Annotated in this window: 36 protein-coding genes and 1 tRNA gene; 21 read left to right on the top strand and 16 right to left on the bottom strand. The window is 75.4% G+C overall.

The window, feature by feature from the left end:
- Positions 1-137 precede the first annotated feature (137 nt).
- From ACZ4VL_RS24565 to ACZ4VL_RS24555, 3 genes are read right to left on the bottom strand one after another with little or no spacing between them, the layout of a single operon-like run.
- Entirely contained in the window at positions 138-380 is a 243-nt protein-coding gene (locus tag ACZ4VL_RS24565; protein WP_361084216.1) for a hypothetical protein, read from the bottom strand.
- 20 nt (positions 381-400) lie between these two features.
- Entirely contained in the window at positions 401-2470 is a 2070-nt protein-coding gene (locus ACZ4VL_RS24560; protein ID WP_468203805.1) for a 4-alpha-glucanotransferase, read from the bottom strand.
- A gap of 51 nt (positions 2471-2521) precedes the next feature.
- On the bottom strand, positions 2522-2734 hold the full coding sequence (locus ACZ4VL_RS24555; protein WP_468203803.1) for a hypothetical protein: 213 nt from the start codon (positions 2732-2734) through the stop codon (positions 2522-2524).
- 214 nt (positions 2735-2948) lie between these two features.
- Between ACZ4VL_RS24555 and ACZ4VL_RS24550 the strand changes: the two genes are divergently transcribed.
- Positions 2949-5978, top strand: a complete 3030-nt coding sequence (locus tag ACZ4VL_RS24550) for a beta-N-acetylglucosaminidase domain-containing protein (RefSeq protein WP_468203802.1) — start codon at positions 2949-2951, stop codon at positions 5976-5978.
- Positions 5979-6289: 311 nt separating this feature from the next.
- On the opposite strand, the gene ACZ4VL_RS24545 is transcribed toward ACZ4VL_RS24550, so the two are convergent.
- Positions 6290-6832 carry an HNH endonuclease gene (locus ACZ4VL_RS24545; protein ID WP_385849583.1) on the bottom strand — a complete coding sequence of 181 codons (543 nt, stop codon included), beginning with the start codon at positions 6830-6832 and terminating at the stop codon, positions 6290-6292.
- Between the two features lie 262 nt (positions 6833-7094).
- On the opposite strand from ACZ4VL_RS24545, the gene ACZ4VL_RS24540 reads away from it, so the two are divergent.
- From ACZ4VL_RS24540 to ACZ4VL_RS24490, 11 genes are all read left to right on the top strand, one after another.
- Positions 7095-8183, top strand: a complete 1089-nt coding sequence (locus ACZ4VL_RS24540; RefSeq protein ID WP_468203800.1) for a mechanosensitive ion channel family protein — start codon at positions 7095-7097, stop codon at positions 8181-8183.
- Positions 8184-8482: 299 nt separating this feature from the next.
- Positions 8483-9721, top strand: coding sequence for an ROK family transcriptional regulator (locus ACZ4VL_RS24535; protein WP_468203797.1), 1239 nt, complete (start codon positions 8483-8485; stop codon positions 9719-9721).
- A gap of 80 nt (positions 9722-9801) precedes the next feature.
- Positions 9802-11088: a 6-phospho-beta-glucosidase gene (locus tag ACZ4VL_RS24530; RefSeq protein ID WP_468203852.1), complete on the top strand. Its 1287-nt coding sequence runs from the start codon at positions 9802-9804 to the stop codon at positions 11086-11088.
- Complete coding sequence (locus ACZ4VL_RS24525) at positions 11079-12134, top strand: N-acetylglucosamine kinase (RefSeq protein WP_468203796.1); 1056 nt, start codon at positions 11079-11081, stop codon at positions 12132-12134. The genes ACZ4VL_RS24530 and ACZ4VL_RS24525 overlap by 10 nt, the downstream gene beginning before the upstream one ends.
- Before the next feature lie 214 nt (positions 12135-12348).
- Positions 12349-13743: a hypothetical protein gene (locus ACZ4VL_RS24520; RefSeq protein ID WP_468203794.1), complete on the top strand. Its 1395-nt coding sequence runs from the start codon at positions 12349-12351 to the stop codon at positions 13741-13743.
- A 149-nt stretch (positions 13744-13892) separates the two neighbouring features.
- Positions 13893-14840: a glutamate ABC transporter substrate-binding protein gene (locus ACZ4VL_RS24515; protein WP_468203850.1), complete on the top strand. Its 948-nt coding sequence runs from the start codon at positions 13893-13895 to the stop codon at positions 14838-14840.
- 71 nt (positions 14841-14911) lie between these two features.
- A complete protein-coding gene (locus tag ACZ4VL_RS24510; protein WP_468203848.1) occupies positions 14912-16171 on the top strand; it encodes a coiled-coil domain-containing protein in 1260 nt (419 codons plus the stop codon).
- Positions 16168-18978 (top strand): serine/threonine-protein kinase, encoded by a 2811-nt coding sequence (locus tag ACZ4VL_RS24505; RefSeq protein ID WP_468203793.1) that lies wholly within the window; start codon positions 16168-16170, stop codon positions 18976-18978. Before ACZ4VL_RS24510 ends, ACZ4VL_RS24505 begins: the two co-directional genes overlap by 4 nt.
- 306 nt (positions 18979-19284) lie before the next feature.
- Positions 19285-20844, top strand: a complete 1560-nt coding sequence (locus ACZ4VL_RS24500) for a PP2C family protein-serine/threonine phosphatase (protein ID WP_468203792.1) — start codon at positions 19285-19287, stop codon at positions 20842-20844.
- A gap of 146 nt (positions 20845-20990) precedes the next feature.
- The gene (locus ACZ4VL_RS24495) at positions 20991-22316 is read left to right on the top strand and encodes a vWA domain-containing protein (RefSeq protein ID WP_468203790.1); all 1326 of its coding nucleotides are present in this window, start codon (positions 20991-20993) and stop codon (positions 22314-22316) included.
- Positions 22317-22377: 61 nt separating this feature from the next.
- Positions 22378-23397, top strand: a complete 1020-nt coding sequence (locus ACZ4VL_RS24490) for an FHA domain-containing protein (RefSeq protein ID WP_468203788.1) — start codon at positions 22378-22380, stop codon at positions 23395-23397.
- On the opposite strand, the gene ACZ4VL_RS24485 is transcribed toward ACZ4VL_RS24490, so the two are convergent.
- Positions 23378-24484, bottom strand: a complete 1107-nt coding sequence (locus tag ACZ4VL_RS24485) for a methyltransferase domain-containing protein (protein WP_468203786.1) — start codon at positions 24482-24484, stop codon at positions 23378-23380. The two genes, ACZ4VL_RS24490 and ACZ4VL_RS24485, sit on opposite strands and share 20 nt — an antisense overlap.
- Before the next feature lie 131 nt (positions 24485-24615).
- Here ACZ4VL_RS24485 and ACZ4VL_RS24480 point away from each other — a divergent pair, with 131 nt between their 5' ends.
- Complete coding sequence (locus tag ACZ4VL_RS24480) at positions 24616-25020, top strand: globin (RefSeq protein WP_361084257.1); 405 nt, start codon at positions 24616-24618, stop codon at positions 25018-25020.
- 474 nt (positions 25021-25494) lie between these two features.
- A complete protein-coding gene (locus ACZ4VL_RS24475) occupies positions 25495-25848 on the top strand; it encodes a DUF1036 domain-containing protein (protein ID WP_468203783.1) in 354 nt (117 codons plus the stop codon).
- A gap of 72 nt (positions 25849-25920) precedes the next feature.
- Here the strand turns inward: ACZ4VL_RS24475 and ACZ4VL_RS24470 are convergent, their stop codons facing one another.
- From ACZ4VL_RS24470 to ACZ4VL_RS24435, 8 genes are all read right to left on the bottom strand, one after another.
- Entirely contained in the window at positions 25921-26652 is a 732-nt protein-coding gene (locus ACZ4VL_RS24470; RefSeq protein WP_468203781.1) for a DUF8010 domain-containing protein, read from the bottom strand.
- Complete coding sequence (locus tag ACZ4VL_RS24465; protein WP_361084266.1) at positions 26649-27125, bottom strand: acyl-CoA thioesterase; 477 nt, start codon at positions 27123-27125, stop codon at positions 26649-26651. Before ACZ4VL_RS24465 ends, ACZ4VL_RS24470 begins: the two co-directional genes overlap by 4 nt.
- Positions 27126-27132: 7 nt before the next feature.
- Positions 27133-28797, bottom strand: coding sequence for an energy-dependent translational throttle protein EttA (gene ettA, locus ACZ4VL_RS24460; RefSeq protein ID WP_438314113.1), 1665 nt, complete (start codon positions 28795-28797; stop codon positions 27133-27135).
- Positions 28798-28928: 131 nt separating this feature from the next.
- On the bottom strand, positions 28929-30881 hold the full coding sequence (locus ACZ4VL_RS24455; protein WP_468203777.1) for a phosphatase PAP2 family protein: 1953 nt from the start codon (positions 30879-30881) through the stop codon (positions 28929-28931).
- Positions 30882-30981: 100 nt separating this feature from the next.
- Positions 30982-32304: a thioester domain-containing protein gene (locus ACZ4VL_RS24450; RefSeq protein WP_468203776.1), complete on the bottom strand. Its 1323-nt coding sequence runs from the start codon at positions 32302-32304 to the stop codon at positions 30982-30984.
- A 68-nt stretch (positions 32305-32372) separates the two neighbouring features.
- On the bottom strand, positions 32373-32780 hold the full coding sequence (locus tag ACZ4VL_RS24445; protein ID WP_468203774.1) for a single-stranded DNA-binding protein: 408 nt from the start codon (positions 32778-32780) through the stop codon (positions 32373-32375).
- Between the two features lie 155 nt (positions 32781-32935).
- Entirely contained in the window at positions 32936-34783 is a 1848-nt protein-coding gene (locus ACZ4VL_RS24440; RefSeq protein ID WP_468203846.1) for a GTPase, read from the bottom strand.
- Between the two features lie 160 nt (positions 34784-34943).
- Positions 34944-36578 (bottom strand): ATP-binding protein, encoded by a 1635-nt coding sequence (locus tag ACZ4VL_RS24435; RefSeq protein ID WP_468203844.1) that lies wholly within the window; start codon positions 36576-36578, stop codon positions 34944-34946.
- A 333-nt stretch (positions 36579-36911) separates the two neighbouring features.
- On the opposite strand from ACZ4VL_RS24435, the gene ACZ4VL_RS24430 reads away from it, so the two are divergent.
- Positions 36912-36984 (top strand) — tRNA-Arg (locus tag ACZ4VL_RS24430).
- A gap of 151 nt (positions 36985-37135) precedes the next feature.
- Here the strand turns inward: ACZ4VL_RS24430 and ACZ4VL_RS24425 are convergent.
- The gene (locus ACZ4VL_RS24425) at positions 37136-38707 is read right to left on the bottom strand and encodes an AMP-binding protein (protein ID WP_468203772.1); all 1572 of its coding nucleotides are present in this window, start codon (positions 38705-38707) and stop codon (positions 37136-37138) included.
- Between the two features lie 192 nt (positions 38708-38899).
- On the opposite strand from ACZ4VL_RS24425, the gene ACZ4VL_RS24420 reads away from it, so the two are divergent.
- Complete coding sequence (locus ACZ4VL_RS24420) at positions 38900-39652, top strand: class I SAM-dependent methyltransferase (protein WP_468203767.1); 753 nt, start codon at positions 38900-38902, stop codon at positions 39650-39652.
- A 46-nt stretch (positions 39653-39698) separates the two neighbouring features.
- Here the strand turns inward: ACZ4VL_RS24420 and ACZ4VL_RS24415 are convergent, their stop codons facing one another.
- Positions 39699-40178, bottom strand: coding sequence for a phospholipase (locus tag ACZ4VL_RS24415; RefSeq protein WP_468203764.1), 480 nt, complete (start codon positions 40176-40178; stop codon positions 39699-39701).
- A 320-nt stretch (positions 40179-40498) separates the two neighbouring features.
- On the opposite strand from ACZ4VL_RS24415, the gene ACZ4VL_RS24410 reads away from it, so the two are divergent.
- Positions 40499-41086: a hypothetical protein gene (locus ACZ4VL_RS24410; protein WP_468203762.1), complete on the top strand. Its 588-nt coding sequence runs from the start codon at positions 40499-40501 to the stop codon at positions 41084-41086.
- A 20-nt stretch (positions 41087-41106) separates the two neighbouring features.
- Here the strand turns inward: ACZ4VL_RS24410 and ACZ4VL_RS24405 are convergent, their stop codons facing one another.
- Entirely contained in the window at positions 41107-41874 is a 768-nt protein-coding gene (locus ACZ4VL_RS24405; protein ID WP_468203760.1) for an alpha/beta fold hydrolase, read from the bottom strand.
- 71 nt (positions 41875-41945) lie between these two features.
- Here ACZ4VL_RS24405 and ACZ4VL_RS24400 point away from each other — a divergent pair, with 71 nt between their 5' ends.
- The 4 genes from ACZ4VL_RS24400 (at position 41946) to ACZ4VL_RS24385 (ending at position 46046) form a co-directional block, all read left to right on the top strand.
- A complete protein-coding gene (locus ACZ4VL_RS24400) occupies positions 41946-42650 on the top strand; it encodes a 4'-phosphopantetheinyl transferase family protein (RefSeq protein WP_468203757.1) in 705 nt (234 codons plus the stop codon).
- A 151-nt stretch (positions 42651-42801) separates the two neighbouring features.
- The gene (locus ACZ4VL_RS24395; RefSeq protein WP_468203753.1) at positions 42802-43215 is read left to right on the top strand and encodes a GNAT family N-acetyltransferase; all 414 of its coding nucleotides are present in this window, start codon (positions 42802-42804) and stop codon (positions 43213-43215) included.
- A gap of 76 nt (positions 43216-43291) precedes the next feature.
- The gene (locus ACZ4VL_RS24390) at positions 43292-44521 is read left to right on the top strand and encodes a S8 family peptidase (RefSeq protein WP_468203751.1); all 1230 of its coding nucleotides are present in this window, start codon (positions 43292-43294) and stop codon (positions 44519-44521) included.
- A 232-nt stretch (positions 44522-44753) separates the two neighbouring features.
- Positions 44754-46046 carry a hypothetical protein gene (locus ACZ4VL_RS24385; RefSeq protein ID WP_468203746.1) on the top strand — a complete coding sequence of 431 codons (1293 nt, stop codon included), beginning with the start codon at positions 44754-44756 and terminating at the stop codon, positions 46044-46046.
- Positions 46047-46212: the final 166 nt, after the last annotated feature.

The following is a 46212-nucleotide window of genomic DNA, read 5'->3' as shown; positions in this document are numbered from 1 at the left end:
CCCACCACCGCCGACGCGTACACCCACGACCCCCCCCCCCCCCCCCACGCACCCCCCCCCCCCCCCCCCCCCCCCCCCCCCCCCCCCCCCCCCGGAAGTCTGTGGTACCTGCCGGTCCCGGAGGGGACCGGCGGTGCTCAGGCCTGCTTCTTCTTCGGCCGGTCGGACTTGTCGAGGACCATCACCAGGCCGGCGATGGCCAGGAAGATCGCGATCGGCAGGAACACGTACAGGCCGAGGGTCGCGCCCACGCTCAGGCTCGTACCCGGGTCGTCGCCGTCGTCGCGGGTCAGCGCGAGCGCGGGAGACGTCATCAGCAGCAGCATCAGCGCCGATCCGGCCGAGACGGCACCGGCGCGCAGGGCGTTCTTCTTGTCCACGGTGCAAACGTAGCGAACACCTAAACGGGGCGCGCGCCCGGGGGTGCCGTACGGGCGCGTGCGCCCTCCCGCACCGCGCTCATCAGGGCGTTCGCGCGGGGCGAGGCGGCCAGTTCCTCCAGGGTCAGCGGTCGTCCCGCCGCGTCCGCGAGCGGCAGCCGCCAATTGGGGTACTGGTCCCAGGTCCCCGGCAGGTTCTGCGGTCGCCGGTCGCCCACCGCGTCCGGCAGCCACACGCCGACCAGCCGCGCCGGGGTGCGCAGCAGGAACCCGTACAGGGCCGCGACGGCCGCCTCCTCGCCCTTGGTGTCGAAGCCGAGCTCCGCGAGCACGTCCAGCCACCGGGCGGTGTCGGCGGCGTCCTCGGCCCGCTCCTGCTCGACCGGTCGGGTCAGCAGGCCGAGCCGGTCGCGCAGTTCGATGTGGCTGCCCGCCAGTTTGGCCGCAGAGGGCGGCAGATCGTGGGTGGTGGCGGTGGCCAGGCAGTCGGCCCGCCAGGCCCCGGGCGGCAGCGGCTGCCCGTCGCCCGCCCAGTCCCGCTCGAACCACAGCACGGAGGTGCCCAGCACCCCGCGCCGGGCCAGCTCCCGACGCACCCGCGGCTCCACCGTCCCGAGGTCCTCGCCGATGACCAGGGCGCCGGCCCGGTGCGCCTCCAGCACGAGGAGGGCGAGCATCGCCTCCCCGTGGTACGAGACGTACGTGCCCTCGGCGGGCGGGACGTCCCCCGGGATCCACCACAGCCGGAACAGGCCCATCACATGGTCGATGCGCAGCGCCCCGGCGTGCCGGAACACCCCGCGCAGCAGCTGACGGAACGGCGCGTACCGGGCCGTGGCCAGCCGGTCGGGCCGCAACGGCGGCAGGCCCCAGTCCTGGCCGCGCGCGTTGAAGGCGTCGGGCGGCGCGCCGACGCTGGCGGGCCCGGCGTACAGGGGCTGCCCGAAGACGTCCGAGCCCTTCGGGTGCACCCCGACGGGCAGGTCGTGCACGATGCCGACGGCCATCCCGGCCTCGCGGGCGGCCTCCTGGGCGGCGGCGAGCTGGCCGTCCGTCAGCCAGACCAGCCAGCGGTGGAAATCGGCGCGCCCCTCGGGATCCTCGCCGGCGCGCCCGGCGCACCAGATCGCGTGCACGTCGAGGGCCGGCCCCTGCAGGGCGCGGAACGCGCGGTAGGCGGCCTCCCGTTCGGGGGTGCGCGGGACGGCGTACAGCAGCTCCAGGGCGGCCCGCTTGAGCTCCCAGACGGCGTCCCGGTCGATCAGGGCCCCCTTCTCCAGCACCTCCCGGCGCAGGGCGGCGCCGCGGGCGGCGAGCGCGGCGAGGGCCTCGCGGTCGGGACAGTCGGCGTACTCGGGGACGTCCTCGATCCGCAGATGAACGGGATCGGGGAAGCGGCGCGAGGCCGGCCGGTAGGGGGAGGGGTCGGTCGGTGTCCCCGGCACGGCTGCGTGCAGCGGGTTGACCTGGACGAAGCCGACCCCGTGGGTGCGGCCGGCCCAGCGGGCCAGCTCCGCCAGGTCGCCGAGGTCGCCCATGCCCCAGGAGCGCTCCGAGAGCAGGGAGTACAGCTGGACGAGCAGCCCGTGGGCCCGCTCGGGGGCGGCCGGGGCCCGCTCGGGGGCCACGATCAGCGTGGCGGTGCCGGTGCGGCCGTCGGGGGTCTCGGCGTGGAGCCGGTGCACGCCGAGCGGGGGGACGGCCCCGGAGCCGGGCCGCCATTCGGCCGCGGCACCCGACGCACCGTCCTCGGCGTCCTCGGCGCCCTCCCCGCCCTCGCCGTCCTCGGTGCCGGCTGCCTCACGCTCCAGCTCCAGCCGGAAGCGCGTGCCCGGCGGCAGTGCGGCCGGCTCGGCGGGCGGCGCGGATCCGGCCCACCACACCAGCACGCGCGGCAGCAGTCGCTGCGCCGCGGCCCGTTCCGCCTTGCTGCGCTCGGCCCGGATGTCGTCCGGGGTGTCGGTGCACACCCCCAGCAGGCCGAGCACGGCGCCGACCGTGGCCTCCGGCACCCGGACGGTGACGCCCTCGGCGGGCTGGTAGGTGGTGGCGACGCCGTGCAGCGCCGCGAGCCGGGCGAGGTCGTCCATGTGTGTCCCTGGGTCGGTGAGGAGGGGGCCGGCGTCGCTCTGGTCACCGCACTAGTCGCCGGCGGGTGGGGTCGGCTCGCTCGTCAGCCGCGCCCCGCCGGCGAGCGGGGGCTCACTGGTCAGCGGTGCGTGCACGGCCCCGGCGAGCGGGGGCTCACTGGTGAGGGGCCCGTCGGCCGGCCCGGCCTGCGCCGGGAGGTGGGCCAGGAGCGGAACGGCGGCGGTGGCGGTGACGGTGACGGTGACGGTGACGGCATCGTTCACGGGGCGGGACCTTCCTTTTTCCGTACGGGCGGTGAGGGCGGGTCAGCAACAGGGAACAACGCCGTTCGACACCGCAGCCATACCCAGTGCAGGGCCCGGCATTCCTGGCGGTTCCGGGTCAGAACGCCCGCCCGCATTGACACTCCGCCCGCGCGGGTGGTGGGCTCGGGCTCGTTCGTACGAGCGGGGGACGCAGGTGGGACGAGGAGGCTTCGTGCAGCTCAAGGGCAGGAAGCGGACCACAGCGGCAGCGATTGCCGTCATCGGCGCGCTGGTGGGCGGTGCCGTGGTCGCCGGGCCGCTGGGCTCGCTGGTGGCGTCCAGCGCGCCCGACGCGGCGGGCGGCCCCGGTCCGGGCGTGGGCACCGGCGGCGGTGCGGCGGCGGCGCCCGGAGGCGCGCCGTCCGGTGCGGCCGCCGGCCCGCTGCTCGACCCGGGCGCGACCGCGCAGCGGACCGCCGCCGAAGGTCCCGCGGTGTGGCCGCGGCCGCAGTCGATGACCGCCGATCCGGCGCGGGAGGTCCCGCTGGACGGCCAGGCCGTCCTGGTCACGGCGCCGGGCGCCGACCCGTACGCGGTCGACGCGGTCCGCTCCGCGCTGCGCGAGGCGGGCGTCCGCATCCTGCACGAGCCCGGTCCCGGGGCGCCGATGCCCGAACGGGGCACGGTCGTGCGGCTGGACGGCCCCGGCGCCGAGGAAGCGCTGCGGGCGCTGGGCGCCGCCGAGGCCGGGGACCTGCCCCGCGGCGGCTACCGGCTGGCCGTCGGCAAGGCGGGCGGCCGGGACACGGTCGCGCTGGCCGGCGTGGGCGAGGACGGCCTGTTCCACGGGGCGCAGACGCTGCGCCAGCTACTGGCGGCGGGCAAGGGGAAGGTGCCCGGCGTACGGGTGCGGGACTGGCCTGCCGCGCCGGTCCGTGGGATCACCGAGGGGTTCTACGGGCAGCCCTGGACGAAGGAGCAGCGGCTCGCGCAGTTGGAGTTCATGGGCCGTACCAAGCAGAACCGACTGCTGCTGGCGCCCGGTGACGACCCGTACCGGACCACGGAGTGGCGCGCGGAGTACCCGCAGGCGCAGCAGGACGAGTTCCGGGAGCTGGCCGAGCGGGCCCGCGCCAACCGGGTCGTCCTGGCCTGGGCCGTATCGCCCGGGCAGTCGATGTGCCTGGCCTCGGCAGCGGACCGGGCGGCGCTGGCGCACAAACTGGACGCCATGTGGGAGCTCGGCTTCCGGGCGTTCCAGGTGCAGTTCCAGGACGTCAGCTATTCGGAGTGGGGCTGCCGGGCCGACCGGGTCCGGTACGGGACGGGCCCGGCGGCGGCCGCGAAGGCCCATGCGGAGGTCGCGGGGGAACTCGCCGCGCACCTGGCCGCCCGGCACCCGGGCGCCGCCCCGCTGTCCCTGCTGCCGACCGAGTACCACCAGAACGGCGCGACGAAGTACCGCACCGCCCTGGCCGACCGGCTCGACGAGCGGGTGGAGGTCGCCTGGACCGGCGTGGGCGTCGTGCCGCGCACGATCACCGGCAAGGAACTGGCCGGGGCGCGCAGCGCCTTCGGCCAGCACCCGCTGATCACCATGGACAACTACCCGGTCAACGACTGGGACCCGGGCCGGATCTTCCTCGGCCCGTACACCGGGCGCGAGCCGGCGGTCGCGGGCGGCTCGGCCGGGCTGCTGGCCAACGCCATGCAGCAGGCCTCGCTGTCCCGGATCCCGCTGTTCACGGCCGCGGACTTCGCCTGGAACCCCGGCGGCTACCGGGCCGGTGACTCCTGGGCGGCGGCCGTCGCCCAACTGGCGGGGCCCGACCCGGCGGCCCGTACCGCCATGGCCGCGCTGGCCGGCAACACGGCCTCGTCGGCCCTGGCCCTGCCCGAGTCGGCGTACCTGCGCCCGCTGGTGGACGAGTTCTGGCAGGCCCGCGCCGCGGGCGACGCGGCGGCCGGGGAGCGACTGCGGGCGGCGTTCACCGCCATGCGGGAGGCCCCCGACCGGCTGCCCGCCCTGGCCGGTGAGGCGGGGCCCTGGCTGGCGCGGCTGTCGGCGTACGGGACGGCGGGCGAGCTGGCGGTGGACCTGCTGCGCGCCCAGGCCCGCGGCGACGGGGCGGCGGCCTGGCGGACCTCGCAGACGCTGGCGGAGGCCCGCCGGAAGCTGGCCGAGCCGGACGCCGCCGGGCGCGTCGACAAGTCCGTGCTCGACGCCTTCCTGGCCAAGGCGGTCGCGGAGGCGGACGCCTGGACGGGCGCGGCCCGGCAGACGGGCACGGTGTCGCAGGAGCCGGGCGCCTGGACGGTCCGGCTGGACGCGGCGCGACCGGTGACGGCGGTCACGGTCATGACGAACCCGTTGTCGGAGGGCACGCGGGGCGCGGCCGTGGAGGTGCACGTGCCGGGCGAGGGCTGGCGCAAGGTGGCCCAGGCGGCCGCCTCGGGCTGGACCCAGGCGGACGCCGGCGGGGTCGCCGCGGACGCGGTCCGGCTCTCGTGGGCCGGCGAGGACCCGGTGGTGCACCGGGTGGTGCCGTGGCTGGCGGACGGCCCGGAGGCGTCGTTCGCGCTGCCGGAGTCGGTGGACGTGGAGATCGGCGGGGCCGCGCAGACGGTCACCGCGGAGGTGTCGGCGCTGCGGCCCGGCGAGGTGCGGGGGCCGCTGACGGCCACGCCGCCGCCGGGGGTCGCCGTGAAGCTGCCGGCCGAGGTGAAGGCTCCGCGCGGCACCCGGGTGCAGGTGCCGGTGGCGGTCACCGTCCCGGCGGCCACGGCTGCGGGCAGCTACCGGGTGCCGGTGGTGTTCGCGGGGCAGACCCGGGTGCTGACGGTGCGCGCCGTCCCGAAGACGGGCGGCCCCGACCTGTTCCGCGGGGCGAAGGCCTCGTCGTCGGGGGACGAGACACCGGCGTTCCCGGCCTCGGCGGTGGTCGACGGCAACGCCGCGACGCGCTGGTCGTCCCCGGCGGCGGACGGCGTGTGGTGGCAGGCGGAGCTCGCGTCCCCGGCCCGGATCGGGCTGTTGGTGCTGCACTGGCAGGACGCGTACCCGTCGGCGTACCGCGTGGAGACCTCGGTGGACGGGTCGTCCTGGCACCGGGCGGCGACCGTGACGGGCTCCCGCGGCGGCCAGGAATCCGTCCGGCTTGACCCGGCGGACGCCCGGTTCGTGCGGGTCACCTGCGAGAAGCGCGCGACGAAGTACGGCTGCAGCCTGTTCTCGGCGGAGGCGTACGCCGTCGTCCGCTGACCGGCCGCCACGACCGGATCCGGGCGTTTCGGCCGGATCCGGTCTGGTCCGGGCGCCGGCCGGACGGCCAGAGGACCTCGCCGCGGTCCGTCGCCCGGCTGATCGGGGAGCTCCACGCCGCGGCGACCGGCTGACCGACGCGCGCTCCCGCCGCCCGGGCGGCCGGGCGCACGGCCGCGGCGTGCGGCTGCGGGTCGGACTGCGACTGAGGGTGCGGGTCGGAATGCGACAGCGGCTGCGGCTGCGGGCACGGGCGCGACGCAGGGCCCCGGCGACCTGCCGGGGCCCTCGCTCGTGCCGGAGCCGCCGTGTCAGGAGACGGCGGCGGCTGCTCCGATCCGGTCCAGGTCGTCGTCCGCACCGTACGGCTGGAGGTACGGCATCCAGCGGGGATCCCGGTGCCCGGTCCCGATGATCCGCCATGCGAGGCCCGACGGCGGGGCCGGCTGGTGGCGCAGCCGCCAGCCCAGGTCGACCAGGTGCCGGTCGGCCTTGACGTGGTTGCACCGCCGGCATGCGGCGACCACGTTGTCCCACACGTGCTGCCCGCCCCGGCTGCGCGGGATGACGTGGTCGACGCTCGTGGCGACACCGCCGCAGTACATGCAGCGGCCGCCGTCACGGGCGAAGAGCGCGCGACGGGTGAGTGGAACGGGCCCCCGGTAGGGGACCCGCACGAAACGCTTGAGGCGTACCACGCTGGGAGCGGGGACGGCCCGGGTCGCGCTGTGCAGAAAGGCGCCGGATTCCTCCAGGGAGACTGCCTTGTTCTCCAGGACGAGGACGAGCGCGCGGCGGAGCGGTACGACGCCGAGCGGCTCGTACGACGCATTGAGGACCAGGACGTGCGGCACGGACTGCCTCCTTGTACGCCGGCGGCGCGTGGCTCGCGCCGGGACGATCTGCTCTCCAGTCTCTCCTTACGGCTGGTCGAAGCGCCACCACGCGCCCGTAACGGGTCGGAGGTGTTTTCAACCACACTTCCTTCATCCCCAGGTGAGTCTGGTCTCTCCCTCGAACAAGGCAACAGGGTCACCGGAACGGCCCCGTTAGTGTGGAAGGCCTGCCCGGCACACCCCTTTCACGGGCAGACCGCTACACCTGGAGGTTCCCGCCGTGCCCTGGCCCGCCGCCCTGTTGCCCCTGGCAGCCGACTCCCCGGACCCCGCCGCATCGGTGAAGGAGGCCCACGAGAGCGTCACGAACGCGGCCAGCTTCATCGAGGAGAACTGGGCCGGATGGCTGTACCTGGGCCTCAAGATCCTGCTGATCGTGGTGATCGCGGCCGCACTGCGCTCCGTGGTCCGCAAGTCGCTGACCAAGCTCATAACCCGCATGAACCGGGGCGCCGAGGCCGTCGAGGGCACCGCCCTGGGCGGACTCCTCGTCAATGCCGAGCGGCGCAGGCAGCGCTCCGAGGCGATCGGCTCGGTGCTGCGCTCGGTGGCCTCGTTCCTGATCCTCGGCACGGCGAGCCTGATGGTGCTGGGCGCCCTGGACATCAACCTGGGCCCGCTCCTCGCGAGCGCGGGTGTGGCCGGTGTGGCGATCGGTTTCGGTGCCCGGAACCTGGTGACGGACTTCCTGTCCGGCGTGTTCATGATCCTCGAGGACCAGTACGGCGTCGGCGACAAGATCGACGCGGGGGTGGCCTCCGGCGAGGTCGTCGAGGTCGGCCTGCGGGTCACCAAGCTGCGCGGCGACAACGGTGAGATCTGGTACGTCCGCAACGGCGAGATCAAGCGGATCGGCAACCTCAGCCAGGGCTGGGCGACTGCGGGCGTGGACATCCAGGTCAAGACCACGGAGAGCCTGCCCCGGATCCGCGAGGTGATCGGGACCATCGCCGACGGGATGGCCAAGGAGACGCCGTGGGACGAGCGGCTGTGGGGCCCGGTCGAGGTGCTGGGCCTGCAGGAGGTCCTGTTGGCCTCCATGACGGTGCGGGTGTCGGCGAAGACGATGCCGGGCCAGCAGTTCGCCGTCGAGCGCGAGCTCCGCTGGCGGATCAAGGAGGCCTTCGACGGGGCGGGCATCGGGATCGTCGGCGGGCTGCCGGCCGCGGAAGAGGAGGAGGCCCCGGCGGACCCGTCGGCCACCGTGGCCGCGCCGTCCGCCCTGGCCAACCCGGCTTCCCCGCAGGCCCAGGCCGCAGCCCCGATCCCGGCGCCGGCCGCGGCCGGCTCCCCGCGGATCACGAAGTAGCCGCCGCGCGCCGAGCGCACGGAACGGGAGAACTGCCCCCGCAGGCCACCGCCTGCGGGGGCAGTTCTCATGCGTCCCCGGGACAGGTTTTCGAGGGGCCCGGCGGATCCCCGAAAGACCCCGGCGGGCCCCGTCGAGTCCCGTTGACAGGCCTCGAGAACCGATAGGAAACTTGCCTGACAGTCTTCGGACGAGAGCGAGAGCCCGTGACCGGCCCGACCTCCCGCACCCCTCCCGGACGGCCCCCCGGCCCGGGTTCCGGCCCGTCCGCCCCCGGAACGCCCGCCCTGCTGCGCGCCATGAACGACCGCGCCGCGCTCGACCTGCTGCTGGCCCACGGCCCCCTGTCCCGCACCCGGCTCGGCGAGCTCACCGGCCTCTCCAAGCCCACCGCCTCCCAGCTGCTGGCCCGCCTGGAGGCAGCCGGGCTGGTCGTGGCGGGCGGCACCACCGCCGGCCGCCCCGGCCCCGGAGCCCGGCTTTACTCGGTCGATCCGCAGGCCGCGCGCGTCGCCGGAGCGGACGTCACCCCGGGCCGGATCGTCGCGGCCGTCGCCGACCTCACCGGCGAGGTGATCGGCAGCCACGAGCTCGCGTACACCGGGGACGCCGGGCCGGACGGGGACGCCGGGCCGGACGGGGACGCCCGGGCCGCGGACCGGCTCACCCTGGCCCTGGACGGGGCCGTCCGCGCCGCCGGACTCCGTCTTCCCGACCTCCACGGCGCGGTCGTCGCCACCCCGGGATCCTTCGACCCGCGCACCGGAGTGCTCCGCTACGCCGGCCACCTCCCGCGCGGCTGGCACTCCCCCACCCTCCTGGAGGAGCTGGCGGCGGCCCTGCCGATGCCGGTCGCGTACGAGAACGACGTCAACCTCGCCGCGATCGCCGAGCAGCGGCTCGGCGCGGCCCGCGGCCACGAGGACTTCGTCCTGCTGTGGAACGAGGAGGGCCTCGGCGCGGCCCTGGTGCTCGGCGGCCGGCTGCACCGCGGCTGGACCGGCGGCGCGGGCGAGGTCGGGTTCCTGCCCGTGGCCGGCCATCCGCTGGTCCGGCAGGTCACCCGGGTCGACTCCGGCGGCTACCAGGCGCTGGCCGGGGCGCTGGCGGTGCCGGAACTGGCGGCCGAGCTGGGCATCGCCGTGCCGCCCGCGGGCCCGGCCGGGCGGGTCCCGTCCCACCCCGGGCCGGGCCCCGGGGCGACGGTCGGCCCGGCGGTGGCGCTGCTCCGGCAGGCCGCCGCGCACCCCGGGGGCGTGCAGCTGCGGCTGCTCCGGCGGTACGCCACCGCCCTGGCGACGGGACTCGCCTCGCTGGTGGCCGTGGTGGACCCGGAGGTCGTGGTCCTCTCCGGCGCGGTGAACGACGCCGGCGGCGACGTCCTGCGCGAACTGGTCGCCGCCGAACTCGACGACCTCGCCCCCTCCCGGCCCCGCCTGGTGTCCGGGACCGTACGCGAACGGCCCGTGCTGCGCGGTGCGCTGGAGAGCGCCCTCGCCACCGCCCGCGACGAGGTGTTCGACACCTCCCGCCGCTGACCCCCTCCCCTGCGCCCCGGCCGGGGCGTCCATCCGCAGGCGTCACCCGACCCCCGACCGAAAGGCTGGCGACCGTGACCATGAAACTCGCAGTGGTGGGCGGCGGTTCCACCTACACCCCCGAACTGATCGACGGGTTCGCCCGGCTGCGCGACACCCTGCCGATCGGCGAGCTGGTGCTGATCGACCCCGCCGCCGAGCGACTCGGACTCGTCGGGGCGCTGGCCCGGCGGATCTTCGCCCGGCAGGGCCACCCCGCCACGGTCACCACCACCGGCGACCTCGACGCGGGGGTCGACGGAGCCGACGCCGTCCTGCTCCAGCTGCGCGTCGGCGGGCAGACGGCCCGGCTGGGCGACGAGACCTGGCCGCTGGAGTGCGGCTGCATCGGGCAGGAGACCACCGGTGCCGGCGGGCTCGCCAAGGCGCTGCGCACGGTCCCGGTGGTCCTGGACATCGCCGAGCGGGTCCGGCGGACCAACCCCGCCGCCTGGATCATCGACTTCACCAACCCGGTCGGGATCGTCACCCGGGCCCTGCTGCGGGCCGGGCACAAGGCGGTCGGGTTGTGCAACGTGGCCATCGGGCTGCAGCGGAAGTTCGCGGCCCTGCTGGGCCTGGCCCCGGGCGAGCTCCACCTGGACCACGTCGGCCTCAACCACCTCACGTGGGAGCTGGGCGTGCGCCGGGGCGGCCCGGCCGGCGAGGACCTGCTCCCGGAGCTGCTCGCCGCCCACGGGGAGACCGTGGCCGCCGAGCTGCGGCTGCCGCACGCGGTGCTGGACCGGCTCGGCGCGGTGCCCTCGTACTACCTGCGCTACTTCTACGCGCACGACGAGGTGGTGCGGGAGCTGGGCGAGAAGCCGTCGCGGGCCGCCGAGGTGGCCGCCATGGAGCGGGAGCTGCTCGCCCTGTACGCGGACCCGGCGCTGGACGAGAAGCCGGCCCTGCTGGCCCGGCGCGGCGGGGCCTTCTACTCGGAGGCGGCCGTGGACCTGGCGGCGGTGCTGCTCGGCGACGGAGCCGGCGGCGGCGCCGCGGGGGCGGCCTCCGTGCAGGTGGTCAACACGCCCAACAACGGGACGCTGCCCTTCCTGCCGGACGACGCGGTGGTCGAGGTCCCGGCCCGCGTCGACCGGTCCGGGCCGGTGCCGCTGGCCGTGCCCCGGCTGGACCCGCTGTACGCCGGACTGATCGGGCACGTCACGGCGTACGAGGACCTGGCACTGGACGCGGCCCTGCGCGGGGGCCGGGAGCGGGTGTTCCGGGCGCTGCTCGCGCACCCGCTGGTCGGCCAGTTCGACCGGGCCGAGGGGCTGACGGACCGGCTCCTCGCGCACAACAAGGAGTACCTGCCGTGGGCGTGAGCCGACCGCCCGCGGCGGAGCGGCCCGCGGTCCTCGCCCTCGACGCGGGCAACAGCAAGACGGACGCGGCCCTGGTCGGCGCGGACGGCCGCGTGCTCGGCACCGGGCGGGCCGGCGGCTTCCAGCCGCAGCGCACCGGGATCGGCGCGGCCGTGGACGTACTGGAGCAGGCCGTCGCGCAGGCAGTCGCACGGGCCGTCGCGCAGGCCTCCACGCAGGCCTCCACGCGGACCGGCGCGCCGGCCGCGGCGGTCGGGCTCCCGTACGCCGACCTCGTCTCGGCCTGCCTGGCCGGCGCCGACTTCCCGGTGGAGGAGCAGCAGCTCGCCGACGCGATCGCGGCCCGCGGCTGGGGCGCGGCCACCCTGGTCCGCAACGACACCTTCGCGCTGCTGCGGGCCGGGCTGCCGGGGGCGGAGCCGCCGTGCGGGGTGGCGGTGGTGTGCGGGGCGGGCATCAACTGCGCGGGGGTGCTGCCCGACGGGCGCACCGCCCGGTTCCCGTCGGTCGGCCCGATCTCCGGCGACTGGGGCGGCGGGGGCGGCCTGGCGCGGGAGGCCCTGTGGTGGGCGGCGCGGGCCGAGGACGGCCGCGGCGGTCCGACCGCCCTGGCGGCGGCGCTGCCGGGGCACTTCGGGCTCGGCTCCATGGCCGCCCTGGTCGAGGCGCTGCACCTGGGGCAGCTCGCGCAGCGGCGGATCCACGAGCTGGTGCCGGTGCTGTTCGCGGTGGCCGCGGCCGGCGACCGGGTGGCCTCGGCGCTCGTGGAGCGGCAGGCGGAGGAGGTGGTCACCCTGGCAACGGTCGCGCTGGCCCGGCTGGACCTGCTCGCGCAGGAGGCTCCGGTGCTGCTCGGCGGGGGTGTCCTCACCGCCGGACACCCGCAGCTCGACGGGCGGATCAGGGCGGGGCTGGCCGAGCGGGCGCCGCTGGCCCGGGTGTCGGTGGTCGCGGCCCCGCCGGTGCTGGGAGCCGCCCTGCTGGGGCTGGACGCGGTGGCGGCGCCGCCCGCGGCCCACGCGCAACTGCGTGCCCATTTCGGGTGAACCTCCCCGCGGCGGCCCCGCGTCTGGAACCGTGACGGGCGGGCAGACGTATGGACGGTGAAGGGGTGGCGGGGGAGCCGGGGGCGCGTAGGGGGGCGCGCGCAAGGGGCGGAAGGCGCGGGACGGGGCACCGGGTGCTGTGATCCACCGCCCTTCCGGCCATACTGCTGCGAAGCATTTCTGGACAAGGGGCAGCACCGAGGGGGAGGTCAGGGTGGCCATCACAGCACGCGCTCATGCGCCCGGCGGCGCCGCGGGACCACCCGCGGCACCCCCGGAGGGCGCTGCACGGCCCGGTACGGCCTGGGCCGAGGGCGTGGAGCGGCTGCGCGCCGCCGCCACGACCGAGCCAGGCCGGCTGCGCACCATCGGGGCCGTACTGGCGGCGCTGGTGCTGCTGTTCGGCGTGGTGACGGTGTGGGAGGTCTCCGACCGGGTCGCCGCGGCGGAGGACGTGGTGGGCCGCAGCCAGCCGCTGAGCGCGGACGCGGCGAGCATCTACCGTTCGCTGGCGGACGCCGACACGGCGTCGTCCAGCGGCTTCCTGGCCGGGGCGGACGAGCCGCGCGAGGTCCGGGGGCGGTACGAGAAGGACATCGCCAACGCCTCCCGGCTGCTGGTGAGCGCGGCCGCGAACACCACGGCGGACGAGGACTCCCGCAAGCAGATCGCCCTGCTCGGCGAGCAGCTGCCCCGCTACACCGGGCTCATAGAGCAGGCGCGGGCCACCAACAAGCAGGGGCTGCCGCTCGGCGGCGCCTACCTGCGCCACGCCAACGAGCAGATGAGCACCCAGCTCCTGCCCGCCGCGCAGCGGCTGTACGAGGCGGAGACGGGCCGGCTCCACCGGGACCACGACGAGGCCCGGGCGCTGCCGCTGGCCTCGCTGGGCACCGGGCTGCTCGCGCTGGCCGCGCTGGTGTGGGCGCAGCACCGCACCTACCGGCGTACGAACCGGGTCTTCAACCACGGCCTCGTCGCGGCGACCGCCGCCTCGCTGGTGGTGCTGCTGTGGCTGGTCGTGGGGCACGGGCTGGCGCGGTCGGCGCTGACCGAGGCGCGCACGGACGGCCAGGAGTCCCTGAAGGTGCTCAACGACGCGCGGATCGCGGCGCTCCAGGCCCGCGCGAACGAGAACCTGACGCTGATCGCTCGGGGCGCCGTCCTGGCCGAGGACAAGAAGTCCGACAAGTACGACGTGGACTTCGCGGCCGACATGAAGGACCTGGACGCCGGTCTGGCGAAGGCCCTGCGGCTCGCCGACGACGCCCCGGGCCGGGAGCCGGTCACGGCCGCGACGGACGCCGTCCGGCAGTGGAAGCAGCGGCACGCGGCCGCGCGGGAGACGGACCTGCGGGGCGACTACCAGGACGCGCTGCCCCAGGTCATCGGGGACAAGGACCACAAGGACAGCAGCGGGGCCTCGTTCGACCGGGTGGACGCCTCCCTGGAGCGGGCCCTCACCCACGAACAGCAGGAGTTCAGCCTGGCGGCCCGGGACGGCCTCGGCGCGCTGGGCGGTCTGATGGCGGGTTCGGCGGCCCTGGCCGTCGTCGGCGCCAGCGCGGCCCTGCTCGGCATAGGGCGCCGGCTTTCGGAGTACAGGTGACAGCGATGCGGATACGCGTGGGCGGGGACGGAAGCGGGGACGGGCGGGGCGCTGCCGGAGCCGGCGGCGGCCCGGCCGCCGGGCGTGCCCGCACGTCCGGGGTGCGCCGTCTGGCGCGCCGGCTGCGCGGCTGGGGCGGCGTCAGCGCGATGGCCGCCGCCTGCGCGGTGACGGCGGCGACCGTACTGCTGCCGCTGGCCCAGGCCTCCCCGGACGGCGGCCGCCCGGCCGTGGTCCACCCGCTGCCGGACGCGGTGCCGGCCGCCCCGCAGACGCCCTGGACGCTCACCGACACCTGCCCGGACCCGGAGGCCAGCCTCCGCCCGTCCGGTGGGGACGGGCCCACGATCGAGCGGATCCGCAAGGCGGGCAAGCTCGTCGCGGGCGTCGACCAGAACAGCTTCAAGTGGGGGTACCGCAACCCGGTCGACGGCCGTCTCGACGGCTTCGACATCGCCCTGGTCAAGGCCATCGCCAAGGACATCCTGGGCGACGAGGACGCCGTCATCTACCGGGCCATCCCCACCAGCCAGCGCATCCCCGCGCTGCAGGACGGCCGCGTCGACGTCGTGGTCCGCACCATGACCATCAACTGCAAGCGGCTGGAGGACGTCGCCTTCTCGACCGCCTACTTCGAGGCCGGGCAGCAGGTGCTGGCCCCCAAGGGCTCGCCGATCACCGGATACAACACCTCGCTGAAGGGCCGCAGGATCTGCACGGCCGCGGGCTCCACCGCCGAGGCCGCCCTGAAGGGCCAGTCCTACGGTTCGGTGCCGGTCATCGTGCCCAACCAGCTGGACTGCCTGGTCCGGCTCCAGCTGGGCGAGGTGGACGGCATCATCACCGACAACGCGCTGGCGGCCGGCCAGGCCGCGCAGGACCCGTCGGTGCGGCTGGTCGGCTCCCCGTTCACCAAGGAGTTCTACGGGGTGGCCATGAACAAGGAGGCCACCGACCTGGTGCGGCGGGTCAACAAGGTGCTGGAGGGCTACCGCGCCGGCGGTGACGGCAGCCCCTGGATGCAGGCCTACACCACCCACCTCAAGCCCGTGCTGCCCGGTGTGGCCGGGCCGCCCGCGCCCAAGTACCGGGACTGAGGCCGGTGGCACACGGGAAACCCGACGGCTGGAACGCGGAGGCAGGTCAGGTGGAGACTGGTTCGGCCGTGATGAACCGGGACGACGTCGACCGCGCCCTGGCCCGGCTCGGCGCGGAGCACGAGGCCGTGGAGACCTCGCTGCTCGCCCTCCAGGACCATGCCGGGCGCCGGCTGCTGGAGGGCGCCGACCTGACGGGGGTCACCAAGGAGCGGTGGGCGGCCGCGGACGCCGCGATCACCCGGCTGTGGACGTACTTCGACGCCTACAGCGGGGCGCTGCACGCCGCCCGCGCGATCCGGGAGCGGCGCCGCTGGCCCGCCCGCGAGGAGCTGGTCGAGCTGACCGAGCGGCTGCGCGGGCCCGGCGTGCTGATCGCCGGGGCCGCGGCGGAGGGCGCGGCAATGGCGGAACGGCTCTCGCTCGCCGAGCTGGTGGCCCGGATGAACGAGCTGTACGCGCGCTCGCTGGACGTGGTGGTGGCCGCCGACGCGGTGTGGTCGGCGCTGCCCGCCCGGATCGACCTGCTCTCCGCGGAGCTGCGCCGCACCCGCTCCCTCGCCCACTCGGTGGGGGTCCGCCCGGGCGAACACCCCTCGGGCGACGACCTGGAGGCCATCACCGCCGAGCTGACCGGGCTCCGCGCCCTCGTCATCGCCGACCCGCTGGCGTTCTGGCAGCCGGCGGCGGGCAGCTCCGCGCCCGGCGGCGGCCGCCCGGACACCACCCGCTACGACCGGGCCGCGCTCGCGCTGGAGGACGTACGCCGGGAGATCGAGGCGGTGCTGTCCGTCCGGCAGGACGCCGAGCAGCGGCTGATCAGCCTGCGGGACGTGCTCTCGCGGGCCGACCGCACCCTCGCGGAAGCCCGCACGGCCCGGACCGAGGTCCTCGCGAAGATCGCGGCGTCGGAGGTCCCGGTGGTGGGCGGGCCGCCGACCGCGCTCCAGGAGCAGCTGGCGCTCGCCTCCGACCACCGGCGCAACGCCCGCTGGCACCGGCTCTCGCCGCTGCTGGACGCGCTGGAGGAGCGGGCCGAGGAGGAACTGCAGCGGGCCCGCGACTCGTTGACCGCGGTGACGGCACCGCTGGCGGTACGGGCCGAGCTGCGCGGGCGGCTGGACGCGTACCGGGCGAAGGTGGCCCGGCTCGGTCTGGCCGAGGACCCGCTGCTGATCGAGCGGTACGACACGGCCCGACGGATGCTGTGGAGTGCCCCGTGCGACCTGCGGGCCGCCGAACAGGCCGTGCTGCGCTACCAGCAGGCGGCCGCGGAATCACTGGCACCGCAGCAGGACCGGCCCGCCGGGCCGGATGAGGAGGACGCATGAGCCTGGCCGGAACCGCGTGCGGGCGCCCCGGATGCCCGGGGTCGTACGAGGACATGGGCGGCGGCGGGCTGTACTGCGACACCTGCGGGCTGGCGCCCGTCGGTGCCGTCACGGCGGGCGCGGAGGACCTGGTGTCGCCGCCGACGGGGATGACGAGCCCGGCGCGCCACGCCGACCCGCGGGGCTCGCAGGGCTCGGGCCGGCCGGGGTCCGCGCCGAACTCGTCCTCGGCGCGCTCCTCCCGCTCCTCGGGGTCCGGGCGCTCCTCCCGCTCGTCGCGGTCGTCGCGTTCCTCGTCCTCGCGGCGCTCGGTGTCGGGCCGGCTGCCGTGTGTCGCGTCCACCCGCTCGGTGTCGGTGCGCAGTTCGGGCTCGTCGGCCGGCTCCTCGGGCCGCAGCAGGCTCGGGGCCGGGCTGGTGAACGTACCGGAGGTGCCGCGCCCGGACCCGTCGACGGCAGTGCTGGAGAATCCGGAGGTGCCGGAGCGCAAGCGGTTCTGCTCGCGCTCGGACTGCGGGGCTCCCGTGGGGCGGGCCCGCGGGGACCGGCCCGGCCGGACCGAGGGGTTCTGCACCAAGTGCGGGCACCCGTACTCCTTCGTCCCCAAGCTCCGGCGGGGGGACGTGGTGCACGGCCAGTACGAGGTCGCGGGCTGCCTCGCGCACGGCGGCCTCGGCTGGGTGTACCTGGCTGTGGACCGGGCCGTCGCCGACCGGTGGGTGGTCCTCAAGGGCCTGCTGGACACCGGGGACCAGGACGCGATGGCCGCCGCCATATCGGAGCGGCGCTTCCTCGCCGAGATCGAGCACTCCAACATCGTGCGGATCTACAACTTCGTGGAGCACCTGGACCAGCGGACCGGTTCGCTGGACGGGTACATCGTCATGGAGTACGTCGGCGGCAAGTCCCTGAAGGAGATCGCGAACGAGCGGCGCCGGCCCGACGGCCGCCGCGACCCGCTGCCGGTCGAGCAGGCCTGCGCGTACGGCATCGAGGCGCTGGAGGCCCTCGGGCACCTGCACAGCCGCAACCTCCTGTACTGCGACTTCAAGGTCGACAACGCGATCCAGCAGCAGGACCAGCTGAAGCTGATCGACATGGGCGCGGTCCGCCGCATGGACGACGACCAGTCGGCCATCTACGGCACGGTCGGCTACCAGGCGCCGGAGGTGGCCGAGCTGGGCCCGTCCGTCGCCTCCGACCTGTACACGGTGGCGCGCACGCTGGCCGTCCTCACCTTCGACTTCCAGGGCTACACGACCGTCTTCGCGGACTCGCTGCCGGACCCCGAGCACATCGAGGTGTTCCAGCGCTACGAGTCCTTCTACCGGCTGCTGGTACGGGCCACCGACCCGGACCCGGACCGGCGGTTCTCCTCCGCACAGGAGATGGCGGACCAGCTGACGGGCGTGCTCCGCGAGGTCGTCGCCCTCCAGACGGGCTCGCCGCGGCCGCAGCTGTCCACGCTGTTCGGGCCCGAGACCCGGGTCCCGGACACCCGGCTGTTCGCGGACCCGGCCGCGGCGGAGGTGTCCCGGCTGGGCGTCCGGGAGGCGGCGGGGCGGGGGGCCGCCGGAACCGGCTGGTCCGCACTGCTCGGCAGAGCGGGTCGAGCGGGCCGGGCCGGTCGCGGCGCCGGCACTGGGTCCGGCTCCGGCTCCGCAGCCGCCCCGGCGGTGGCGGAGGCCGCCGCTGCCGCTGCCGTGGTGCTCACGGGGACTCCCGCCGGCACCGGATCCGCCGGTGCCGCCGCGCCGCTGGGCTCCGCGGCCACCCGCCGGCACCGCCGGGGCGGAGCCGCCGCGTCCGTGCCCGCTCCTCGGCCGGCCCCGGCCCCTGCCCCCGCTCCGGCCCCGGAGCCGGAGCCGCCGGTGCGCACGCGGCTGGCGCCGCTCGACGCCCGCGACACGGCGCTGGCCCTGCCGGTGCCGCTGGTCGACCCTGGGGACCCCAACGCCGGGTTCCTGGCCGGGCTGCTCGCGTCCGCGCCGGCCGACCTGCTGACCGCCCTGGGCGCGGCACCCGCCGACTCGGCCGAACTACGGCTTCGGGAGCTTCGGTCGCACCTGGAGCTGGGCGAACTGGACGCGGCGGGAACCGTCCTGACGGACCTGGAGGCCCGCCACCCGGAGGACTGGCGGGTGGTGTGGGCCCGCGGCATCGCCTCGCTCGCCGCCGGTGACGACGCGATCGCCGCCCTGTCCTTCGACGCGATCTACGACGCCTTCCCCGGCGAACCCGCGCCGAAGCTGGCGCTCGGCCTGTGCGCCGAGGTCCTGGGGCAGCTGGACAACGCCGCCGAGTACTACCGGCTCGTGTGGATCACCGACCCGGGGTTCGTGAGCGCGGCCTTCGGCCTGGCCCGGGTCCAACTGGCCGCCGGCGACCGGACCGCGGCGGTGCGCACGCTGGAGTCCGTGCCGGAGTCGTCCATCCACTACACGGCCGCACGGGTGGCAGCGGTACGGGCACGTCTGCGCGACCGTTCTCCCCAAGAGGCCCTGCTGCCTGACCTGACGGCAGCTGCCGTGCAGGTGGAGGCACTTGAGCGGCTCGGCCTCGACGCGGTCCGCCACGAAAGGCTGTCGACGGAGGTTCTGGGCTCGGCCCTGGACTGGGTACTGTCGGGTAGTCGGGGCAGTGACCCCGGCCGTACCACGCTGCTCGGCAGTCAACTGGACGAGCAGGGCCTGCGCTTCGGCCTGGAGCGCTCGTACCGCGTTCTCGCGCGGCTGGCGCAGCGGGGCGAGGACAGGATCGAACTGGTGGAGCGGGCCAACCGCCTCCGCCCCCGGACGTGGGTGTGATTGATGTCGATGCATCGGCTGTCTGGCTGCCCCAGCTGCGCGGAGCCCCTGGAGGAGGGGGACCGTTTCTGCGGTGTCTGCGGCTCCCCCGTCAGCGCGTTCCCGCCCCCCCTTCCCCCGGACCAGCCGACGCTCGCGCTCCCGGCGCCGGCGCCGCCCGCCGGTTCTGCCGGAGCCGTCGCAGGCCAGTGGCACCCGGCCCAGGCCCCGGTCCCGCCCCCCGCGGCCGGACCTGCCGCGGCGCCCGCCGCGATGCCGGCTCCCGCCCCGTCCGGAGCTTCCGGAACGTCCGGGTCGGCCGCGGAGGTGCCGGCTCCTGCCGCGGCACCCGGCCTCCCGGCCGACGGGTATCCGCTCGCGAGCCCCGAGCCCGGGGGGAGCGGGCCCGCGGCCCCGGCCGCCTGGTCCGCTCCGGCGGGGCGGCCCGCGCAGGGCGCGGTGTTCGGCGTCGAGACCCGCCACGACCGGCCCGGCGGCGGTGCGCCGTCCTGGGATGCGGAGGAGTCCCCGTACGGCGGTCGACCCGCCGGCCGGGACGGCCGGTACGCCGGATCCGCCGCGGCCGGCCACGAGCCGCGGCAGCCGGCCACCCCCGGCGGGCACGAAGACCCGTACGCGGCGGCCCCGACGACGCCGGAGCCCGAGTACGCCGGTCCGGCGCCCGGCCAGGAGAACCCGTACGGCGCGCCCGCTGCGGCGGCCGCGCCCCCCCATGGAAACGGCCCCGTCGTGTACGACGCCCCGTACGGCCCGAGCTCCCCCCATGGGGCCGACGTCCCCCCGGCGAGCGGCGAGCCTCCGCACGGCTCCGGCCCCGCCGCGTACGAGTCCCCGTACGGCGCGGGCGCCCCGCAGGGGGCCGGTGGGAAGACGTGCGTGGCCTGCCGGGCCGGGCGGGTCGACACCGACGGGTACTGCGAGCACTGCGGGCACGCCCAGCCCCGGGAGCGCGACCACGTCGAGGAGGCGCTCGGCAGTGTGGCCGCCGTCAGCGACCGCGGGCTGCGCCACCACCGCAACGAGGACTCGTTCGCGGTGGCGGCCACCGCCCTGCCCGACGGCTCCACCGCCACCGTGGCCATCGTCTGCGACGGCGTCTCCTCGGCCAGCCGCCCCGACGAGGCGTCGGCCGCCGCGGCCGCCGCGGCCAACGAGACCCTGCTGGACGCGCTTCCCCGCGGCACCCACCCCCAGGAGGCCATGCACGACGCCATCCTGGCCGCGGCGGCCGCGGTGACCGCCCTGGCCCCGGAGGTCCCGGGCGCCCAGAACGCCCCCGCCTGCACGCTGGTCGGCGCCGTCGTCTGCGGCGGCCTGCTGACCGTCGGCTGGGTCGGCGACAGCCGCGCCTACTGGGTGCCGGACGACCGCAACGCCCTCCCGCGCCGGCTGACCGAGGACGACTCCTGGGCCGCCCAGATGGTCGCGGCGGGCCTGATGGGCGAGGCCGAGGCGTACGCCGACGTCCGCGCGCACGCCATCACCGGCTGGCTCGGGGCCGACGCCTACGACCTGGAGCCGCACACGGCCTCCTTCAAGCCGGACCACCCGGGCGTCGTGGTCGTCTGCACGGACGGCCTGTGGAACTACGCCGAGTCGGCGCTGGAGATGGCCCGGGTCCTGCCCGGCGACGCCGCGCTCCGGCCGCTGCACAGCGCGCAGGTCCTGGTGGGCCATGCCCTCGACGGCGGCGGCCACGACAACGTGACCGTGGCCGTGGTGCCGTTCGCGACGCCGCCCGGCGGCGAGCCGGAGGCCGCCCAGGACGGCACCGGCCGCACGGCCCCGGCCCTGGGCGCGGACACCGACGCACGCACCGAAGCGGAACCCGAAGCGGAAGCGCAGGCGGCCCGCCCGCAGGCCTGACCGACCTGCCGGACCCGACCGGACCCGCCGGATCAGACCGGACCTGCCGGATCTGACCGGACCCGCCGGGTCAGCCGGGCCGGCCCGGACCCGACCGGTCCGGAGCCGCCCCGTTCCCCGACACCCCTGCTCTAGGAGTCCCCCCGATGGCGAACTTCGCCAAGCCGAGCGCCCCGCGCTTCAGCGTGGAGGTGTACCAGAACGAGTTCCTCCCCGAGGGCGGGCGCGAGGTCCACGCCATCGTCACGGTGACCTCCACCGGCGGCGCCACCGCCACCCGTGCGGCGGTCGCCCGCGGCCCGGCAGCCGTCGTGATCATGGTCGACTGCTCGGGGTCCATGGAGTACCCGCCGGAGAAGATGCGCGGGGCCCGCGAGGCCACCGCCGCCGCGATCGACACCCTGCGCGACGGCACCTCGTTCGCCGTCATCGCCGGCACGCACGTGGCCAGGGAGGTCTACCCCGGCCGGGGCCGCCTCGCCGTCGCGGCCCCGGCCACCCGCGCGGAGGCCAAGGAGGCCCTGCACGGCCTCGAAGCGGGCGGCGGCACCGCCATCGGCACCTGGCTGCGCCTCGCCGACGGCCTGCTGCGCGGCTCCACCGCCCCGATACGGCACGGCATCCTGCTGACCGACGGCCGCAACGAGCACGAGGACCCGGCCGTGCTGCGCGCCACCCTCGACGCCTGCGCGGGCCGCTTCACCTGCGACGCCCGCGGGGTGGGCACGGACTGGGAGGTCGGGGAGGTCACGGGCATCGCGGGCGCGCTGCTCGGGACCGCCGACATCGTCGCCGATCCGGCGCACCTCACCGAGGACTTCACGCACATGATGGAGAAGGTCATGGGCAAGGGGGTCGCGGACGTCGCGCTGCGGCTGTGGACGCCGGTCGGCGCGGAGATCCAGTACGTCAAGCAGGTCGCCCCGGCGGTCCAGGACCTCACCGGCCGCCGCACCGCGGCCGGCCCGCGCGCCGGGGACTACCCGACCGGCTCCTGGGGCGACGAGAGCCGCGAGTACCACGTCTGCGTGCACGTGCCCCCGGCGGCGGTGGGGCAGGAGATGCTCGCGGCCCGTGCCTCGATGGTGCTGCCCGGACCGCCGGGCGGGCAGCCGACCGTGCTCGACCAGGGGTTGGTCCGGGCGGTGTGGACCTCCGATGCGGCCGCCTCCACCGCCATCAACCCGCAGGTCGCCCACTACACGGGACAGGCGGAGCTGGCGCAGGCTATTCAACAGGGCCTCCAAGCACGCAAACTGGGCGATGTCGGCGGTGCCACGGCCAAGCTGGGGCGAGCAGTACAGCTGGCGAGCGTTTCCGGGAACGCGGACACGGCCAAACTGCTGGCGAAGGTGGTGGATGTGGTCGACGCCGCGGCGGGTACTGTGCGGCTGAAGGCGAAGGTCGCGGATGCCGACGAGATGACTCTCGAAACGCGTTCGATCCAGACCGTCCGAGTGAAGAAGATCTGAAGAAGCAGAAGATCTGAGAAGGCCTGACGCAGTGGCGCGGGCCGAAGGGGGAAGAGCCGCCATGCCGACCTGCCCGAACGGGCACCAGTCCGCCTCCGACGACTGGTGCGAGGTCTGCGGCCACCGCATGTCTGCCGCCCAGGGGGCACCGGCCGCCACCGCCGCGCCCTCCTACGGCTACGGCTACCCTCCCACCACCGGCGAACCGACGGCCCAGGCCGAGCTCTGCCCGCAGTGCCGGACGCCGCGCGAGGCCATGGCGCCCTTCTGCGAGGAGTGCCGGTACAACTTCCTGACCCGGTCGGCGACCTCGTACTCCCCGCTCGGACAGGAGGCCGGGGGCGCCACCGTGCCGCCGCCACCGCCGCCGCCGGCCCCTGCGCCGTCGCCCTTCCCGCAGGACGCCTTCGACTACCAGGGCTCGCGGCCGTCCCGGGTGAACCGGCCCGCCGAGCCGCTGCAGCGGGAGGACGACTGGCTGCTCCAGCCGCCCTCGCACGAGTCGCAGCAGGCCCCGCAACAGCAGCAGTACCGGCAGCCGGAGTACCAGCAGCAGCACCACGGGTACCAGCAGCCGCAGCAGCACCACGCGTCGCAGGCGCAGGCGCACCACTCGCAGGCGGCGCAGGCGGCCCACCAGTCGCACGCATCGCAGCCCTTCCCGGCGCAGAACAACGGCTCCTGGACCGCGACGATCGGCCCCGACCGCTCCTACTTCCTCGCGATGATGCAGCGCAGCGGCCCCGAAGCGGCGAGCCTCAGCCTGCCCGCCTACTCCCCGGAGCAGCACCTTCCGCTGACCGGCGGCCAGATCACCATCGGCCGCCGCCGCGCCTCCACGGGCGAGTCCCCCGACATCGACCTGTCCGTCCCGCCGGAGGACCCGGGCGTCTCCCACCAGCACGCGGTGCTCGTCCAGCAGCCCGACCTGAGCTGGGCCGTGGTGGACCAGAACTCCACCAACGGCACCACCATCAACGGCGGCGAGGACCCGATCCAGCCCTACGTGCCGGTGCCGCTCTCCGACGGCGACCGCGTCCACGTCGGCGCCTGGACCACGATCACCATCCGCCGGGGCTGACCCCTTCGGCCGCACCGGGCCCGTCCGTCTCCCCCAGGGGCCACACGTACGGCCCCTGGGGGTCGTCGAGCCACGACCACTGCCCCTCGGCGCTGACCGTCACCCCGAACCGCTCCCGGGCCGGCCGGCCCTCGCCGCGCCACAGGTCCAGGGCCTCGCGGGGGTGCAGGGCGCCGGCGGTCAGCATCAGCATGAACTGGAACCGCTCGTTGTCGACCAGTTCGTACGGGAGCCCGTGCGCGGTCCACGCCCCCGCGCCCCCGTCCGCCCCAGCCCTCCCCCTCCCCCTCGCCCCCGTCCCGGGCTCCGCCGCGGCCGCCGTGGCCCCGCGCAGCGGCACGAAGTAGGCAGCGGTGTGCAGGAAGCGGCCCTCCGCGAAGTCGGCGTCGCGGACGCGCAGCGCGATCAGGCCGGTCGACAGCGGGGCGAGGATCCGGGCCCCCGGCCGGCACTGGCCGAGCCAGGCGTGCGGGATCGTCGGCAGCGTGCAGGTCACCAGGATCCGGTCGAACGGCTCCCGGGCGGGGCAGCCGCGCGCCCCGTCGCCGGTGACCACGGTCGGCCGGTAGCCGAGCCGGGCCAGGTGGGACCGGGCGGACTCGGTGATCTCCTCGTCGAGGTCGACGGTGGTGACGTGGTCGTCGCCGAGGCGGTGGCAGAGCAGGGCCGCGTTGTAGCCGGTGCCCGTGCCGATCTCCAGTACGTCGTCGCCGTCGCGCACGTCCAACGCGTCGAGCATCTTCGCCATCAGGGACGGCTGGCTGCTGGAGGAGACCAGCTCGCCGTCGCGCAGCCGGGTCGCGAGCGGTGCGTCCGTGTAGACCCCGCGCAGCCAGCGGGCCCGGTGGGCCGGGTCCGGGTCCTCGCCCCACAGCCGCTCGTGCCCGGCCCCCCGGCCGATGAAGAACCAGGGGACGAAGACGTGCCGGGGCACCGCCGCGAACGCCGCCCGCCAGGCGGGATCCTCCAGCACCCCGGCCGCGGTCAGCTCGCGCACCTGGGCGGCGTGCGCGGTGGCCCGCAGGTCCCGCGCCCCGGTGTGCGCGGCCTGCGCGGACCGCTCGGACCGCGGGGAATGTGCGCCCATGGCTCCACTGTCCTGCGGCCGCCCGCCCGAGGCGAACCGTGGTCCGCCGCATGGCCGCCGCCCGGTCCCGCGGGCCCACCCGGGGTCCTAAGACCTCCGTCCTCCGTCCGGGTGTCTGAGACGATGGTCGGGTGAATGAGATTCCGCGGGACACGCTTCAGGAGCAGACCTTCTACGAGCAGGTGGGTGGCGAGGAGACGTTCCGCCGTCTGGTCCGGCGCTTCTACGAGGGAGTGGCGCAGGACCCGGTGCTGCGGCCGATGTACCCGGAGGAGGACCTCGGGCCGGCCGAGGAGCGGTTCGCTCAGTTCCTGATGCAGTACTGGGGCGGCCCCACCACGTACAGCGAGAACCGGGGCCACCCCCGGCTGCGGATGCGGCACGCCCCCTTCCAGGTGGACCGGGCCGCGCACGACGCCTGGCTGCGCCACATGCGCGAGGCCGTCGACGAGCTGAGCCTGGCGCCCGAGCTGGAGGCACAGCTGTGGCGCTACCTGACGTACGCCGCAGCCTCGATGATCAACACCGGCGACTAGCCGACCTCCGCTCCCCTGTCCTCCCGGCCCCTCTCCCCGGCCCCTCTCCCCCGTCCCCCTTCTCCTCTCGTCCCCTCCGCTCCCCCGCGCCGGCGCCCGCGCCGGTGCCACCGGGCCGGCGCACCGCTGTGCACGCGCCCGTACAAGCGGCCGTACAACAGCCCTCGTACGAGCGCCCGCACCGGGCCGTACGGGGCACTGGCCCGCGGCTCCTGATACGCGGCGCCCGCTCCCGGGAACCTCTCCGTCGGACCCGACCGACAGAGATGGGAGGTCCCATGACCCAGGAGACGGACGAATCCGTGACTCCGAAGACCGACGCGGACGAAGCAGCGCTGGAGAGTGCTCTCACAGCGGGCCGGTCCGGCGCTCCCCCCGGCCGGACGGACAACGGCAGTCCGGCAGGCGAACTGACCCGGTCCGACGGAAGCCCGGCTGCCCGCAGGCAGCCCGGCGGGGAGTAGGAGGCCGACCATGGCGCTGAGGTTCAAGAACAACTACGAGCGCGAAGTCTGGGCGATGGTCGAGCGCTACCAGCCCAACTGCTCCGCCAGCAGCAACTGGTTCAAGGAGGGGTGGTGGAAGATCGCGCCCCAGCAGACCGTCGTCGTCTACAGCGGTGACGCCCGCGCCGTGAACCCGATCTGGTACTGCTACGCGTACTCCCAGGACGGAGTCGAGTGGCGGGACAAGTACCAGGAGTCGGTCCCGTCCCGGGTCTTCGAGTGGTGCTCGAACGTCTCGGACTCGACCTGCCGGACGATCCACATGCTGGAGTTCACGGTGACGGCCCCGAACTTCACGTTCAACTTCAACCCGCCGTCCTGACCGGACGGACGTACCGCCAGGGCCCGACCCGGCCGCCCGCCCCGCACCCGTCGGGGCGGGCGGTCGGCCGTCTCAGACCGGACGGACCTGGAACGCGCCCAGCCCGCCGAGGCCGCCGGGGCGGCGCAGGGCGACCGAGCCGTACGGGGTGCGCAGGCGCAGCCAGCCGCCGGACGCGAGAAGCGCCACCGGGTCGGTGGCTGCCGTGGGCGCCGGGCCGGCCGCCGCGGCGGGCCCGGCCGCGACGGCGGAACGGACGGGCCGCAGGAAGCCGAGGGACTGCGCGGCGTGCACGGCGCGCAGGGGGAGCTCGGTGTCGCCGAGCGTCCGGGACCAGATGTCACGCCCGATCCGGTCCCGCTCGGACCGGGTGCGGTGCTGCGGGGGCAGGGCCTCGTCACGGGCCCGGAATTCGGAGACGGCGCCGGCCACGGCGGCCCGCATCGCCTCCGGGCCGGGCAGCCCGGCCACCTGCCGCCAGCCGCCGCGGGGCGGGAGGACCCCGGCCCAGGGCGGTCCGGTCACGGCCGCGGGCACGACCGCGCCCGCGGTGTCCTCGTCCACGGATTCCAGCAGCTCACCGGCGGAGACGGTGACGTCCAGCGAGGTCGCGACGGGGACGGCGAGCCGCACCGTGCGGATGGCCAGGACATCGAACGACGGCGGCCGTCCGAAGACGGCCAGCGCGCCGCCGCCCGCCTGGAGGCGGACCGCGGCGGCGCGGTCGTAGTGCACCAGCCGGCCCAGGAAGGCGGCCAGGTCGGCCGCCTCCCCGGGGTCGGCGAAGCGCAGCTGTCCGGTCATGCCGCCAGGCGCCCTTCGGAACGCTTGGCGGACGACGCCTTGGGCGCGGGCTCGTCGAGGTACTCCTCGAGGAAGCGGCGCTCCTCCTCGCTGATGCGGCGGGGCCGCCCCTCGGCGAGGTTGTACGGCACGACGACGGTCTCGGCGCGCACGTACACCGTCTCGGGACGGTCCTCGGTCGCCTCGTCCTTGACCTCGTAGCGGATGGTCAGGGACGCGGCGCCGATCCGGGTCACCCAGGACTCGATGAGCACCGGCTCGTGGCGGTGGACGAGGGGCAGCTTGTAGTCGATCTCGTGGCGGGCGACGACGGAGCCGCCCGTGAACGAGTCACTGCCCTCGCCCGGCGCGAGGCGGAACATGAAGTCGATCCGCGCCTCTTCCAGGTAGCGGAGGAAGACGACGTTGTTGACGTGCCCGAAGGCATCCATGTCCGCCCAGCGCAGGGGGCACCGGTAGTGGTGTCTGGCCATTGCCTGCTCAGCCCCGGGTGAGCTTCTTGTAGGTCGCGCGGTGCGGACGGGTCGCGTCCGGGCCGAGCCGCTCGATCTTGTTCTTCTCGTAGGACTCGAAGTTGCCCTCGAACCAGAACCACTTCGAGTCGCCCTCGTACGCCAGGATGTGCGTGGCGACCCGGTCCAGGAACCAGCGGTCGTGGGAGACGACCACGGCGCAGCCCGGGAAGTCGAGCAGCGCGTTCTCCAGGGAGGACAGGGTCTCGACGTCGAGGTCGTTGGTCGGCTCGTCGAGGAGCAGCAGGTTGCCGCCCTGCTTGAGGGTGAGGGCCAGGTTCAGGCGGTTGCGCTCACCGCCGGAGAGCACACCGGCCGGCTTCTGCTGGTCCGGGCCCTTGAAGCCGAACGCGGAGACGTAGGCGCGGGACGGCATCTCGACCTGGCCGACGTTGATGTAGTCCAGCTCGTCCGAGACGACCGCCCACAGGGTCTTCTTCGGGTCGATGTTGGCGCGGCCCTGGTCGACGTAGGAGATCTTGACGGTCTCGCCGACCTTGATGTCGCCGGCGTCCGGCTTCTCCAGGCCCTGGATCATCTTGAACAGCGTGGTCTTGCCGGCGCCGTTCGGGCCGATGATGCCCACGATGCCGTTGCGCGGCAGGGTGAACGACAGGTCGTCGATGAGGACCTTCTCACCGAACGCCTTGGAGAGGTTGTTGACCTCGACGACGATGGAGCCCAGGCGGGGGCCCGGCGGGATCTGGATCTCCTCGAAGTCCAGCTTCCGCATCTTCTCGGCCTCGGCGGCCATCTCCTCGTAGCGGGCCAGACGCGCCTTCGACTTGGCCTGGCGGCCCTTGGCGTTGGAGCGGACCCACTCCAGCTCTTCCTTGAGGCGCTTCTGGCGCTTCTCGTCCTTCTTGCCCTCGACCTTGAGGCGCTCGGCCTTCTTCTCCAAGTAGGTGGAGTAGTTGCCCTCGTACGGGTGGGCGCGGCCGCGGTCGAGCTCCAGGATCCACTCGGCGACGTTGTCGAGGAAGTAGCGGTCGTGGGTGACGGCCACGACGGCGCCCTTGTACTGGGCCAGGTGCTGCTCCAGCCAGTTCACGGACTCGGCGTCGAGGTGGTTGGTGGGCTCGTCGAGGAGCAGCAGGTCGGGGGCCTCCAGCAGCAGCTTGCAGAGGGCGACGCGGCGCTTCTCACCACCGGAGAGGTTGACGACCGGCCAGTCGCCGGGGGGGCAGCCCAGGGCGTCCATGGCCTGCTCCAGCTGGGCGTCGAGGTCCCACGCGTTGGCGTGGTCCAGGTCGTCCTGGAGCTTGCCCATCTCCTCCATCAGCTCGTCGGTGTAGTTCGTCGCCATTTCCTCGGCGATCGCGTTGAACCGGTTGAGCTTGCCCTTGATCTCGGCGACGCCGTCCTCGACGTTCTCCAGGACGGTCTTGGACTCGTCGAGCTTGGGCTCCTGCATGAGGATGCCGACGGAGTAGCCCGGCGCCAGGAAGGCGTCACCGTTGGACGGCTGCTCCAGACCCGCCATGATCTTCAGAACGGTGGACTTGCCGGCGCCGTTCGGGCCGACGACACCGATCTTGGCTCCCGGCAGGAAGTTCAGGAAGACGTCGTCGAGGATCACCTTGTCACCGTGCGCCTTGCGCGCCTTGCGCATGGTGTAGATGTACTCAGCCAAGAGAAACCGTCCGGCAGATCGATGGATGGGCAGATACACCCCATAGTGCCAGCCGTCCACCCCGGGGCGGAAACCCGTATGGTCAGCCCCCCTGATCAGCCCCGGAGCCACGTCCTCGGTCGGGAGCGCGGTCAGCGGCGGTGGGGGCGGGCGCGGCGGTCCTCCGTGGCGGGCGGGGCCGGGGGCGGGAGGACGTCGCGGTACACGGTCAACGCGCCCGGGAGCGTCTCGAGGACGAGCGAGTCGGGGGCCGGGGCGTACTCGCCGTCGTACGCGAGCGGGGTGCCGGCCGGGATCCCGCCGAGGTGCAGGCTGGGCAGGCGGGTCGCGCTGTGCACGGGCGAGCGCGAGAGGGGCCCGGCGAAGGCCGCGGCCAGGAGGCGGAGGCCGGGACGTCCGCCGCCGTGGACGATGCGGACGTCGAGGAGGGTCTCGTCGAGGCCGTTGCGGCGGCGCGGAGTCGCACCGGTGCCGTGATAGGTGCCGTTGCCCGCGAACAGGAGCCAGACGCTCCGGGGCCGCCCGGCCAGCCGGAGCCGCACGGGGCGCTGGGTCCGCAGCACCCGCCAGGCGGCCAGCAGCGCGGCGGGCAGGTACCCGATCCGCGGCTGCCAGCGCATCCGGTGGCGCAGCAGCTCGGGATAGACCCCGATGCTGAAGGTGTTCAGGAAGTACCCGGGCTCCCCGGGCCCCTCGCTCCCACCCCCTTCCCCGTCCCCTCCTGGGGCCGGCGGTCCGGGCTGGGCCAGCGGCCCGGGCCCGGACGGGGACACCGCACCGGGCAGGGGCCCCGGATCGAGCGGAGGGAGCGGACTCGCCGGTACGGGACCCAGCGGGGACGCCGGATCGGGCAGGGAAACGGGACCGGTCGCGGGCCCGGGGCCGAGCGGCGCCCCCGGACTGGGCGGGTACGCGGGCCCGGGCGACGGCTGCGGCCCGGGCCAGGGCTGGGGGTCGGGCCAGGGCTGCGGGTCGGGCGGGGGCGCCGTGAACGGCGAGGGGGCGGCCGGGGGTGCCGCACCGGGCCGGGGCGTCGGGCGCCCCGGGTCGGATGCGGCGGGTGGAGGGGCGGGCTGGTGCCGGGCGGCCTCGGGCGGACAGGGCTCGGGCGGGACGGGGGTGAAGCGGCCGACGGCGACGCGGACCGCCCGCCCTGCGGCGAGGGCACGGCAGGTGTCCTCGGCTCCGGCCAGTCCGAGGTCCTGCGCGAAGTGGTTGAGCGTGCCTCCGGGGAACACGGCGAGCGGCACCCCGGCCCGCAGCGCGGCGGCTGCGGCCGCGTTGATCGTGCCGTCGCCGCCGCACACCCCCAGCACCGCCGCCCGGGAGGCCGCGTCCGCGAGCACGCCGGCCAGCTGTTCGCCGCCGCACTCGATCACCTCGGCCTCGGGGAGCCTGGCCCGCAGGGCGTCGAGTCCCGTGTCCGCATCGCTGCCCGCGCCGGCGTTGACCACGACCACGAGCCCGGCCCCGTCCGGCAGCGCGGGGGCGTCGGCGGCCTCGGGCTCGTCACCGGGCCGGGAGCGGGCGGCCTCCATCCGCGCCGCGAGGCGGCGTACGACGAACCCGGCCGCCACGCCCAGCACCGCCCCCGCAGCCACGTCGGACGGGTAGTGCACGCCCGTGTACACGCGGGAGAACGCCACGGACGCGGCCACCGGCGCCAGCGCGGCGCCCCAGGCGGGCGAATGGAGCGCCAGCCCGGTGGTGAACGCGAACGCGGACGCCGAGTGCCCGGACGGGAACGAGGTGGTCACCGGCTGCGTGGCGAGCTGCCGCACCGCGGGCACCCCGTCCAGCACGGGCCGGGCCCGGCGAACGGACCACTTGCCGACGGTGTTGATCGTCGCGGAGGCCAGGGCCAACGAGCCGACCGCCCGCACCGCCGCCCTGCGGCCCGTGGTCGAGCCGCATGCCGCGATCACGGCGGCGGCCCCGCCCCACAGCACTCCGTGGTTCGCGGCCCGCCCGAGCCGTGGCAGCACGCGCTCGCCTCCCGGCCAGTGCCGCTGCGCCACCACGTCGAACAGCGCACGGTCCCACCGCGCGGCCAGGCCTCGCCAGGTCGTCTCATGAGCGCTCATTCCCGGCGCCTACCCCGATGCCCCTGCGGGAATCAGGACGCGCCCCTGAGCCGGGACGTGAACCGCTCCGGGCCCGTCCTCGTCCTCGTCCTCGTCCTCGTCAGACCCGGTCCTGGTCCTCCTCGTCCTGGGGGCGCTTGCGGACCATGAGGACGACCAGGCCGCCCAGGACCACCAGGCCCACCGCCAGCGCTGCGATCACCGGGGTGGCCGCTGAGCTGCCACTGGTGGCGAGCCGCTCCTCCTCCGGACTGGACGGGGTCGCCGTCGAGGTGGTGGCCGTGTCGGCCGCCTGCGTGACCGGGGTCGTGTCGCCGGACGGTCCCGCCTCGGCCACCAGCGGCTGCGGCCAGACCGCAGACGCCCGGGCCGCGGCCGCGGACTCGCTGGAGCCGGCCACAATCTGCGCCTGGGTCGGGAGGCCGCTGGTGAAGACCCGGCCGACCGGCACCTTCGTGGAGCCCTGGACCGTCACCGAGGCGGTTCCGTCCGGGGTACCCGCCGGCACCTCGAAGTACAGCCGGCTTCCGTTGCCCGCCGCCGTGACCGGCTTCCCCTCGGCGTCGACGACCCGCACGCCCATGGCGACGGCCGCCGCGTCCGGAGTGACCGCGACGCTCTGTGCACCGGTGCGCACGGTGACCGGGCCGATCCGGCCGCCCACGGGCCCGGACACGCTGCCCGGTTCCAGCCGGAGCGAGGCCGGCGGCTCCGGCAGCCGGCCTGCGGAGCGCTGGAGGTAGTCGGCCAGCTTCTCCGCGTCCGGGTCGGTGGCCTCCACCTGGGCGCCGTCCGCCAGCCGCCAGATCGCCACCTGCGTCCCGGCCGCAGCGCTCTCCGCGGTGAGCGCCCCGGCACCGGCCGCCTTGGCGAGCCCGGCGAGGTCGTTCAGCTGGGGGTAGGAGTGCTCCAGGACCCACCGGATCCGGCCGGCCTCGGCGTTGCCGCCGAGCGGGCTGCCGCTCCAGCCGCTCTCGGTGTAGCGGGCCTGCGGCTGGGCGTTGCCGGCGACCCCGACCCCGTAGGTCTGGAGCATGCCGCCGCCGTCGACCCGCATCTCGTAGAGCCCGGCGGGAATCTGCCGCACCGACCCGTCGGCGGCGTGCAGGACGGCCTGCCCGTAGGTCTTGAGCCCGTCCAGTACGGCGCTCGCGCCCTCCGCCGGCCGGGAGGCCGGGGCCCCGGTATCGGCGGCGGCCCGGACGCCGGGCGCGGCAGTGAGGGCCGCGGCCAGCAGCGCCACCGCCAGCGGCCGCCGCGCGGAGCCCCGCCGGACGGCGGCCGACCCGGCGGCAGTGGAACCGACGGCGGCCGGCCCGGAGGCGGCCGACCCGGCAGCCGGAGGTGTCGCAGGATGCAGCGCAGCAGTGAGCGAAGCAGGAGAGGAATCAGAAGCGGAGGATGCGGGAACGCCAATCGACACAGTCTTCCCCTTCGGGCCAATGACCCAGGTGCCCGTGAGTACCGGGGAATCCTAGCCCCCTCGAACACTCAGACCACCGCCACCTTCTGAGAGGCCATCAGTGCGGGCTCCGCCTTGACGACCCTCCGGAACGCGGCCGTTCCCCGGTTGAGGTCGTGGCCGATGGCGGTCGCGTCGATCTCCGCCGAGAACCAGCGGTTCCCTTCGGCGTCCGGCGGGTCGTCCCGCACCCGTAGCCGCCCGTGCACCACCAGCGGTTCACCGACCGAAACGGAGCCGGTCAGATTCACCGCGAGCGTGCGCCGGGCCCACACGGTGTAGAAACTGGTCGCCCCGTCGGCCCACGTATCCTTCCGGCGATCAAAATACCGTGGTGTCACCGCGAAACGGAACCTGGCCGACGGCCCGTTGACCGTCTCCTTGTAGTCGATCTGCGTGGCCACGTGGCCGATCAGCGTCACCAGGGTGTCGTTCATCCCGGTCCCCTCCCCCGCATCCGCACGTACCGCGCGGACCCTCACGTGCTGCGGACCCGTGCGCGCCGCGCGGACCCGTGCACACCGGGCGGACCTTCCGCACCGGCCACCGCCATACTGGACCGCCCCGCCCGAACCCCGCTCGTCCCTGTGGACTACTGACGGGTTGTGGACAACTCCGCCACCGCCCCGTACTGCTCGCGCACCTCCCGGTAGCGCAGCAGCTCCGCCGCCACCGGCTCCAGCACCCGGGCCCGCCCGCAGCCCGCGGCAGCCTGCCGCAGCCGCCGCTCCGCGTCCTGCCCGTACCGCCGCGCCGGCCCCCGGGCCGCGATCGAGCAGGCCCACTCCACCAGCGGCCCGCCGACGATGCCCGACGCCATCAGCAGCACCGGCGTCATCAGGTTCGGCTCCAGGACCCCGACGATCTGCCCGACGAGCCACAGCCCCCCGTAGACCTGGACCAGCGTCATGGCCGCCTGCGCCAGCACCGCCACCGGCCACCACGCGGGCCGCGGCGGTTTGCCGCCCGGCGCCACGGAGACGGGCCCCAGCGTCACCGCGATCTCGTCCAGTGCCTCCGGCAGCTGTTCGCCGCCGCGCACCGCGGTCTCCCGTACGGCCTGCGCCCAGGGGTCGGGCAGCCCGGAGGCCGCCGCGTCGGCGACGGCCCGTACGGCCTGCTCGACGCGCTGGCGCGCGGTCACCTCCACCTCGGCCGGCGGCTGTGCGCCCGCGCCGCTCCGCCCGCCGGCCGTGCCGCCGATCGCGGCCAGGGCGGCCAGCCCCGACAGGCTGCGCGGGGCCCGCCAGTTCTCGTACCAGCGCCACAGCCGCAGCCACGGGGTCCCGCACGCCTTCCCGGCGTTGCGCCGCCAGGCCCGCTCGGCGGCGAGCCCGGCCGCGTACGCCCCGACCGCCTCGGCGAGCCGGTCCTCGAACTCGGCGCGGGCCCCCTCACCGATCTCGGGTCCCGGGTGCCCGTCGGCCACGTACAGCGGACGCAGGCGCGCGGCGGCCCGGTCCACGTCGGCGGCGATCCTTCGGTTGGCCGCGCCCCGCTCCTGGGTGAACTGTCCGAGCAGGTCCCTGAGTTCCCCGACGCCCTCGCCGGTGAGCGCGGACAGTCCGAGGACGGTCGCGCCGGGCTCGTCGTGCTCGCCGAGCGCGATCCCGTCCTCGTCCAGCAGCCGCCGCAGGTCGTCCATGACGAGGTCGGCGGCCTCGCCGGGCAGCCGGTCCACCTGGTTGAGCACGACGAACGTCACCTCGGCGTGCCCGGCCAGCGGGCGCAGGTACCGCTCGTGGAGCACCGCGTCCGCGTACTTCTCCGGGTCCACCACCCACACCACCGCGTCGACCAGCGCCAGCACCCGGTCCACGTGCTCGCGGTGCGCGCCGACCGCGGAGTCCAGGTCGGGCAGGTCCACCAGGACCAGCCCGCGCAGCGCCCCGGTCTCGGAGGTCTCGCGGGGGCGGCGCCGCAGCCGTCCCGGGATCTCCAGCCGGTCGAGCAGTCCGGCGGCCCCGTCGGACCAGCTGCAGGCGATGGGGGCGGCGGTCATCGGCCGGCGCAGCCCGGTCTCGGAAATCTGCACTCCGGCGAGTGAGTTGAAGAGCGTGGACTTGCCGCTTCCGGTGGCTCCGGCGATCGCGACGACGGTGTGCTGCGCCGACAGTCCGCGCCGCGCCGAGGCCTCGTCCAGCACCCGCCCCGCCTCGGCGAGGGTCTTGCCGTCGAGCCGGGTCCGGGAGAGCGCGACGAGCTGGCGCAGCGACTCCAGCCGGGTCCGCAGGGCCTGCGCGTCGGGCCCGGACGGTGGCGGGGGCGTGCGGCCCCCGTCGCCGCCGGCCCCGGACAGGGCCCGGACCAGCGCGTCGTCGCCCTCGTAGCCGTCCTCCTCCCCGTCGATCCGGTCGAGCCGATCAGGCCGGTCGATGCGGTCGATCCGGTCGATGCGGTCGATCCGGTCGCGCCCGTCCAGCCTGTCGCGCCTATGCATGCCGTCGATGTCGTCCATGCCGTCGATGCCGTGCATTCCGTCGATGCCGTCCATCCCGTCGTCGAAGCTGCCGTCGCCGATGGCCCGCGGGCGGCGCGAGCGTGCGATGAGGCCGTCGTCCCAGCGGTCTTCGGTGCGGTCGGCCAAGGCGCTCACCGCGTCACCTCTCCTTCTGCAGTACGGACAGCGCGGCGATCAGCTCCGCCTGCGGCTCGGGGCTCACCTCGAGCGCCTCCAGGGGGGCCAGCCGCCGGTCCCGTTCGGCGCGCAGCACCTCCTCCAGGTGGTCCGCGACGAGTTCGCCGCCCCGGTCGCGCAGCCGTACGGCGGCCTGCGCGCCGACCCGCTCGACGAGCTTCTCGCCGGCGGGCCGGGCCCGCTTGCCGCCGAGGAGGGAGGCCACCAGCAGGGCGGCGACGGCCTCGGAGTCGGGCGGGGGCTGCCGGTCGAGCCGGCCGACCTCCTCCTCGGCGAGTTCCTCCACTACCCGCCGCCAGCGCCGCACCGCCACGCCGATGCGTTCCGCCGCTTCCCGGTCGGGCCCCGGCAGCGGTACGGCCCCGGCGGCCGGTTCGCGCCGCCAGACCTCGGCGATCCGCTCGTCGGCGGCGGCGACCGCGCACTGCAGCAGCGCGGACAGGGACTCGGCCAGCGAGTCGAGCAGTTCGTCGGCCGTGGTGTCGAGCGGGTAGCCGCGCCACCGGGTCAGCGCGTCCCCGGCGAGTACGGCGCCCTGGTCGAGCCTGGCCCGGACCCGCTTGCCCTCCTGCCGGTACGCGTCCTCCACCGCCGTGGTGAGCCGTACGGCGGCGGCGTACTGGGCGGCGACGGCGGAGGCCAGCTCCGGCATCCGGCGCCGCAGCGAGTCCAGCGCGCCGAACGCGGTGCGGCTGACGGCGTACTGGCGGGCGGCCGGGTCCTGGACGTGGTGGGCGAGCCAGGCGCCGAGCGGGGCGACGGCACTGGCCGGCAGCAGCCCGCCCCCGCCGGCCGACTCGGGGAGCTCGGGCACGGTGAAGCGGGGCACGTCGCCGAGCCCGGCCCGGGTGAGCAGGGCCGCGTACTGCCGCGAGACCTCGGCGAGCACCTGGTGCGGGACCCGGTCGAGGACGGTGACGAGGGTGGCCCTGTACTGCTTGGCGGTGCGCAGCAGGTGCCAGGGCACGGCATCGGCGTACCGCGAGGCGGTGGTGACCATCACCCAGACGTCGGCGGCGCAGATGAGCTCGGCGGCGAGGACCCGGTTGTCGACGACGAGGGAGTCGACGTCGGGGGCGTCGAGGAGGGCGAGGCCGCGCGGCAGCCCGGTGACGGTCTCGATCCGCAGCTCCCGCGCCCCGGGAGCGGAGGCGGTGGCGGTGGCGCGGGCCCCGGGACGCCCGGCGGCGGGCCTGCCGGGGGTGCGGGCGGGCTCGTCGTCCCCGGGCGGCGCCCAGACCCTCAGCAGGTCGGGCAGCACCCGCATGCCGGCGAACCAGTGGTGGTCGTCCGGGTGGCAGACGAGGACGGGGACGCGGGTGGTCGGCCGCAGCACGCCGGCTTCGCTCACCTGGCGGCCGACGAGGGAGTTGACGAGGGTGGACTTACCGGCTCCGGTGGAGCCGCCGACGACGGCGAGCAGCGGCGCCTCGGGCGACTTCAGCCGCGGTACGAGGTAGTCGTCGAGCTGCGCGAGCAGCTCGGCCCTGGTCTGCCGGGCGCGCTCGGCGCCGGGCAGGGGCAGCGGCAGACGCACGGACGCGACCCGGTCGCGCAGGGCGGACAGGGCATCGAGTAGCTGAGGCCGAACATCCAAGGTCACCACATGCGAAGAATGCCCAATTTAGGACCATTTTTGAAGCTTATAAACCCTCTGCGCGCCGACCGCGACTCCAGAGGGACCTTCCGGTCAGAGCAGAAGGAGTGGGGCGCAGGCATAACGAGTGCACAACACCCAGGGCGCCGCGGCGCAAAAGCGGTGCGAGAATCGCACCTGCCTGCGATTATCGGGACCGCTTCACCGAACCTCCACATCGTGGCACGCGGGTGAAGCAACCGGGACAAGGCGACCGGAGCCCTATCCTTGACCCGGCACGGACGACAGTCCCACCCCCACCCCGGGGCTCCAGGCCACCACGGCCACCTTCCGGCCCCCGTAGCTCAGTGGATAGAGCAGGTGCCTTCTAAGCACTTGGCCGCAGGTTCGAGTCCTGCCGGGGGCGCTCTTCGGTTCATCATTTCGGGGCCCTCCCTTCGGGGAGGGCCTTCGTGCGTGTGGGTGGCGGCGCCGACCCCCGCCGTTCCCCGGCACGCCCGGCCCTCTCGTCCGCACGGGTGGTGCGGTGGGATGCGAATGGCCGGAAACGAACGCCCTCAGGGGGTTGCCGCCTGGGCGCGCAGGAGGCGTTTATCCGGTTTGCCCTGCGGGGTCAGGGGGATCTCCTCGCACCAGAACACCGCCGTGGGGCGGTAGGCCGGTGCGAGGGTCCGCTCCACCAGGTCGCAGGCCTCGGCCGCCGCCGCGGCGTCGGGGGTGCGGCCGGGCGCCGGGACCAGGAAGGCGCAGACCTCCTCGCCGGTACGGGGGCTGGGGCGGCCCACCACGGCCGCCCGCGCGACCGCGGGATGCCGGGCCAGGGCCGCCTCCACGGGCAGGGTGTGGACGTTGTCCCCGTCGACCATCACCGCGTCGGCGATCCGGTCGTCGAGGTGGAGGTAGCCGTCCGGATCGAGGTGCCCCAGGTCGCCGGTGCGCAGCCAGCCGTCCCGGATCGCGGCGGCCGTGAGGTCGGGCCGCCCCCAGTAGCCGGTCATCATCGCCGCGGACCGCGTCCACACCTCGCCCGTCCGTCCCGCGGGCAGCGGCCGCCCGGCCGGGCCGCGGACCTCGACCTGCGCGCCGGCCGCCGGGCGCCCCACCGAGGAGAGCAGGCCGGGCCGGTCGGTGACGGCGGCTTCGTGGTCGGCGGCGGTGAGGCGGCAGATCACCGCGGACTCGTTCATCCCGTAGCCCTGCTGCCAGCGGCCGCCCCAGCGGGTGACCGCCTCCCGCAGCCGCTCGGGCAGGATCGGGGCGGCGCCGTACGAGATGACGCTCAGACCGGGGATGCCGTCGGCGGTCGCCGGATCGTCCAGCAGCCGGTAGACCATGCCGGGCATCAGGTACGTGGCCGCGGGCCCCAGCCGCCGGCAGACGGCCGCGAAGGCGCCGGGCTCGAACGGGGCGAGGATCTCCGTCCGACCGCCGGAGCGGAGCTGCTCCAGGCAGCGTCCGCCGGCGCGGTGGGCGAGCGAGGTGACGGATACGTACGCCGGAGGGGCCTCGGTTTCGACGGCGGGGCCGCTGCCCAAGCGGGACCGGCCACCGCCCGGGCCGGGCCGGCCACCGGCCTCGCCGGGCCGGTCGGCCTCGCGGCCCGCGCGGCCGTCGGAGCGGGCGGCGAGGGCCCGGAAGGTGGACGCCACGCCCTTCGGCACCCCGGTCGTGCCGCCCGTGTACGTCACGCGGGCGATGTCGTCCTCCCGCGCGGCCACCGGCAGCGGCGCCGCCTCCCGCCCGGCCGCGGCCCGCAGCAGCCCGTCCAGGCCCAGCCGGGGCACGCCCGTGTCCGGGACGGGCACGTCGTGCACGACGAGGCAGGGGCGGCAGTCGCGCAGGACGAAGTCCACGCCGACGGTGTACGCGTCCGCGACCACCTGGGTCAGCCGCGCGCCCAGCAGGTGCGCCGCCAGCCGCACCTGCACCACCTCCGGCCGGTTGCCGCCGAAGACGCAGGCCAGCCCGGTGCCGCGGCCGACCCCGCGGTCCGCCAGCTCGCCCGCCAGCCGGTACACGAGGTCCAGCAGCCCGGAGAAGTCCAGCACCGTGCCGCCCGCCCCGAGCGCGGGCCGGGGCCCGTACCGTTCCAACGCCCCGACCAGCTCCGCGACGTACCGTGCCACCACGCCCGATCCCCTCCGCCCTCGCCGCCTTCGCCGCCTTCGCCGCGTCGTCCGCCCTCGCCTCGGTGTCCGCCCGCGTGGAGGCGACCGTACAAGCTCCGCACCCGGTCCGGACCCGCCCGGTCGGGGCAGCGGAGCCCGGTGCGGCAGCGCGGTGTTGACACCGCGGCCGTCCGGCGGCCGACGATGGGTGCCATGACGGACGCATCGGACGCATCCCGCGCACGCTCGTTCAGCTCCGCGGCCACGCGCTACGGCGACCACCGGCCCGCCTATCCGCCCGCGCTCCTCGACGTGGTGGAGGACCTCGCCGGGTTCCGGCTGGCCGGTGCCCGCGTCGCCGACGTCGGTGCCGGGACCGGCATCGCGACCGCCCTGCTCCGGGCCCGGGGCGCCCGGGTGGTGGCGGTCGAGCCCGGCGCGGGCATGGCCGCCGAGCTGCACCGCCGCCACCCGGAGGTGCCGCTCGTCCGCGGGGACGGCAACCGGCTGCCGTTCGCGTCGGGTTCCCTCGATCTGCTGACGTACGCGCAGTCCTGGCACTGGACCGATCCGTCCCGCTCGGGGCCCGAGGCGCTGCGCGTCCTGCGGCCCGGCGGGGCGCTGGCCGTGTTCTCGAACGACCCCGACGTCGAGGCCGCGTGGATCGCCGGCCAGCAGGAGCGGATCGAGGCGGCCTTCGGACCGGGCTGGTACGTCAACGATCGCGCCCGCTCGCAGGACGACCTGGAGTTCACCACGCGCCTGCTGCGCTGGTCGCGGCGCATCCCGGTCGACGCACACCTCGCGAAGCTGTCCACCCACTCCCTGTTCCTGATCGGCGCACCCGGCACGGACGCCTTCCTCACCGCCGAACGGAAGCTGTTGCTGGAGCAGTTCCCGGACGGCTGGATCGAGGAGCACTACGTGCTGGACCTGAGCCTCGCGGTCCGACCGGAGGCCGGGTGAGGCCACCGGCCCCGCCCGACGAGGGGAGTGCGGGCGGGACCGGTGGTCACGGGGACGGGCGTGGTCGGGGCGAGACACCGAAGGCCTTGACGGCCCGGTAGTAGGTCCAGGCGGTGCCGTCGCAGGAGGTCTTCTTGGCGCCCGAGTACGCGGCGCACACCCGCATCAGGTCGGCGTACAGGGCGTCGTCGATACGCGGCTTGTTCGGCGGGAAGGCGCCCGCCGCCTTGTAGTTGCGGTAGCCGAAGTCGTGGCGGGCGCAAGCCGTCTGGAAGGGGAAACCGAACGGGTTGTCGGGCGAGGAGGAGCAGTAGTCCGTCGAACAGTCGAAGCCGTACGCCGCCCAGCGGCTCTGGTTCGCGCGCCCCGCGGCCCAGGCGTTGTGGCTGGTGGCGCTGGTCTGGGTCCAACTGCTCAGCACCAGCGGCTTGTCGGCCGGCGCGGCCGACGCGGGCGCCGCGAAGACGAGGACACCGGCCGTGGCCGCGGTCGCGGAGGCGAGGACGGGAGCGAGACGGCGGCGCATGGGTTCCTCCAGGACGGAAGTCGGGGGAGACCGCCCCGGGCAACTCCCACGGCGGCGACGGAATCCAGGTTCGGAGGGGCCATATCGCCGGTCCCCACGACGCCTATAACGGAGCTCGCGGCCGCGGGTGTCGGATGGGCTTCGCGGGGTGCGGAGGCAGGGGAGTCGGGTGCGCGTCGGACGGGCACGGGCGGGTCGGAGGGCCCGGCGCCGTAATCGGACCAGTCCTCAGGTACCACTCGGTATCAGACCTCAGGCAGAGCCGACGTTCGTCCTGCGGAGGGACGCGCCCCTCGCACATCCTCCCGACACTGGGTCATATGAAGCGCCGTCCCCTCGCCCTCGCCGCCGCCACCGTGGGAGTCCTCGCCACGGCAGCCTTCGCGCTGCCGCACCTCCCGCCCAACCCCGTGACCGACTCGATCAACGACCAGGTGTTCAAGGAGAAGAGCAGGCGGTACGCGACCACCGCAGAGGCTCCCGTCGCCGACGCGCCCGCGCCCGGCGGGCACACGCGGGGCGCGCCGGCCGCGTCTGCGTCTGCGTCTGCGTCTGCGCTGGCACTGCCGTCGTGGGTGCCCAAGGACGCCACGGACATACGTATACGGGCGCGCCGCACCGGCGAGGCCCGGCTGATCCGCTTCACGCTGGGGGCGACCCCGCTGAACGGGCCGCAGTGCACCACCGGCGTACCGAAGCGGCTGCACGGGCGGGTGCTGGACGCCCGGTGGTGGCCGCGCGGTACCCGGGCCGAGGAGCAGCCCGAGTGCCGGGACGTCCACCAGTACCAGGTGAGCGTGCGCGGCAAGCGTGTCTACGCCTGGACCGACGGGACCCTCTCCCCCGGGGCGAAGGCACCCGGGGCGAAGGCACCCGTCCCGGCTGCGGTCGGCACTGCGGCCCGCTAGCGCACGGGCGCTCCAGGGCGTCAGGGCGTGAGCGCGTCCGCGGTGGCCCGGGCGAAGCCCTCCGGGTTGTCGAGCATGATGTTGTGCCCGCAGTCCGGGACGGGGACCACGGCGACGCCGGCGGCCTCCAGCTCATCGGTCCCGGCGAGGGGGCCGTCCGCCTCGGGCAGCAGGTAGGTGCGCGGGACCTGCAGTTCGAGCAGGAGTTCCCGCATGGTCGGGGTCGTGCCCGCCGCGAGGTGGACGGCGGAGCGGTGCAGGGCGGTGCGTCCGGCGAGCCGCATCGTGGACCACCAGTGCGCGCCCACCCGGTCGCGCACCTCGGTCCAGCCGCCGGCCAGGAACTCCTCCTCGGTGTAGGAGGCGATGCCGCTGCTGCCGTTGGCCCGGGGAACGACCGGGACGGGGTCCAGGTTGGCGTCGACGAGCACCAGCCGGGAGACGAGCCGGGGGTGTCGGTGGGCGAGGACGATGGCGACGGCTCCGCCCATGCTGTGGGCTATCAGCTCGGCGTCGGCGACACCGGCCGCGTCGAGGGCGGCGGCGAGGGCGTCGGCGTGCGCTTCGAGGGTGTACGGGAACTGCTCGGGGCGGTCGCTGTGCCCGTGCCCGAGCAGGTCGACCAGCAGGGAGCGCCGCCCGGCCAGCAGCGGGTGGAAGGCGCTCGCCGCGAAGTAGGCGGGCGAGGTCGCCCCGAGCCCGTGCACGTAGACCCGGGCGGGCTCCGCGCCGGGCAGTTCGACCCAGCGGATCCGGTCGTCTTCCGGTGTGACGGCGGCACTTCGCACCCTGGCGCTCCCTTGATCGTCGGACGGCCGAGCCTAACCGGGGTGGTGCGTACCTCGTCTACTCTCATCGGGTGAGTACGTACGTGAACCGGCTCGGCGGGGATGCGCCGCGCACCGGCGAGCCGCCCGCGGGGGAGGCCGTGGCGGTGTGGTCCCTCGACACCACCCTCGACGTGGTCGGCGGGCACCTCGTCGAGGAGGGCCTGTCCCTCCTCGACGAGGGGGAACGGGCCCGGTGCGGCCGGTTCGTGCGGCCCCGCGACCGCCACCGGTACCTCGTCTCGCACATCGCGCTGCGCGTGCTGCTCGGCGGCTACCTGGGGCTGGCCCCGGAGGAGGTCGCCCTGGTCCGGGAGGAGTGCCCGTGCTGCGGCGCGCCGCACGGCCGGCCCGCGGTGGCGGGCGGCGGCGTGCAGTTCTCGCTCTCGCACAGCGACGACCTGGCGTACCTGGCCTTCGCGGCGGTGCCCGTCGGTGTCGACGTGGAGGGGTACCCGAGCCCCGGGGCGGTGGCGGACATCCTGGGGACGCTGCACCCGGCGGAGACGGCGGAGCTGACGGCCGTGCCCGAGGCGGAGCGGCAGGCGCTGCTGGCCCGGCTGTGGGCCCGCAAGGAGGCCTGTCTCAAGGGCGTCGGCACCGGGTTGGCCCGCGGGGTGGCCGAGCCTTACGTGGGCAGCGGCCCCGCTCCGGCGGAGGTCCCGGGCTGGCGGCTGACGGACCTCCCCGCCCCGGACGCGTACGCGGCGGCCCTCGCCGTCCGCACGCCCGCCTGACGGGAGCCCGGCCCCGGTCCGGCCCCGGTCCGGCCCCGCCCGCCGCACCGAACCGGCCGGCAGCGAAGCCCGTCCCGTCCGTCCCTGCGGGGCGCCACGCCGCGGCTGCGGCAACGACCCGTTCCCCGCACGGGCCGTTATCGTGGCGGCCATGGACATCCGCCCCGCGCGCACCGTCGCCGAACTCCAGGCCGCGGAGGGCCTCTTCGACGGCCCCGTCCGCCTCGACCGGTGCGAGCGCTTCCTCACCGCGCCGGGACACCTGATGCTCATCGCGTACGTCGACGACGTGCCCGCCGGCATGGTCACCGGGGTCGAGATGAACCACCCGGACAAGGGCTCCGAGATGTGCCTGTACGAGCTCTCCGTCGACGAGGGCTACCGCCGGCGCGGCATCGGCCGGGCCCTGACCGAGGCGCTCGCCGACGAGGCCAAGGCGCGCGGCTGCTACGGCATGTGGGTGGGCGTCGACAGCGACAACGAGGCCGCCCTGGCCACCTACTCCGCCGCCGGCGGCCGTGACGAGGGCGTCTTCGCCATGCGCGGCTGGCCCTTGTCGGGCTGACTCCCCGGCGGCGTGTCGTGCCGCCAGTCGGCGCACACTCCGCGCGCCGCGCCCCCGTCTGGCCGAGCATCGGCGCATGACCGCATTCACCGCCCTGCTCCCGGCCGCCGCCCTGCTGGCGGCGGTCACCGCCCTGCCCCCGCACCCCGCCGCCGCAGCCGCGCCCGCAGCCGCGCCCGCGCCCGCAGATGCCGGCGCCGGCAGCGGTGCGGGTGCCGGTGCCGGTGCCGCCTACGTCGTGGTCCTGAAGGACAGCACCTCCCGCGCCCCGGCCTCCCGCGCCCTGGCAGCCGAGGCCGCGGACGCCGGTGACGAGGTCAGGGCCGTGTACGACACCGCGCTGAGCGGCTTCGCCGTGCGCACCACCGCTGCGCGGGCCGCTGCCCTGGCGGCCGATCCGCGGGTGGCCTCGGTGGAGCCGGACGCCGAGTTCCGGATCAGCGGGACGCAGAGCCCGGCGCCCTGGCCGCTGGACCGGATCGACCAGCCGGACCTGCCGGCGGACGGCTCGTACACGTACCGCGGTACGGGCCGGGGCGTCACCGCGTACGTCGTGGACAGCGGGATCAACACGCTCCACGAGGAGTTCGGGGGCCGGGCCCGGACCGGCTACAACGGGATCTTCCTGGAGGGCTCGGCCGACTGCAACGGCCACGGCACGCACGTCGCGGGGACGCTGGGCGGGAAGGTGTACGGGGTCGCGAAGGAGGTCTCGCTGGTCGCGGTGAAGGTGGCCGACTGCCGTGGGGACGCGCCCCTGTCGGCCATCCTCGGGGGTCTGGAGTGGCTGGTGAAGGACGCGGCGAAGGCCCCGAGGACCCCGGCCGTCGCCAACATGAGCATGGGCGGCTCGCGCAGCTACGCCCTCGACGCGGCCGTCGCCCGGGCGGTGGCCGCCGGGATCACGGTCACCGCGGCCGCCGGGAACTCCGCCTCGAACGCCTGCGCCGGCTCCCCCTCGGGGGCGTCCGCCGCCCTGACGGTGGGGGCGACGGACTCCGCCGACCGGTGGGCCCCGTTCTCCGACTACGGCTCCTGCGTGGACCTGTCCGCGCCCGGCGTGTCCGTGGTGTCCGCCTGGAAGGACTCCCCCACCGCGCTCGCCCGTGCCTCCGGCACCTCCATGGCCGCCCCGCACGTGGCCGGCGTCGCCGCGCTGCTCCTCGCCGAAGGACTCGCGGGCGGCACGGTGAAGACCCCGGCCGCGGTGGCCGACGCGCTGCGGCACGGGGCCGTGCGCGGCCGGATCACCGGAGTCCCGGCCGGTACCTCCGACCTGCTGCTGAACGTTCCGGCGGCCGGCTGAGCCACCCCGCGCACCGCACAGGAGCCACACGGGTACCACACCGGCACCGCACGGGCAGCACGCCGGTATCGCGCCGAATCTGATGAGACATCAATTTCTGTGTGTTTCGGGCGAAAGGAAGTCATTGACTTCTCATGACCGCGACGCGTCAATGTCGGCCACCGCACCGGCTCGGCCTCCTCCCCACAGCGGGTGGGGGGAGGGGTTCGTCTGACGAAGGAGTCGCGACCCAGTGAGTACAACGTTCCGACGAAGAGTGCTGGCCGGGGTGGGCGCACTGTCCCTGGCTCTGGCGGGCGGCGCGGTCGGCCTGGCCGGCACGGCACAGGCGGCGACCAGGACCACCCCCGTCTTCGAGAACTGCGACGCTCCGGCGCCGCAGCCGGACGGTTCGGGCACCCAGAACTACACGGTCACCCTGCCGGACACCGCCAAGGCCGGCGATGTCGTGCCCGTCACCATCGACCCGGGTGCGAGCCCGCTGATCCCCGGCTTCTCCGTGACCACGGTGAACACCACCAAGATCACCCTGAAGGTCGGGGCCACCACGCAGGTGGTCACCAGTCCGCCGGAGACCGTCAGCGTCGTGGCCGGCACCCCGCTCGACCCCAAGCCGTTCTCCGGGACCGTCAGGATCCCCGACGGCACCGAGGGGACCACGGTCGACGTCAAGCTCGACCTGGCCGTCACCGACGCCGACCTGAGCGGCTCGGTCTTCACCACGACCTGCACCCCGGCGCCCCGGCCGAGCGCCGCCGTCGGCTCGGTCGCCGTCGAGGCCCTGCCCAAGGACCCGGTCACCACCAGGCTGACGCCGAACAGCGGCAAGGCCGGTACCGCGGTCGTCGTGAACGGCGCCAACTTCCCGGCGGGCCCGGTCACCTGCTCCGCGCTGCTGGCGGGCGCGCCGACCGGCGACACCGGCGCCGGTACGGCGGACGCGTCGGGCGCCGCGACCTGCAACGTCACCGTCACCAAGAAGGCCGACGCCCTCCGGATCGACGGCTCGGTCGCGCCGTACAAGTCCTTCGTGTTCCTGGAGGAGCAGGCGGGCGTCAAGAACCCGATCGACATCGAGGTCCTGCCCGGCGCGCTCGCACTCGGCCCCAAGGACGGCCAGCCGGCCGTCTCCTTCCCCTCCGTCACCATCAACGGCAAGTCCCAGTCGGTGGTCGGCGTCTTCAACGCCGCGACCGTCCAGGACTTCCGCGGCGGCACCCTCGGCTGGGACGTGACGGCGACCCGTACGCCGTTCCTGAACCAGACGACCGGCCACTCGATGGCGAGGGCGCAGCTCGGCATCCAGCCGTCCTGCACCGTGACGAACCCGGACAGCCCGAGCACCTGCACCGCGGGCGCGCCGGGCGCGATCACCGACACGCCGATGAAGGTGGCCTCGCAGGCGGCCGGCGGGGAGGAACTGACCGGCGGTGAGTTCGCCGTCGGCGGCGCCGGGATGATCCAGCTCCCGCCGTTCATGTTCGCCGACACCTACCAGACGGTCGTCACGTTCTCGATCGCCTGACCTGGCAGGACCCGGCAGGAGCCGGCAAGAGCCGGCAGAACCCGGCCGGCCCGGGGGGGGGGGGGGGGGGGGGGGGGGGGGGGGGGGGGGGGGGGGGGGGGGGGGGGGGGGGGGGGGGCGGGGGCGGGGGGGGGGGGGGGGGAGTACTCCCACCCCCCCCCCCCCC

It is taken from the genome of Streptomyces sp. NPDC029014 (assembly GCF_055564695.1).
This window is presented reverse-complemented; position numbering and strand designations above follow the sequence as displayed.

Excerpts from the sequence above, each read along its gene's own strand:
- ACZ4VL_RS24515 (WP_468203850.1), top strand. The coding sequence starts at position 13,893 with ATGGCCGCCGCCTGCGCGGTGACGGCGGCGACCGTACTGCTGCCGCTG.
- ACZ4VL_RS24470 (WP_468203781.1), bottom strand. The coding sequence starts at position 26,652 with ATGACCGGACAGCTGCGCTTCGCCGACCCCGGGGAGGCGGCCGACCTG.
- ACZ4VL_RS24530 (WP_468203852.1), top strand. The coding sequence starts at position 9,802 with ATGAAACTCGCAGTGGTGGGCGGCGGTTCCACCTACACCCCCGAACTG.
- ACZ4VL_RS24410 (WP_468203762.1), top strand. The coding sequence starts at position 40,499 with ATGAAGCGCCGTCCCCTCGCCCTCGCCGCCGCCACCGTGGGAGTCCTC.
- ACZ4VL_RS24390 (WP_468203751.1), top strand. The coding sequence starts at position 43,292 with ATGACCGCATTCACCGCCCTGCTCCCGGCCGCCGCCCTGCTGGCGGCG.
- ACZ4VL_RS24420 (WP_468203767.1), top strand. The coding sequence starts at position 38,900 with ATGACGGACGCATCGGACGCATCCCGCGCACGCTCGTTCAGCTCCGCG.
- ACZ4VL_RS24415 (WP_468203764.1), bottom strand. The coding sequence starts at position 40,178 with ATGCGCCGCCGTCTCGCTCCCGTCCTCGCCTCCGCGACCGCGGCCACG.
- ACZ4VL_RS24445 (WP_468203774.1), bottom strand. The coding sequence starts at position 32,780 with ATGAACGACACCCTGGTGACGCTGATCGGCCACGTGGCCACGCAGATC.
- ACZ4VL_RS24395 (WP_468203753.1), top strand. The coding sequence starts at position 42,802 with ATGGACATCCGCCCCGCGCGCACCGTCGCCGAACTCCAGGCCGCGGAG.
- ACZ4VL_RS24475 (WP_468203783.1), top strand. The coding sequence starts at position 25,495 with ATGGCGCTGAGGTTCAAGAACAACTACGAGCGCGAAGTCTGGGCGATG.
- ACZ4VL_RS24440 (WP_468203846.1), bottom strand. The coding sequence starts at position 34,783 with ATGCATAGGCGCGACAGGCTGGACGGGCGCGACCGGATCGACCGCATC.
- ACZ4VL_RS24535 (WP_468203797.1), top strand. The coding sequence starts at position 8,483 with ATGAACGACCGCGCCGCGCTCGACCTGCTGCTGGCCCACGGCCCCCTG.
- ACZ4VL_RS24465 (WP_361084266.1), bottom strand. The coding sequence starts at position 27,125 with ATGGCCAGACACCACTACCGGTGCCCCCTGCGCTGGGCGGACATGGAT.
- ACZ4VL_RS24505 (WP_468203793.1), top strand. The coding sequence starts at position 16,168 with ATGAGCCTGGCCGGAACCGCGTGCGGGCGCCCCGGATGCCCGGGGTCG.
- ACZ4VL_RS24485 (WP_468203786.1), bottom strand. The coding sequence starts at position 24,484 with ATGGGCGCACATTCCCCGCGGTCCGAGCGGTCCGCGCAGGCCGCGCAC.
- ACZ4VL_RS24560 (WP_468203805.1), bottom strand. The coding sequence starts at position 2,470 with ATGGACGACCTCGCCCGGCTCGCGGCGCTGCACGGCGTCGCCACCACC.
- ACZ4VL_RS24510 (WP_468203848.1), top strand. The coding sequence starts at position 14,912 with ATGAACCGGGACGACGTCGACCGCGCCCTGGCCCGGCTCGGCGCGGAG.
- ACZ4VL_RS24490 (WP_468203788.1), top strand. The coding sequence starts at position 22,378 with ATGCCGACCTGCCCGAACGGGCACCAGTCCGCCTCCGACGACTGGTGC.
- ACZ4VL_RS24455 (WP_468203777.1), bottom strand. The coding sequence starts at position 30,881 with ATGAGCGCTCATGAGACGACCTGGCGAGGCCTGGCCGCGCGGTGGGAC.
- ACZ4VL_RS24495 (WP_468203790.1), top strand. The coding sequence starts at position 20,991 with ATGGCGAACTTCGCCAAGCCGAGCGCCCCGCGCTTCAGCGTGGAGGTG.